The 55,632-nt window shown below is 71.6% G+C and carries 57 protein-coding genes (1 of these 57 only partly in view); 21 read left to right on the plus strand and 36 right to left on the minus strand.

The window, feature by feature from the left end:
- Positions 1-1,226: sugar ABC transporter substrate-binding protein (locus tag P4R38_RS14845; protein ID WP_277192848.1), on the minus strand; the 1,226-nt coding region annotated here is incomplete at its 3' end.
- A 257-nt stretch (positions 1,227-1,483) separates the two neighbouring features.
- On the opposite strand from P4R38_RS14845, the gene P4R38_RS14850 reads away from it, so the two are divergent.
- Positions 1,484-2,563: an ABC transporter ATP-binding protein gene (locus P4R38_RS14850; protein ID WP_277192849.1), complete on the plus strand. Its 1,080-nt coding sequence runs from the start codon at positions 1,484-1,486 to the stop codon at positions 2,561-2,563.
- Positions 2,564-2,715: 152 nt separating this feature from the next.
- Here the strand turns inward: P4R38_RS14850 and P4R38_RS14855 are convergent, their stop codons facing one another.
- Positions 2,716-3,636 (minus strand): type IV toxin-antitoxin system AbiEi family antitoxin domain-containing protein, encoded by a 921-nt coding sequence (locus P4R38_RS14855; RefSeq protein WP_277192850.1) that lies wholly within the window; start codon positions 3,634-3,636, stop codon positions 2,716-2,718.
- Between the two features lie 197 nt (positions 3,637-3,833).
- Here P4R38_RS14855 and P4R38_RS14860 point away from each other — a divergent pair, with 197 nt between their 5' ends.
- A complete protein-coding gene (locus tag P4R38_RS14860) occupies positions 3,834-5,078 on the plus strand; it encodes a DUF4032 domain-containing protein (protein ID WP_277192851.1) in 1,245 nt (414 codons plus the stop codon).
- 106 nt (positions 5,079-5,184) lie between these two features.
- Here the strand turns inward: P4R38_RS14860 and P4R38_RS14865 are convergent, their stop codons facing one another.
- Genes P4R38_RS14865 through cysS form a run of 3 tightly spaced genes read right to left on the minus strand, consistent with a single transcriptional unit; the run spans position 5,185 to position 8,214 of the window.
- Positions 5,185-5,757: an arylamine N-acetyltransferase family protein gene (locus P4R38_RS14865; protein WP_277192852.1), complete on the minus strand. Its 573-nt coding sequence runs from the start codon at positions 5,755-5,757 to the stop codon at positions 5,185-5,187.
- Positions 5,758-5,813: 56 nt separating this feature from the next.
- A complete protein-coding gene (gene rlmB / locus P4R38_RS14870) occupies positions 5,814-6,785 on the minus strand; it encodes a 23S rRNA (guanosine(2251)-2'-O)-methyltransferase RlmB (protein WP_277192853.1) in 972 nt (323 codons plus the stop codon).
- A gap of 1 nt (position 6,786) precedes the next feature.
- Entirely contained in the window at positions 6,787-8,214 is a 1,428-nt protein-coding gene (cysS, locus tag P4R38_RS14875; RefSeq protein ID WP_277192854.1) for a cysteine--tRNA ligase, read from the minus strand.
- Positions 8,215-8,384: 170 nt separating this feature from the next.
- Here cysS and P4R38_RS14880 point away from each other — a divergent pair, with 170 nt between their 5' ends.
- Positions 8,385-9,971 carry an alkaline phosphatase family protein gene (locus tag P4R38_RS14880; RefSeq protein ID WP_277192855.1) on the plus strand — a complete coding sequence of 529 codons (1,587 nt, stop codon included), beginning with the start codon at positions 8,385-8,387 and terminating at the stop codon, positions 9,969-9,971.
- Positions 9,972-10,016: 45 nt separating this feature from the next.
- On the opposite strand, the gene P4R38_RS14885 is transcribed toward P4R38_RS14880, so the two are convergent.
- The 4 genes from P4R38_RS14885 to P4R38_RS14900 are packed head-to-tail and all read right to left on the minus strand — an operon-like array spanning position 10,017 to position 12,723.
- Positions 10,017-10,634 (minus strand): YidC/Oxa1 family membrane protein insertase, encoded by a 618-nt coding sequence (locus P4R38_RS14885; protein WP_277192856.1) that lies wholly within the window; start codon positions 10,632-10,634, stop codon positions 10,017-10,019.
- A gap of 56 nt (positions 10,635-10,690) precedes the next feature.
- Positions 10,691-10,969, minus strand: a complete 279-nt coding sequence (locus tag P4R38_RS14890) for a DUF6412 domain-containing protein (protein ID WP_277192857.1) — start codon at positions 10,967-10,969, stop codon at positions 10,691-10,693.
- Positions 10,970-10,978: 9 nt separating this feature from the next.
- A complete protein-coding gene (locus P4R38_RS14895) occupies positions 10,979-11,638 on the minus strand; it encodes an MBL fold metallo-hydrolase (RefSeq protein WP_277192858.1) in 660 nt (219 codons plus the stop codon).
- On the minus strand, positions 11,635-12,723 hold the full coding sequence (locus P4R38_RS14900; RefSeq protein WP_277192859.1) for an S-(hydroxymethyl)mycothiol dehydrogenase: 1,089 nt from the start codon (positions 12,721-12,723) through the stop codon (positions 11,635-11,637). Before P4R38_RS14900 ends, P4R38_RS14895 begins: the two co-directional genes overlap by 4 nt.
- Positions 12,724-12,802: 79 nt before the next feature.
- Here P4R38_RS14900 and P4R38_RS14905 point away from each other — a divergent pair, with 79 nt between their 5' ends.
- Entirely contained in the window at positions 12,803-13,105 is a 303-nt protein-coding gene (locus P4R38_RS14905; protein WP_277192860.1) for a winged helix-turn-helix domain-containing protein, read from the plus strand.
- Positions 13,106-13,166: 61 nt separating this feature from the next.
- On the opposite strand, the gene ispF is transcribed toward P4R38_RS14905, so the two are convergent.
- The 3 genes from ispF to P4R38_RS14920 form a co-directional block, all read right to left on the minus strand.
- Positions 13,167-13,667 carry a 2-C-methyl-D-erythritol 2,4-cyclodiphosphate synthase gene (gene ispF / locus P4R38_RS14910; protein ID WP_277192861.1) on the minus strand — a complete coding sequence of 167 codons (501 nt, stop codon included), beginning with the start codon at positions 13,665-13,667 and terminating at the stop codon, positions 13,167-13,169.
- 157 nt (positions 13,668-13,824) lie between these two features.
- A complete protein-coding gene (gene ispD, locus P4R38_RS14915; protein ID WP_277192862.1) occupies positions 13,825-15,087 on the minus strand; it encodes a 2-C-methyl-D-erythritol 4-phosphate cytidylyltransferase in 1,263 nt (420 codons plus the stop codon).
- Positions 15,088-15,162: 75 nt separating this feature from the next.
- Positions 15,163-15,645, minus strand: coding sequence for a CarD family transcriptional regulator (locus tag P4R38_RS14920; RefSeq protein ID WP_277192863.1), 483 nt, complete (start codon positions 15,643-15,645; stop codon positions 15,163-15,165).
- A gap of 227 nt (positions 15,646-15,872) precedes the next feature.
- On the opposite strand from P4R38_RS14920, the gene P4R38_RS14925 reads away from it, so the two are divergent.
- Positions 15,873-16,445, plus strand: coding sequence for a hypothetical protein (locus tag P4R38_RS14925; protein ID WP_277192864.1), 573 nt, complete (start codon positions 15,873-15,875; stop codon positions 16,443-16,445).
- 64 nt (positions 16,446-16,509) lie between these two features.
- On the opposite strand, the gene P4R38_RS14930 is transcribed toward P4R38_RS14925, so the two are convergent.
- Positions 16,510-17,193 (minus strand): response regulator transcription factor, encoded by a 684-nt coding sequence (locus P4R38_RS14930; RefSeq protein WP_277192865.1) that lies wholly within the window; start codon positions 17,191-17,193, stop codon positions 16,510-16,512.
- Positions 17,190-18,503 carry a sensor histidine kinase gene (locus P4R38_RS14935; RefSeq protein WP_277192866.1) on the minus strand — a complete coding sequence of 438 codons (1,314 nt, stop codon included), beginning with the start codon at positions 18,501-18,503 and terminating at the stop codon, positions 17,190-17,192. The genes P4R38_RS14930 and P4R38_RS14935 overlap by 4 nt, the downstream gene beginning before the upstream one ends.
- Positions 18,504-18,693: 190 nt before the next feature.
- Here P4R38_RS14935 and phoU point away from each other — a divergent pair, with 190 nt between their 5' ends.
- Positions 18,694-19,365, plus strand: a complete 672-nt coding sequence (gene phoU, locus P4R38_RS14940; RefSeq protein ID WP_277192867.1) for a phosphate signaling complex protein PhoU — start codon at positions 18,694-18,696, stop codon at positions 19,363-19,365.
- Positions 19,366-19,451: 86 nt separating this feature from the next.
- On the opposite strand, the gene P4R38_RS14945 is transcribed toward phoU, so the two are convergent.
- From P4R38_RS14945 to mshA, 3 genes are read right to left on the minus strand one after another with little or no spacing between them, the layout of a single operon-like run.
- Entirely contained in the window at positions 19,452-20,195 is a 744-nt protein-coding gene (locus P4R38_RS14945) for a phosphoglyceromutase (protein ID WP_277192868.1), read from the minus strand.
- 54 nt (positions 20,196-20,249) lie between these two features.
- Positions 20,250-20,744, minus strand: a complete 495-nt coding sequence (locus tag P4R38_RS14950) for a type III secretion system chaperone family protein (RefSeq protein WP_277192869.1) — start codon at positions 20,742-20,744, stop codon at positions 20,250-20,252.
- 20 nt (positions 20,745-20,764) lie between these two features.
- Positions 20,765-22,072: a D-inositol-3-phosphate glycosyltransferase gene (gene mshA / locus P4R38_RS14955; protein WP_277192870.1), complete on the minus strand. Its 1,308-nt coding sequence runs from the start codon at positions 22,070-22,072 to the stop codon at positions 20,765-20,767.
- A gap of 56 nt (positions 22,073-22,128) precedes the next feature.
- Here mshA and P4R38_RS14960 point away from each other — a divergent pair, with 56 nt between their 5' ends.
- Positions 22,129-22,941 carry a class I SAM-dependent methyltransferase gene (locus tag P4R38_RS14960; RefSeq protein ID WP_277192871.1) on the plus strand — a complete coding sequence of 271 codons (813 nt, stop codon included), beginning with the start codon at positions 22,129-22,131 and terminating at the stop codon, positions 22,939-22,941.
- Here the strand turns inward: P4R38_RS14960 and manA are convergent.
- The 5 genes from manA to P4R38_RS14985 are packed head-to-tail and all read right to left on the minus strand — an operon-like array spanning position 22,914 to position 26,612.
- Positions 22,914-24,038, minus strand: a complete 1,125-nt coding sequence (gene manA, locus P4R38_RS14965) for a mannose-6-phosphate isomerase, class I (RefSeq protein WP_277192872.1) — start codon at positions 24,036-24,038, stop codon at positions 22,914-22,916. The genes P4R38_RS14960 and manA overlap by 28 nt on opposite strands.
- Positions 24,026-24,850: an alpha/beta fold hydrolase gene (locus P4R38_RS14970; protein ID WP_275238038.1), complete on the minus strand. Its 825-nt coding sequence runs from the start codon at positions 24,848-24,850 to the stop codon at positions 24,026-24,028. The genes manA and P4R38_RS14970 overlap by 13 nt, the downstream gene beginning before the upstream one ends.
- Positions 24,847-25,170 (minus strand): DUF2516 family protein, encoded by a 324-nt coding sequence (locus tag P4R38_RS14975; RefSeq protein WP_275238036.1) that lies wholly within the window; start codon positions 25,168-25,170, stop codon positions 24,847-24,849. The genes P4R38_RS14970 and P4R38_RS14975 overlap by 4 nt, the downstream gene beginning before the upstream one ends.
- A 51-nt stretch (positions 25,171-25,221) precedes the next feature.
- Positions 25,222-25,647 (minus strand): D-aminoacyl-tRNA deacylase, encoded by a 426-nt coding sequence (dtd, locus tag P4R38_RS14980; RefSeq protein ID WP_275238034.1) that lies wholly within the window; start codon positions 25,645-25,647, stop codon positions 25,222-25,224.
- Entirely contained in the window at positions 25,647-26,612 is a 966-nt protein-coding gene (locus P4R38_RS14985; RefSeq protein WP_277192873.1) for an asparaginase, read from the minus strand. The genes dtd and P4R38_RS14985 overlap by 1 nt, the downstream gene beginning before the upstream one ends.
- Before the next feature lie 133 nt (positions 26,613-26,745).
- On the opposite strand from P4R38_RS14985, the gene P4R38_RS14990 reads away from it, so the two are divergent.
- Positions 26,746-27,825, plus strand: coding sequence for a peptidoglycan-binding domain-containing protein (locus tag P4R38_RS14990; RefSeq protein ID WP_277192874.1), 1,080 nt, complete (start codon positions 26,746-26,748; stop codon positions 27,823-27,825).
- 69 nt (positions 27,826-27,894) lie between these two features.
- Here P4R38_RS14990 and P4R38_RS14995 read toward each other — a convergent pair whose 3' ends face one another.
- From P4R38_RS14995 to ygfZ, 4 genes are all read right to left on the minus strand, one after another.
- Positions 27,895-29,175 (minus strand): DUF2382 domain-containing protein, encoded by a 1,281-nt coding sequence (locus P4R38_RS14995; protein WP_277192875.1) that lies wholly within the window; start codon positions 29,173-29,175, stop codon positions 27,895-27,897.
- 318 nt (positions 29,176-29,493) lie between these two features.
- On the minus strand, positions 29,494-30,147 hold the full coding sequence (locus P4R38_RS15000) for a hypothetical protein (protein ID WP_277192876.1): 654 nt from the start codon (positions 30,145-30,147) through the stop codon (positions 29,494-29,496).
- 47 nt (positions 30,148-30,194) lie between these two features.
- Positions 30,195-30,554: a helix-turn-helix domain-containing protein gene (locus tag P4R38_RS15005; RefSeq protein ID WP_275238027.1), complete on the minus strand. Its 360-nt coding sequence runs from the start codon at positions 30,552-30,554 to the stop codon at positions 30,195-30,197.
- Positions 30,555-30,633: 79 nt separating this feature from the next.
- Complete coding sequence (gene ygfZ, locus P4R38_RS15010; RefSeq protein WP_277192877.1) at positions 30,634-31,689, minus strand: CAF17-like 4Fe-4S cluster assembly/insertion protein YgfZ; 1,056 nt, start codon at positions 31,687-31,689, stop codon at positions 30,634-30,636.
- 60 nt (positions 31,690-31,749) lie between these two features.
- On the opposite strand from ygfZ, the gene P4R38_RS15015 reads away from it, so the two are divergent.
- Positions 31,750-32,829, plus strand: coding sequence for an LCP family protein (locus P4R38_RS15015; RefSeq protein ID WP_277192878.1), 1,080 nt, complete (start codon positions 31,750-31,752; stop codon positions 32,827-32,829).
- A gap of 48 nt (positions 32,830-32,877) precedes the next feature.
- Positions 32,878-33,387 carry an FABP family protein gene (locus tag P4R38_RS15020; RefSeq protein WP_275238022.1) on the plus strand — a complete coding sequence of 170 codons (510 nt, stop codon included), beginning with the start codon at positions 32,878-32,880 and terminating at the stop codon, positions 33,385-33,387.
- Between the two features lie 4 nt (positions 33,388-33,391).
- On the opposite strand, the gene P4R38_RS15025 is transcribed toward P4R38_RS15020, so the two are convergent.
- Positions 33,392-34,150, minus strand: coding sequence for a hypothetical protein (locus P4R38_RS15025; protein WP_277192879.1), 759 nt, complete (start codon positions 34,148-34,150; stop codon positions 33,392-33,394).
- Between the two features lie 16 nt (positions 34,151-34,166).
- Positions 34,167-34,421: a MoaD/ThiS family protein gene (locus tag P4R38_RS15030; protein ID WP_275238019.1), complete on the minus strand. Its 255-nt coding sequence runs from the start codon at positions 34,419-34,421 to the stop codon at positions 34,167-34,169.
- 93 nt (positions 34,422-34,514) lie between these two features.
- Here P4R38_RS15030 and P4R38_RS15035 point away from each other — a divergent pair, with 93 nt between their 5' ends.
- Positions 34,515-35,222 carry a response regulator transcription factor gene (locus P4R38_RS15035; protein ID WP_275238018.1) on the plus strand — a complete coding sequence of 236 codons (708 nt, stop codon included), beginning with the start codon at positions 34,515-34,517 and terminating at the stop codon, positions 35,220-35,222.
- A gap of 65 nt (positions 35,223-35,287) precedes the next feature.
- Here the strand turns inward: P4R38_RS15035 and P4R38_RS15040 are convergent, their stop codons facing one another.
- Positions 35,288-37,108: a bifunctional metallophosphatase/5'-nucleotidase gene (locus P4R38_RS15040; protein WP_277192880.1), complete on the minus strand. Its 1,821-nt coding sequence runs from the start codon at positions 37,106-37,108 to the stop codon at positions 35,288-35,290.
- 123 nt (positions 37,109-37,231) lie between these two features.
- Here P4R38_RS15040 and mshD point away from each other — a divergent pair, with 123 nt between their 5' ends.
- The 8 genes from mshD (at position 37,232) to P4R38_RS15080 (ending at position 46,116) form a co-directional block, all read left to right on the plus strand.
- On the plus strand, positions 37,232-38,125 hold the full coding sequence (gene mshD, locus P4R38_RS15045) for a mycothiol synthase (protein WP_277192881.1): 894 nt from the start codon (positions 37,232-37,234) through the stop codon (positions 38,123-38,125).
- Between the two features lie 5 nt (positions 38,126-38,130).
- Positions 38,131-40,416: an RNA degradosome polyphosphate kinase gene (locus P4R38_RS15050; protein ID WP_277192882.1), complete on the plus strand. Its 2,286-nt coding sequence runs from the start codon at positions 38,131-38,133 to the stop codon at positions 40,414-40,416.
- Positions 40,413-41,366 (plus strand): NUDIX hydrolase, encoded by a 954-nt coding sequence (locus P4R38_RS15055; protein WP_277192883.1) that lies wholly within the window; start codon positions 40,413-40,415, stop codon positions 41,364-41,366. The genes P4R38_RS15050 and P4R38_RS15055 overlap by 4 nt, the downstream gene beginning before the upstream one ends.
- Positions 41,367-41,553: 187 nt before the next feature.
- The gene (pstS, locus tag P4R38_RS15060) at positions 41,554-42,693 is read left to right on the plus strand and encodes a phosphate ABC transporter substrate-binding protein PstS (RefSeq protein ID WP_277192884.1); all 1,140 of its coding nucleotides are present in this window, start codon (positions 41,554-41,556) and stop codon (positions 42,691-42,693) included.
- 84 nt (positions 42,694-42,777) lie between these two features.
- A complete protein-coding gene (gene pstC / locus P4R38_RS15065) occupies positions 42,778-43,791 on the plus strand; it encodes a phosphate ABC transporter permease subunit PstC (RefSeq protein WP_277192885.1) in 1,014 nt (337 codons plus the stop codon).
- Positions 43,788-44,711, plus strand: a complete 924-nt coding sequence (gene pstA, locus P4R38_RS15070) for a phosphate ABC transporter permease PstA (protein WP_277192886.1) — start codon at positions 43,788-43,790, stop codon at positions 44,709-44,711. Before pstC ends, pstA begins: the two co-directional genes overlap by 4 nt.
- A gap of 42 nt (positions 44,712-44,753) precedes the next feature.
- Positions 44,754-45,530, plus strand: a complete 777-nt coding sequence (pstB, locus tag P4R38_RS15075; RefSeq protein WP_275238005.1) for a phosphate ABC transporter ATP-binding protein PstB — start codon at positions 44,754-44,756, stop codon at positions 45,528-45,530.
- A 49-nt stretch (positions 45,531-45,579) separates the two neighbouring features.
- The gene (locus P4R38_RS15080; RefSeq protein ID WP_277192887.1) at positions 45,580-46,116 is read left to right on the plus strand and encodes a GNAT family N-acetyltransferase; all 537 of its coding nucleotides are present in this window, start codon (positions 45,580-45,582) and stop codon (positions 46,114-46,116) included.
- A 10-nt stretch (positions 46,117-46,126) separates the two neighbouring features.
- Here the strand turns inward: P4R38_RS15080 and P4R38_RS15085 are convergent, their stop codons facing one another.
- Positions 46,127-46,303: a hypothetical protein gene (locus P4R38_RS15085; protein WP_275238003.1), complete on the minus strand. Its 177-nt coding sequence runs from the start codon at positions 46,301-46,303 to the stop codon at positions 46,127-46,129.
- A gap of 130 nt (positions 46,304-46,433) precedes the next feature.
- On the opposite strand from P4R38_RS15085, the gene P4R38_RS15090 reads away from it, so the two are divergent.
- Entirely contained in the window at positions 46,434-46,703 is a 270-nt protein-coding gene (locus P4R38_RS15090) for a hypothetical protein (RefSeq protein ID WP_275238002.1), read from the plus strand.
- Positions 46,704-46,865: 162 nt separating this feature from the next.
- On the opposite strand, the gene P4R38_RS15095 is transcribed toward P4R38_RS15090, so the two are convergent.
- The 4 genes from P4R38_RS15095 to P4R38_RS15110 are packed head-to-tail and all read right to left on the minus strand — an operon-like array spanning position 46,866 to position 54,483.
- The gene (locus tag P4R38_RS15095; RefSeq protein WP_277192888.1) at positions 46,866-47,501 is read right to left on the minus strand and encodes a hypothetical protein; all 636 of its coding nucleotides are present in this window, start codon (positions 47,499-47,501) and stop codon (positions 46,866-46,868) included.
- On the minus strand, positions 47,498-49,261 hold the full coding sequence (treZ, locus tag P4R38_RS15100) for a malto-oligosyltrehalose trehalohydrolase (RefSeq protein ID WP_277192889.1): 1,764 nt from the start codon (positions 49,259-49,261) through the stop codon (positions 47,498-47,500). Before treZ ends, P4R38_RS15095 begins: the two co-directional genes overlap by 4 nt.
- Complete coding sequence (treY, locus tag P4R38_RS15105; RefSeq protein WP_277192890.1) at positions 49,262-51,922, minus strand: malto-oligosyltrehalose synthase; 2,661 nt, start codon at positions 51,920-51,922, stop codon at positions 49,262-49,264.
- Positions 51,919-54,483: a DEAD/DEAH box helicase gene (locus tag P4R38_RS15110; protein ID WP_277192891.1), complete on the minus strand. Its 2,565-nt coding sequence runs from the start codon at positions 54,481-54,483 to the stop codon at positions 51,919-51,921. Before P4R38_RS15110 ends, treY begins: the two co-directional genes overlap by 4 nt.
- A 247-nt stretch (positions 54,484-54,730) precedes the next feature.
- Here P4R38_RS15110 and P4R38_RS15115 point away from each other — a divergent pair, with 247 nt between their 5' ends.
- The gene (locus P4R38_RS15115; RefSeq protein ID WP_277192892.1) at positions 54,731-55,081 is read left to right on the plus strand and encodes a UBP-type zinc finger domain-containing protein; all 351 of its coding nucleotides are present in this window, start codon (positions 54,731-54,733) and stop codon (positions 55,079-55,081) included.
- Between the two features lie 10 nt (positions 55,082-55,091).
- Here P4R38_RS15115 and P4R38_RS15120 read toward each other — a convergent pair whose 3' ends face one another.
- Positions 55,092-55,322 carry a hypothetical protein gene (locus tag P4R38_RS15120; RefSeq protein ID WP_277192893.1) on the minus strand — a complete coding sequence of 77 codons (231 nt, stop codon included), beginning with the start codon at positions 55,320-55,322 and terminating at the stop codon, positions 55,092-55,094.
- Positions 55,323-55,325: 3 nt separating this feature from the next.
- Positions 55,326-55,632, minus strand: the 3' portion of a protein-coding gene (locus tag P4R38_RS15125; protein WP_277192894.1) for a VOC family protein. The gene runs 89 nt beyond the window's last position; only the last 307 of its 396 coding nucleotides appear in the window; the start codon falls outside the window, past its right edge — the gene reads right to left on this strand; its stop codon occupies positions 55,326-55,328.

Consider the following 55,632-nt stretch of genomic DNA (forward strand, 5'->3'; position numbering starts at 1 on the left):
ACGGAGTTCATGGCGGGGATGTTCGGCATCGGCTTGCCGTCCTTGCCGGCCTCGAACCACGCCTTCACGTCGGGGTTGGTCGCCGCGACCTTGTCGTACGCGGCCGTCAGCGCCGGCGGGCGGTTGCCGGCGGCGAACAGCGCCTCCTGCACGTCCTCACGCGGGACGTACTTGGTGACGAACTCCTGCGCGAACGTGGCGTTCTTGGCCTTGGCCGAGACGTAGAACATCTGCACGCCGAGGAACGGCTTCATCGAGCCGCCACCGGCGACGGTCGGCAGCGGGCTGATGGCGTACTTCACGCCGGACTTCTTGATCTTGTCGATCGCCCACGGGCCGCTGATCATGAACGGCGCCTTCTTGGAGTCGAAGAGCGTGTCGACGTTCTTGTCGTCGATGTTGGTGGACAGCGCCTTGGCCTTGCCCATCTTGGCGAGCAGCTCGCCGCCCTTGACCGAGTTCGGGCTGCCGACGATGACCTTGGCCGGGTCGTAGTCGCCGTTGGCCTTGGTGCCGAAGATGCCACCGTCGAACGCCGACAGGTACGGGTAGCCGTTGTACGCGTCGCCCTTCTTGCCGATCTGCTGGGCAAGGACGTTCGTGACCTTCTTGCTGGCCACCAGCTTCTGACCCTGCGTGAGGAGCTCGTCCATCGTCTTCGGCGCGTTCGGGACCAGCTCGGTGTTGCGGATCAGGCCGATGTTCTCGACGGCGTAGGGAACGCCGTAGACCTGGCCGTTGTACTTGGTCGCGGCCATCGCCTGCGGGGCGAACTTCGCCTGGTCCGCGGCGGAGAGGTTCACCGGGGAGACGGTGGCGTTCTGGACGAGCTCGCCCAGCCAGTCGTGTGCGCCGACGACGACGTCCGGACCCTTGCCGACCTTCGTCGCGTCCTTGAACTGCTGGCGGGCGTCGGTGACGATCTGCACCGCGACGGTGATGCCGTTCTCCTGGCCGAACTGGGCCGCGTACTTGCTGACGGTCGGGGCGCGGTCGGCGTCGGACCAGATGACCAGGTCGGCCTTCGCGTCGCGCGCGGGGTCCTTGGTCGAGACCGTGGTGGGCGCGGCGGCAGCGGCAGCGCTCGAGGTGGAGGCGGACGCGGCGGGCGGGGTCTGCGCGGCCGACCCGCTGGCGCTGCTGCCCGAGTCGGACGAGCCGCCGCATGCGGTCAGCAGCAGGGCTGCCGACCCGCCGACGGCGATGGCGAAGGGGCGTTTGAACACGGGCTCTCCTTGAGGGCTGGACGCTCGCGGCGGCCAATGACGGCGTTGTGACGCCGGTCATAGTGCCCGATCTCTCCATCGTTTTGCAAGATCTTGCAAGGATCCGTCGGTGAACTGATCTGGAGCAGTCCGGTGTCGAACGACACATGACCTAGGTCACATGGGGCAAGATCGAGGGACCGGGTCCCCGACGGCCCCGGTGTTCCATCACAACGGATCGTCCGGCACGTTCCTGCCGGTGACGGAAGGGCAGCACCATGGCAACAGTCACGTACGACCAGGCAACCCGCGTCTATCCCGGGGCCGAGACCCCCGCGGTCGACGCGCTCGACATCGCGATCGAGGACGGCGAGTTCCTCGTCCTCGTCGGTCCCTCCGGCTGCGGGAAGTCCACCTCCCTGCGCATGCTCGCCGGCCTGGAGGAGGTCAACGGCGGACGGATCCTCATCGGGGACCGCGACGTCACCGACCTCTCCCCCAAGGACCGTGACGTCGCCATGGTCTTCCAGAACTACGCGCTCTACCCGCACATGTCGGTCGCCGACAACATGGGCTTCGCCCTGAAGATCGCCGGCACGCCGAAGGCCGAGATCCGCTCGCGCGTCCTGGAGGCCGCCAAGATCCTGGACCTGGAGCCGTTCCTGGAGCGCAAGCCGAAGGCGCTCTCCGGTGGTCAGCGCCAGCGCGTCGCCATGGGCCGCGCGATCGTCCGCTCGCCGCAGGTGTTCCTGATGGACGAGCCGCTCTCCAACCTGGACGCCAAGCTGCGCGTGCAGACCCGCACCCAGATCGCTTCACTGCAAAGGCGGCTCGGCGTCACGACCGTCTACGTCACCCACGACCAGACCGAGGCCATGACGATGGGCGACCGGGTCGCGGTGCTCAAGGACGGCATCCTGCAGCAGTGCGACACCCCGCGCCGCATGTACGACCACCCGGACAACGTGTTCGTGGCCGGCTTCATCGGCTCGCCCGCGATGAACCTGCTCGACGTGCCCGTCGCCGACGGTGGCGTGAAGCTCGGCTCCGTCGTCCACCCGGTCGAGCGCGGCGCGCTCTCCGGCGCCGGTCAGCGGGTCACCCTCGGTGTCCGCCCGGAGGACCTCGCGCTCAACACCGACGGCCAGGGCATCCCGGTCGAGGTGGACGTCGTCGAGGAGCTCGGCGCCGACGCGTACGTCTACGGCCACACCACCGTCGACGACGACCAGCTGCAGATGATCGCCCGTGTCGACGGACGCACCCCGCCGGAGAAGGGCTCGACGGTGTACTTCACGCCCAAGGAAGGCCACGTCCACCTGTTCGACCCCGAGTCGGGCGCCCGCCTGGGCGACTGACCCAGCACACGCCGAGGGGTACGCCCGGGGCCCTCCCCAGGCGTACCCCTCCGCCTGCTCGCCACCTCGCCGCCCGCTGCTCATACTGCGTTTGGTGTTGATGACGCGGTTCGAACTGCGTCATGAACACCAGTCGCAGTTTGATCGCGAGCTCAGGCCGCCAGGTCGCTCAACGCCGACCGCACGCGACTCACGATCATCGCTGGGTGGTCGAGATCGGGCCAGATGAGGCGGACGAAGGACCACCCGAGCCGACGGAGCATGTCCTCTCGGATCTTCTCCTCCTGCAGGGCTTTTGCGCCGTTCTCGCCCTTGTACTTGACCATGCCGTCGAACTCGATCAGCAGGCGCGTTCCCCGGACCCGGAAGTCGGGTCGAGCGATCAGCCTTCCGTTCACCTCGATACGGAACTGAGGCTCGATGTCGAAGCCTGCGCGGCGCAGGATGAGGCGGGTGATGGATTCCCCCGCCGACTCGCTCCGACCGTCCATGAGTGCGAACATCCGGGCTGCACGCCCGATCCGGTGGCTGCGCGGAAGGGCGTCGATGACGTCGGCGAGCGCGGCCCGCGTGAGGAGGTCCTGATGCAGCGCGCTGTCTGCGGAGACGACGCCGGGGAGCACTCCGGCGTCACGTGCGACGTCGACGACCGCCCAGCTCGGCGCCACGGACGGCCAGCGGCCGACCTGCACGACCTCCGGGCGTACCAGCGGCCGCCTGATGATGACGCACTCCGTCGAACGTGTCGCACAGCCGTTCAGCCACACACCTTGAGCCCGGTCGTAGTTCACGCCGTGGGTGTCGATGCCGTGCAGGATGAGCGCTGACCTTCCGGCGGCCGCCACACCGGGGTTGCTCAGCAGCATCGCGTGCGTCTTCTCCAGAAGCCGCTCGTCGCGATCTCGGGGCGGGGCCGGGCGGGTGCTGTAGATGCCGCGGATCACCGGTCGGCAGCGGCGTTCCTTCACCCAGGAGCGCAGCTGGGTCGGGTGGATGCCCGCGGCGAGTACGTCCGTGCGCCCGAACAGCTCTCCCTGGGACGCCGCGAGCACGAGTAGTGCGTCATCGATCACGCCGGCAGGGTGGCACTTTCGGGAGGAGCACGCCGGTGACCCTGTGGACGGCCGCCCCGATCGCGTGTTCAAACTGCGTCTGGTTCTCCTGACGCGGTTCGAACTGCGTCAAGAACACCAAACGCAGTTTGGGCGGCGGCGGTGCGTCGGCCTGTTGGTGGGTGCGTCGAGGGGCGTGCGGTGGGACGATCGAGGACGTGGCTCTGGAACTCACGGCCGCGCGGCCGTACCCCGCTCTGCTGGACCTGCCCTGGAGCACGCCGCTGGAGGAGTGGCCGGAGGAGATCCTGGCGGCTCTGCCGCGCGGCATCTCTCGGCACGTCGTCCGGTTCGTGCGCGTCGAGGGCCGGGTGATGGCAGTCAAGGAGATCAAGGCCGACATCGCCCGCCGCGAGTACGGCATGCTCCGGATGCTGCGCCGCCTCGGACAGCCGGCCGTCGAACCCGTCGGGGTGGTCGCGGGCCGGACCACCATGGCCGGCGAGCCGCTGGACGCCTGCCTGCTCACCCGGCACCTGCAGTTCTCCCTCCCCTACCGCGCGATGCTCAGCCAGACGCTGAAGCCCGACACCGCCCAGCGGCTGATCGACGCGCTCGCCGTGCTGCTCGTACGTCTGCACCTGAGCGGTTTCTGGTGGGGCGACGTGTCCCTGTCCAACACGCTGTTCAAGCGCAACGCCGGCGAGTTCGCCGCGTACCTCGTGGACGCCGAGACCGGCGAGCTGCACGACCGGCTGAGCACCGGCCAGCGGGAGCACGACCTCGACATCGCGCGCGTCAACATCGCCGGCGAGCTGATGGACCTGCAGGCCGGTGGCCTCATCGGCGAGGAGGTCGAACCCATCGAGGTCAGCGAGCAGATCATGACCCGGTACCGCACCCTGTGGGAGGAGCTGACGAAGACCGAACGGTTCGAGACCGGCGACCGGTGGCGGGTGGACGAGCGCATCCGCCGCCTCAACGACCTGGGCTTCGACGTCGGCGAGCTCGACATCACCACCGACATCGGCGGCACCGAGATCCAGATCCAGCCCAAGGTCGTCGACGCGGGCCACCACCGGCGCCGGCTGCTGCGACTCACCGGCCTCGACGTCGAGGACAACCAGGCCCGGCGCCTGCTCAACGACCTGGACGCCTACCGCGCGGCGACCGACCGGCAGAACGACGACGAGGAGCTGGTCGCCTACGACTGGCTGACCAAGATCTACGAGCCGGTGACGCGGACCGTGCCCGCCTCGATGCGCGCCAAGCTCGAGCCGGCCGAGATCTTCCACGAGGTGCTCGAGCACCGCTGGTACCTCTCGGAGAAGCAGGGCCACGACGTCGCGATCGAGGACGCGATCGTCGACTACGTCGACACCGTTCTGCCGACCAAGCCGGACGAGAAGGCGGTCGTCGGCGTCGACACGGAGTCCATCCCGGTACGCGCGCGTACGGACTGAGCGGCGGGACGCTCAGCCAGCAACCGGCGTGCAACCCCGGATCACGTTGTCCCACAGGGAGTTTCGGTCGCCCACCGGCACCCGGTCGACCGGCAGCTCGAGCTCGTCACCGACCAGCTGCCACCACTCGGCGCTCGACGCGCATACCTGCTCGTGCAAACCCGTTCGCGTCGAAGCGGCGGTACGTCGCCCCTTTGAGCAACCGGACGACGTCGGCCGAGCGGCGCTGAGCGGACACCGCGCCGACGCAGCTGCCGAGCCCCACGTCGACCAGCCAGTCGGCGCTGTCGAGCCTCACCGTGATCACCGCGTGCTCACCGGTCGCGCCGGGCGGTGCGTCCTGGCGGCCACCCTGGACGCCGCCGCGGTGCAACCGCGCGTCGTACCCCAGCTCGCCGAGCAGCCAGTGGAACGCGCCGTTGAGGTGGAAGCAGTAGCCGCCCCAGCCGGACAGGATCCGGGAGACCGACGAGCCGACGTCGATGCCGACCTGCCTGCCGAGGGCCAGCCAGATCGTCTCGTACGGCACGCGCTCGACGTGAGCCCGCTGCAGCTCGGTCAGGGCCTCGAGCGACGGCGGCCGACGGATGACGCCGAGCCGGTCGAGGTACGCGTCGCGGGCACCGTGGTCTCGATACGGCTCGCCCTGCGGGGCTCGCCTACTCGACCGGCGAGACATGGGTTCCCCTACTCGACCGGCGAGACATCGGTTCTACTCGACCGGCGAGGCATGGGTCAGGCGCGGGCGCGCTGGCGGGAGATCTCGTAGAGGGTGACCGAGGCGGCGATGCCGGCGTTCAGTGACTCCACGGCCGAGCTCATCGGCACCGAGACGATCTGGTCGCAGGTCTCGCCGACGAGCCGGGACAGGCCCTTGCCCTCGGAGCCGACCACGATCACCAGCGGCTCGGACGCCAGCGTGATCTCGGGCAGCGACACGTCGCCGTCCATGTCGAGGCCGAGCACGAAGAAGCCGGCCTTGCGGAAGTCCTCCAGCGCACGCGTCAGGTTGCCGGCCAGGGCGACCGGGACGCGTGCGGCGGCGCCGGCGGACGTCTTCCACGCGGAAGCGGTCATGCCGACGGAGCGGCGCTCGGGCACGACCACGCCGTGGCCGCCGAACGCGGCGACCGAACGGACGATCGCGCCGAGGTTGCGCGGGTCGGTGATGCCGTCCAGCGCCACCACGAGCGGGATGCCCGGCGTCTCGGGGTCGATCAGGTCACTCGGGTGCGCGTACTCGTACGGCGGCACCTGCAGCGCGAGGCCCTGGTGGACGGCGCCGTCGGTGAGGCGGTCGAGCTCGCCGCGCGGTGTCTCCAGGATCGGGATCGCTCGGTCGGCGGCGATCTTCAGCGCCTCGCGGACCCGGTCGTCGGAGTCGATGCGGCCGGCGACGTACATCGTCGTGGCCGGGATGTCGGACCGCAGTGCCTCGACCACCGAATTGCGCCCGGCGATGACCTCCGACGACTGCTTGTTGCGCCGCTGCGGTGGCCTCGACGAACGCTGCCCGCCAGCACCGTCACCCGCCTTGTCCGCACGCCGAGCAGCCTTGTACGCCTTGTGGTTCGGCCGCTCGGCGGCCTTCGGGGTCGGGCCCTTGCCCTCCAGGCCGCGTCGGCGCTGGCCGCCGCTGCCGACGACCGCACCCTTCTTCGAGCCTGCCTTACGGATCGCGCCTCGACGGCGCGAGTTGCCGGCCATGTCAGTCCTTCTCGTCGTGTGCGGGACGGGCGAGCGACCAGCGCGCACCGTCCGGAGTGTCCTCGACCACGACGCCCGCCGCGGTCAGCTGGTCCCTGATGGTGTCCGCGGCGGCGAAGTCCTTGTCCGCTCGGGCCGTCTTCCGCTGCGCGATGAGCGCCTCGACGAGAACGCCCAACGCCTGCTCACCACGGCCGTCACCACCCGAGCTCCACTGCGGGTCAAGGGGATTCACGCCGAGGACCGCAGTCATCGCCACGACCTCGGCCGCCCGGTCGCGGGCCGTGTCGGTGTCGCCGTCGTCCAGAGCGGTGTTGCCCTCGCGGACGGCGTCGAACACGACCGCGAGCGCCCCGGACACGTTCAGGTCGTCGTCCATAGCGGCCGCGAAGGTTGCTGGTACGGGGACAAACCGGTCGGCGTACTTCGCCGGCTCGGCCCGCTGCAGGAAGCCCTCGATCCGCTCGACGGCGGCGCCGGCCTCGGCGAGCGCGCCCTCGTGGTACTCGATCGTCGAGCGGTAGTGCACCGAGCCGAGGTAGTAGCGCAGCACGATCGGCCGCACGGTCTTCGTGAGCTCCTCGACGGTGAGGGTGTTGCCGAGCGACTTGCTCATCTTCTCGCCCGACAGCGTCACCCAGCCGTTGTGCATCCAGTACTGCGCGAAGCCGAGGCCGGCGGCACGCGACTGGGCCTGCTCGTTCTCGTGGTGCGGGAAGCGCAGGTCGATGCCGCCGCCGTGGATGTCGAAGGAGTCGCCGAGCCAGCGCCGCGCCATGGCGGAGCACTCCAGGTGCCAGCCCGGGCGCCCCTCGCCGTACGGTGTCGGCCAGGACGCCGTCGCGGGCTCCTCGGACTTGCGGCCCTTCCAGAGCGCGAAGTCGCGCGGGTCCCGCTTGCCGCGCGGGTCGGCGTCCTCGGCCGCCTCCATGTCGTCCAGCGACTGCCGGGTCAGCTCGCCGTAGGCGGGCCAGGACCGCACGTCGAAGTAGACGTCGCCGCTCTCGTCGGGCGCCGGGTAGGCGTGGCCCTTGTCGATCAGGGTCCGCATCAGGTCGACCATGTCGGTGATGTGACCGGTGGCGCGCGGCTCGTACGTCGGTCGCAGCACCCCGAGGGTGTCCAGCGCGTCGCTGGTCTCCCGCTCGTGCGCGTACGACCAGGCGAACCACTCCTCGTCGTGCTCGGCCGACTTGCGCAGGATCTTGTCGTCGATGTCGGTGACGTTGCGGACGAGCGTCACGTCGTACCCGTGGCCGGTCGTCAGCCAGCGCCGCAGGATGTCGAAGGCGACGGTGAACCGGACGTGCCCGATGTGCGGTGAGCCCTGGGTGGTGAGGCCACAGATGTAGATGCCGACCTTGCCCTCGTGCTGCGGGACGAAGTCGCGCAGCGACCGGGTCGCGGTGTCATAGATCTGCAGAGTCACGCGCAGAGTCTAACGAGCGCAGCGGTGGCGCCGGACGACGCGAGAGTCACGCCCGCACGGGCCGCGACCGACCGGGACGTTCACGAGCGCCGTCGAGGGCTGCCAGACGGGGGCCGCGGTGCTAGACAGAGCAGGGTCAGCGCTCATCGTCTCGTCCAGCTGGAGTGACCATGCGTCGTCTCACCTCTGCCGTCTGCATCCTCGGAGCGACCGGGCTCGCCGCCGCCGCGACCGCCTTCCCCAGCGCCGCCTCGGCCAAGCCGCACCATCAGGCCGGACCACTGCCCGGCGGCTACAAGAACCTCGTCGTCATCTACGAGGAGAACCACTCCTTCGACAACCTGTACGGCGGGTGGGGCCGGGTCAACGGCCAGCGCGTCGAGGGCCGCCGGGCCGTCACCCAGGTCGCCCAGGACGGCACCCCGTACGGCTGCCTGCCGCAGAACGACGTCAACCTGACCTCGCCGCCGCTGTCCAGCACCTGCACGGACCCCGCCCACGGCATCGCGGCGAGCCACTTCACCAACGCGCCCTTCACGTTCGACGACTACATCAAGCCCGACGACACGACCTGCCCGCCCGAGGGTACGTTCGCCCCGCACGGCGTCCTGAAGGGCACGGGCCTGCCCGGCGGCTGCACCCAGGACCAGGTGCACCGCTTCTACCAGGAGCAGTACCAGCTCAACGGGGGCCGGCAGAACCGGTACGTCACGGGTTCGGACGCCGTCGGCTCCACGGTCGGCGTGTACGACACGAAGGCGCTGCCGATCTACCGCTACCTGCACGGCAAGGGCGCCCCGAACTACGTGCTCGCCGACCATTTCTTCCAGGCCGCGTTCGGCGGGTCGTTCCTCAACCACCAGTGGCTCATCGCCGCCCGCTCTCCGCTGGACACCTCCGGTGGGGGACTCGGCGCCAAGACGTCGGTGCTGGACTCGAACGGCATGCCGACCTCGTACGACCAGTACAAGGCGACCGGTCCGGTGGTCGACGGCCAGCTCACCCAGGCGTGCGCGGCCGGCGGCAACGACCCCGTACGGGCGTGCGGCGCGTACGCCGTCAACACCGTCCAGCCGAGCTCGCCGCCCGCGTCCGCGAGCGGCGCGAAGATCCCGCTGATCAACGACGCGGTGTACCCGAACATCGGCGACCGGATGACCGCCGGCGGGGTCTCGTGGAACTGGTACTCCGGCGGCTGGGACGACGCGGTCGCGGGCCACCCGGGCGGCACCTTCCAGTACCACCACCAGCCGTTCAACTACTTCGCGAACTACGCGCCGGGCACCCCCGGACGCAGCCACCTGCAGGACGAGAAGAAGTTCTTCGCCGCGGCCAAGGGCGGCACCCTCCCGCAGGTCAGCTTCGTGAAGCCGTACGGGTCGGAGAACGAGCACCCGGGGTACGCCAGCGAGCACGACGGCTCCGACCACCTGGTCGACCTGCTGGAGGCCGTGACCAAGGGCCCGCAGGCCAAGGACACGCTCGTCGTGGTGACGTACGACGAGTTCGGCGGGTCCGCCGACCACGTCGCCCCGCCGACGGTCGACGCCTGGGGTCCGGGCACCCGGATCCCCGCGCTGGTGCTCTCGGCCGGCATGAAGAAGTCCGGTGTCAGCCGGACCTCCTACGACACGACCTCGATCCTCGCGACGATCGAGCGTGCGTACGGGCTGCCGGCGCTGAGCCCCCGCGACGCCGCGGTCAACGACCTGGCACCCGCGGTGAAGGTCGGCAACCCGGGTCCCTCGCACCACTGACGCCTGGGCCGGCCGGCGGAGCACCGCCGGCCGGCCACGGCGTCCTCAGACCGCGGGGACCGGACTCGCGTACGTCCGGTGCAGCCACATCCGCTCCGCCAGCGCCCACGCGGTGGAGGTCAGCAGGTACAGGCCGGCGGCGAGCGGCAGCACGGCGACCGCGAGCACGGTCCCGAACGAGAGGACGGGCAGCAGCCGCGCGGTCCGCTGCATCGCGACGGCCACCTCGGGTGCGGTCCCGTCCGGGAACGTCGGCGCCGTCGCCGTACGCCGCGTGAACCGGTACGAGCCCCACGCCACCAGCGCCACGGCCACCAGCAGCGCGCCGAAGACCAGGGACCCCGACCCGGCGGCCGCCACCAGGTGGGACCCGAGCGGGACCCCGAGCAGGCTCTGGTTCAGCAGCAGGTTGGCGTGCCCGGCGAGGCTCGACGCGGTGAACAGCCGGTACACGGACGAGACGACGGGGATCTGGACGAGGAGCGGCAGACAGCCCGCCCGTCCGTCGCGGGTGGCGCGGTACGCCGACCGCACCAGCGGGTGCAGGGCGAGCCGGACGAGCGCGGTGAGCACGACCACGGCGAGCGAGGCGGGCAGGACGTCGGTCAGGTGGACGAGGGCGGTGTGGAGCAGCAGGACGAACGGGTCGAGCAGGGACAGCACGGCGAACCTCCGGTGAGGTCGAAGAAGAGGAGGACCGGAGGCGGGGGCCCGATGGGTCAGGCGCCCGCCGGGCCGACACCGGGCGCTCGAGGGCGCGGGCGGCCGGGCAGGTCGGGGCGCCGGAGCGCGACCAGCAGGGAGCGCCAGGCGCGACGGCGGCGGTCGACGTGCACCGACCGGGTGGTCGTGGGTGCGACGACCGTGAGCGCGACGGCCGCGAGCAGCAGCACGATCGCGGTGGCCGCCACGGCGATCGACGTGCCCAGCACGATGTGGGCCACGGGCAGCAGGAGCGCCACGGCCAGGGCCGTGTCGAGGTCGCTCAGCAGCTGCACCCGGCCAGGTTAGTGCCCGCGGTCGATCCACTCCTGCAGGTGCGGTGCCTCGTCGCCGATCGTGGTCGAGTCGCCGTGGCCGGTCAGGACCACCGTCTCCGGCGGCAGCGTGAGCAGCCGGTCGCGGATGGACCCGATGATCGTCGGGAAGTCGCTGAACGACCGGCCGGTCGCGCCCGGCCCGCCCTGGAAGAGCGTGTCACCGGTCAGCACGACGCCGAGGTCGCGGGCCAGGAAGCAGCAGGCGCCCGGCGCGTGACCCGGCGTGTGCAGGACCTCCAGCGTCGTGCCGGCGACCTCGATGCGGTCGCCGTCGGCGAGCTCGTGGTCCGGGCCGACCTCGTCGTACACGCGGTCCCACAGCTCGCGGTCGGCCGGGTGCAGATACGACGGCGCGTGCGTCGCGTCGTACACCTCGCCGACGGCGCTGATGTGGTCGTCGTGCGCGTGCGTGCACAGGACGGCGAGCAGGCGACGGTCGCTGACCGCCGCGAGGATGGGTGGCGCGTCGTGGGCGGCGTCCACGACCACGCACTCGTCGTCGTTGCCGATCACCCAGACATTGTTGTCGACGTCCCAGGTCCCGCCGTCGAGGCTGAACGTGCCTGAGGTGACGACCTTCTCGATGCGTACGCCGTCGCGGTCGAGCACCGTCTCCGCGCCGCTCACAGGACCACCACCGAGCGCAGCACGTCGCCGCCGTGCATCTTCTCGAACGCCGCCTCGACGTCGCCGATCCCGACCTTCTCGGTGACGAACGCTTCCAGGTCGAAGCGGCCCTGGCGGTAGAGGTCGACCAGCATCGGGAAGTCCCGGGAGGGCAGGCAGTCGCCGTACCAGCTGGACTTCAGCGCACCACCGCGCCCGAAGACCTCGATCAGCGGCAGCTCGATCTTCAGGTCCGGCGTGGGGACGCCGACGAGGACGACCGTGCCGGCGAGGTCGCGCGCGTAGAACGCCTGCTCGTACGTCTCCGGTCGCCCGACCGCCTCGATGACGACGTCCGCGCCGAAGCCGCCGGTGAGGTTGCGGATCTCTTCGACGACGTCGGCCTCCTTGCTGTTGATCGTGTGCGTGGCACCGAAACCCTTGGCGTGGCTGAGTTTTCGGTCATCCACGTCGACCGCGATGACCGTCGTCGCACCGGCGATGGACGCGCCCGCGATCGCCGCGTCGCCGACACCGCCGCACCCGATCACGGCGACGGAGTCACCGCGGCCGACGTTGCCGGTGTTGACCGCCGCGCCGAACCCGGCCATGACGCCGCAGCCGAGCAGCCCGACGGCCGCCGCCTCGGCGTCCTTGTCGACCTTGGTGCACTGACCGGCGGCGACGAGCGTCTTCTCCGCGAACGCGCCGATCCCGAGGGCGGGCGTCAGCTCGGTGCCGTCGTCGGCGAGCGTCATCCTCTGCTCGGCGTTGGCGGTGTCGAAGCAGTACCAGGGCCGGCCCTTGGCGCAGGCGCGGCACGTGCCGCACACCGCGCGCCAGTTCAGCACGACGAAGTCACCCGGCTCGACGTCGGTCACGCCCTCGCCGACGGCCTCGACCGTCCCCGCGGCTTCGTGACCGAGCAGGAACGGGAAGTCGTCGTTGATGCCGCCCTCGCGGTAGTGCAGGTCGGTGTGGCAGACCCCGCACGCCTCGACCTTCACGACCGCCTCGCCCGGTCCGGGGTCCGGTACGACGATGTCGACGACCTCGACCGGCGACCCCTTCGCTCGGGCGATGACTCCCTTGACGGTCTGCGGCATGGTGGCTCCCTCGGCGTCGAGTGCGGCGTACGTGACCGACCATAGGCGCCCGGCCCCGCGCCCGACGTACGGTGTCCGGATGAGCGATGCCGAGCTCGACCCCGTGCTGCAGGACCCGGTACGCCGGCGGATCTGCGCGGCGCTGATCCTGCCCGGCCCGGTGGAGCGCCCGGCCCTGCAACGACTGCTCGCGCTGCCCGACGCCACGCTGGCGGACCACCTCGACGCGCTCGGCGAGGCCGGCTACCTCGAGGAGCAGGACGGCCGGGTCGGCCTGACCGAGTCCGGGCGTGCGGCGCTGGTGACGTACGAGGCCGAGCGCGACCGGCTCGAGCGACAGCTGCGCGAGAACGACCGGCCGTATCCGCCGGTCACTTCCTAGAGCCTTGGCGCAGAAGGAACGTGCGGCATCACGCCCGTTCCTTCGGCACCGAGCCGGCCGCTCAGCCGACGAACGGCTCCTCGCCCGGCACGACGAGCGCGGTCGCGATCGCCGCCACGCCCTCGCCACGACCGGTGAGCCCGAGGCCGTCCGCCGTCGTGGCGGACACCGACACGGGTACGCCACCGAGCGCCTCCGCGAGCGCCTGCGCGGCCTCGTCCCGCCGGGGGCCGAGCTTCGGGCGGTTGCCGATCACCTGGACGGCGACGTTGCCGATGCGGAACCCGTGACTGCCGAGGATCCGCCGGGCTTCCGCGAGCATGTCGACCCCGCGGGCGCCGGCCATCTCGGGCCGGTCGGTCCCGAAGTGCTGACCCAGGTCGCCCAGCCCGGCCGCCGAGAACAACGCGTCGCACATCGCGTGCGCGACCACGTCACCGTCGGAGTGCCCCTCGATGCCCCGCTCGCCGGGCCACTCCAGGCCGGCCAGGTGGAGCGGGCGGTCGTCCTCGGCGTACGCGTGGACGTCGACGCCGATGCCGGTGCGCGGGAGGTGGGTCACAGTCCCGATCGTCCCACGGTGGCTGCTGCCAGCCAGGACGAGCGCCCCGAACGGTCACTCGTCGCGCGCACCCCACCGCGCCAGCGCTCACGAGCGGCCCGAACGGTCACTCGTCGGGCTGAGCCGAGGGTTTGGCGTCGACGGACGACCCGAGCGGTCACTGCCTGGACGCAGCGAGGGCGGTGAGCACCGCCTGGGCGAGGTCGTCGGAAGTGGCGTGCGCCGTGTCGAGGCGCAGGTCGGGGTCCCAGGCCGCGTACTCACGGTCCCGCACCTCCTGCCAGGTCGGGTCGACGTGCCCCTCGATGTCAGGGACCCGGCCGGTCACCCGGGCCTCGTGCACCGCGGGGTCGGAGCACACGAGCTCGATCTCCAGCACCCGGGCGTCGTGCCGTGCCGCCACGGCCCGCCAGGCCTCACGGGTGACGAGCAGCGGATTGACCGTGTCCGCCACCACGGACGTACCCAGCGCGAGCTGGTCGCCGGCCACCTCGAACGCGATCGCGTAGCCGGTCTCCGGCGGCACCTCGCCCGCGCCGACCCGGCGCAGGCCCGTCTCGATGGTGTCGACCCGCAGATGAGCCACCGGCGTACGTCGCGCGATGGCCCGGGCCAGCGAGGTCTTCCCGACCCCGGGCAGCCCGCCGAGTACGACGAGCGCCGGCCCCTCGGGCCCCGCGCCGGGCGTGGCCGCTGCGGCGAGGCGCTCGACAGCCTCCAGGTCCGCGGGGTGGGTCACCTTGATCGCCTGCGTGTCGCCGTCGATCACCACGACCGTGCCGCCCTGCCGCTCGACCAGTGCCGCGTCGTCGGTGGCCTGGTCGCCCCCGGTGTGCGCGCGTTCCAGCGCCGCCCGCGCGAAGCCCTGCGGGGTCTGTACCGCGCGCAGCGTGGAGCGGTCGGGCGTGGCCACCACGTGACCGGCGGCGTCGACCTGCTTGACGGTGTCGGTGACCGGCAGCCCGGGGACGACGGCATCGGCGCCCGCGCGGACGGCGGCCACCACGGCGTCGAACAGGGTCGTCGGCGCGAGCGCGCGCGCGGCGTCGTGGACGAGCACGACGTCGACCTGCTCGTCCAGGGCCTGCAGTCCCGCGGCGACCGAGTCGGTGCGCTCGGCCCCGCCCTCGACCACCGTCATCCCGGGGAAGCCGTCCGGGTCGAGAGCGCGTGTCGTGCTGCCTCCGCCCTCCGGGAACCCGCACGACACGCGCTCTCGGCGTAGGAGGAGGTCGAACTCCGCCCGGTGCGACGCCGGGACGACCACGACGACCTGCTGTACGCCCGCTGCGGCGCGAGCCCGGCGGACGGCGTGCACCACCATCGCCTCGCCGGCCACCTCGACCAGGGCCTTCGGACGGTCGGCCCCGAGCCGGGTGCCGAGGCCACCGGCCACGATCACGACACCGACCGCGCTCACGGCCACCTCCTTGCAGTGCTGCGGACATGGACGACGCCCGCGACGAGGAGCGTCGCGGGCGTCATCGGGACTGAGTCAGGAGGCGAGGACCTCGTCGAGAGTGGCCTCGGCCTTGTCCTCATTGGTGTGCTCGGCCAGGGCCAGCTCGGAGACGAGGATCTGGCGCGCCTTGGCCAGCATCCGCTTCTCACCGGCGGACAGACCGCGGTCCTGGTCGCGGCGCCACAGGTCGCGGACGACCTCGGCCACCTTGATCACGTCTCCGGAGGCGAGCTTCTCGAGGTTCGCCTTGTAGCGGCGCGACCAGTTGGTCGGCTCCTCGGTGTGGTCGGCGCGCAGGACCTCGAAGACCTTGTTCAGGCCTTCCTTGCCGACGACGTCACGCACGCCCACGAGATCACAGTTCTCGGCGGGAACCTCGATGGTGAGGTCTCCCTGGGCAACCTTGAGCTTGAGGTACTGCTTGTCCTCTCCCTTGATCTTGCGGACGTTGATCTCTTCAATGAGGGCCGCCCCGTGGTGCGGGTACACGACCGTCTCGCCGACCTTGAAAGCCATATGGTGTTTGCCCCTTTCGCGGGTCTCAGGATAGCACGATCGGGCACCATCCCCGAAACGTTTGCGCAGGTCAGAGGCCTGCGAGGCGGCTCGAAGGGCTATGCATCGCCCCTTGACACCGCCCCCTCCAGCGTGCTTCGCGCGCGACAGGAAGGTGGTACGGAAGTGACGGGGGTCACCGGCGCACCGGCGCGGGAGGGCCCGTCCGGGACCGGTACGCTGGCGCCGTGATGCGTCCTGCCCTCAGTCCCCTTCGTGCGCGAACCCTCGCCGGCGTCGGTGCGCTCGGCGCGGCCGTGCTGCTCAGCAGCTGCCAGTCGCTCTCCGAGCAGACCACCGACCTGAAGTACGACGCCGGCGACGGTGTCAGCGCCACGGTCGGCGCGCTCCAGCTGTCGAACGTCCTGCTCGTGACCACCGGGAAGGGCAAGCCGGGCGAGATGCACGGCATGGTCACCAACAACGGTTCCACCGCCGCCCAGCTGCAGGTGACGCCCGCGGGCTCCACGCCGGCGACCATCTCCGTACCCCCGCTCACCGCCGTCCGGCTCGACGGCCAGGCCTCCGGTGACGCCGCCGCGGGCGGCTCGGGCGTGAAGGTGCCCTCGGTGAGCGCCGACCCCGGCCGCATGGTCCAGGTCACCTTCAGCACCGGACGGTCCGGCTCCTCCGCTGTCCAGGTCCCGGTCCTGCTGGACCAGTACCCGTACGGCACCGCGACGCTGACCCACGAGCCCGACGGCACCGCCAGCCAGCCGGGCGACGTCGGCGAGGAGGCCGGGTCCGGCTCCGAGCACTGACCCGCCCACCACGGACGACGACGGTCACCCCGCTGCAGCGAGGTGGCCGTCGGCATCGGTGGTCTCAGACGGTCTCGAACTTGTAGCCCAGGCCGCGCACCGTGACGATGAACTGCGGGTTCCCGGGGTCCGGCTCGACCTTGGCGCGCAGGCGCTTGACGTGCACGTCGAGCGTCTTGGTGTCCCCCACGTAGTCGCTGCCCCACACCCGGTCGATGAGCTGCATGCGGGTCAGCACCCGCCCCGCGTTGCGCAGCAGCATCTCCAGCAGCTCGAACTCCTTCAGCGGCAGCTGCACCGACCGCCCGTTGACCGCCACGGTGTGCCGCTCGACGTCCATCCGGACCGGTCCGCTCTCCAGGGTGGCCGGCAGCAGCTCGTCGGCCTCCTGACCGCGCCGCAGCACGGCCTTGATCCGAGCCAGCAGCTCACGGCTGGAGTAGGGCTTGGTGACGTAGTCGTCCGCGCCGAGCTCCAGCCCGACGACCTTGTCGACCTCGCTGTCCTTGGCGGTCAGCATGATCACGGGCACGTTCGAGCGCTGGCGCAGGTTGCGACACACGTCCACTCCGGACATGCCCGGCAGCATCAGGTCCAGCAGCACCAGGTCGGCCCCGCCCCGGTCGAACTCCACGAGCGCGTCCGGGCCGGTCTCGGCGACGGTCACGTCGTAGCCCTCCTTGCGCAGGAGGTACGACAACGGGTCGGAGAAGGACTCCTCGTCCTCGACGACCAGGATCCGGGTCATGCGTGTGTCCTTCCTCGGGGAGCCGCGGGCGGGTGCTCGCGCGGCCGAACGTGGTGGTCGACCGTTCCGGCGCCGTCGTCGACGACGTCCGGTCCGGGGGCGGCCTCGGTGACCGGGTCTGCCCGGGGGCCCGCCCCGGCGTCCTGCGCGGGCTCGACCGACGCCGCGTCCGCGGCGGGGAGCCGCATCGTGAACGTCGAGCCCTGGCCTTCCTCGCTCCACACGGTGACCTCACCGCCGTGGTTGACACAGATGTGCTTGACGATCGCCAGGCCGAGCCCGGTACCACCGGTCTCACGGGAGCGCGCGGGGTCGACGCGGTAGAAGCGCTCGAAGATGCGCTCCTGCTCGGCGGCCGGGATGCCCGGGCCCTGGTCGGTGACCGCGATCTCGACGAGCTCGTCCACGCGGCTGACGACCGTCACCACGCGGGTCCCGGCCTCGGAGTAGTTGACGGCGTTCGCGACCAGGTTGCGCACGGCCGTGGTGAGCAGCTCACCGTCGCCGTACACCACCAGCGGCCCCTCACCGGACGTGGCGGTCACCAGCTCGATGTCGCGGTCCTCGGCGACCACCCGCAGGTGGTCCAGCGCCTCCGCGACCGACTGGGTGACGTCGACCAGGACCGGCTCGTGCAGCGTGTCGGCGACCTGGAGGCGCGACAGCTGGACGATCTCGCGCACCAGCGTCGAGAGCCGCTGGGTCTCGATCTGCATCCGCATGGCGAACCGCTCGACCGCCTCCGGGTCGTCCTTGGCGCCCTCGACCGCCTCGGCGAGCAGCGAGAGCCCGCCGACGGGGGTCTTCAGCTCGTGACTCACGTTGACGACGAAGTCGCGCCGGGTCTCCTCCACCCGCCGGGAGTGGGTGCGGTCCTCGACCAGCACCAGCACCAGGTCGCCGTGCAGCGCCGCGACGCGTACGCCGAGGGTGAGCCGGCCCCGGCCGAGCGGGCCGCGCGGCAGCTCCATCTCGACCTCGCGCACCACGTGGTCGCGGCGGACCTGGCGGACGAGGTAGCGCAGCTCGTGGTGCATCAGCTCGGCACCGCGGACCAGGCCGAGGGCCTGGGCGGCCGGTGAGCACCGGACGACGCGGTCGGAGGCGTTGACGACGACGGTGATCGAGCGCAGCGCGCCCAGCACGTCCTGAGCACCCGGGCGCAGCGTCTCCGCGTCGCCGGCAGCCGCGTCGTCGCGGTCCTGGGCGTGGTCACGGCCGGCGAGCGCACGACGTGCCAGCCACACCGCGACAGCGCCCAGGACGACGCCGACGAGCAGCCACAGCACGGCCCAGGTCAGGTCAGACACGCCGTCCAATGTACGGCCGGCCTGGACGTGCTCCCGACCATCGTCGCCGCCACGCGCGCTGAGTCGCCGAGTGTTCATCTGAGCGCTGGAGGACGTTCATGCCATCCTGAGATGGTCGCCCGTGCGTACCGCCCGGGCGCCGATGTCGGCTGCGCCGATGGCAACCACGGACAGAAGGATGTAGGACACCATGCGCGATGCGTTCCACGAGAACCTCGATCGCATCTCCGATGAGCTCGTCGAGATGACCACGATGGTCGGCCAGGCCATCGAGCGAGCCACCACGGCGCTGCTGGACGCAGACCTCAGCGTCGCGGAGAGCGTGATCGCCGCCGACGACGACATCGACGAGGTGCGCCGCCAGGTGGACGACCGGTGCGTCGACCTGCTCGCCCGGCAGCAGCCGGTCGCGACCGACCTGCGCATGGTGGTCACCGCCATGCACATGGCCTCCGACATCGAGCGGATGGGTGACCTGGCGCGCCACGTCGCCAAGGTCGCACGCCGCCGCTACCCCAGCGGCGCCGTGCCGGACGACGTCGCCGAGATCATCTCCGCCATGGAGAACGTCGCCAAGCGCCTGGTCGCCAAGACCGGTGCCGCGATCGCCGACAAGGACGTCCACGCCGCCATCGAGATCGCCAAGGACGACGACGAGATGGACGAGCTGCACCGCACGATCTTCAACACGCTGCTCAGCGGCGAGTGGTCGCACGGCACCGAGTCGGCCGTCAACCTGACCCTGATCAGCCGGTACTACGAGCGGTTCGGCGACCACGCCGTCGCCGTCGCCGACCGGATCGTCTACCTGGTGACCGGCAGCTACGGCACCGTGGACGAGGGCCTGGTCACGAACGCCTGAGCGCCCGGCCGTCGATCGACGGCCACGCCGAGGCGCCCCGGCCCCCCGCCCGGACCGATCATCGGTCCGGGCGCCTCGTCGGTGGGTCAGCGACCCTGGTTCGCGACGGCTGCGGCAGCCGCAGCCGCCGTCTCCGGGTCCAGGTACGTGCCGCCCGGCACGGTCGGACGGAGCTGCTCGTCCAGCTCGTACACCAGCGGCATGCCGGTCGGGATGTTCAGCCCGACGATGTCGTCGTCGGAGACGCCGTCCAGGTGCTTGACCAGCGCCCGCAGCGAGTTGCCGTGCGCCGCGACCAGGACCGTGCGACCGGAGCGCAGGTCGGGCACGATGCCGGACTCCCAGTACGGCAGGAACCGCTCGATGACGTCCTTGAGGCACTCGGCGAGCGGTGCCTCGTCGCCCAGGTCGGCGTACCGCACGTCCGCGTCCTGGCTCCACCGCGACCCCTTCTCGATGGGCGGCGGCGGCGTGTCGTACGAGCGGCGCCAGGTCATGAACTGCTCCTCGCCGAACTCCTCGAGGGTCTCCTTCTTGTTCTTGCCCTGCAGCGCGCCGTAGTGCCGCTCGTTCAGGCGCCAGCTGCGCTTGACGGGGATCCAGTGCCGGTCCGCGACGTCGAGCGTGATGTTGGCCGTGGTGATCGCGCGACGCAGCAGCGAGGTGTGGACGACGTCCGGGGTCAGACCCGCCTCGCCGATCAGCTCGCCGCCGCGCCTCGCCTCCGCCCGTCCCTTCTCGGTGAGGTCGACGTCGACCCACCCGGTGAACAGGTTCGCGGCATTCCACTCCGACTCGCCGTGGCGCAGCAGGACAAGGGTGTACGTCATGCCCGCGAGTCTAGGGACCCGCGCGGACCGACCTGACACGACGTGCACCAGGGCTCACGAGCTGCCCGGTGGGGCCTCCAGGAGGTGGCGGAAGGCCTCGAGGTTGCGGGTGGACTCACCTCGCGAGACCCGCCAGTCCCACTCCTTCTGCATCGAGCTGCGGAAGCCGAGCACGAGCAGCTCGTTGAACGCGTTGTCGCTCGCCTCCAGCAGCACCCCCATCAGCTGGTCGAGGTACTCGTCGGTGACCGCGCCCAGCGGCACCCGCCCGACGACGTACACGTCACCGCTCCGGTCGATCGCGTACGCGAGGCCGGGCAGGCGCAGGTTGCGCTGCAGCAGGTAGCGGTAGAACGCCTCGTGGTTCTCGTCGGCGTTGCGGATGACGAACGCCGACACCGACAGCGACTGCTCGCCGACCTTCAGCGAGGCCACCGTCCGCAGCTTGCGCTCGCCCGGCAGCGTCACGACGTACTCGCCGTCGGACGCGCCCGCCTCCCACTCGATCTCGGCGTCCGCCAGGAAGCCCTCGATCACGTCCGTCACCACGGCAACACCCTCCTCGCCGCTCACGGGATCACCGCGGTCGGGATGCCGGCCAGACCTGAGGCCGGGTCCGGCGCGGGCGCGGCCTCGCCGTCGCACGCCGCGCGGTAGAGCGTCAGCAGCCGCTCGGTCGTGCGCTCCCAGCCGAACCCCGCTGCGTGCGCCACCGCGCGCTCGGCGAGCGCGCTACGTCGCTCGGTGTCGTCCAGCAGCTCACCGAGGGTGCGGCCCCACTCGGCCGGGTCGTGGGAGTCCAGCAGGACGCCGCCGTCACCGACGGCCGTCGGGAGGCCGCCGACCGCGGCGGCGACGACAGGGGTCCCGCAGGCCTGGGCCTCGACGGCGACCAGCCCGAACGACTCGTTGTACGACGGCACCGCGAGCACGTCGGCCGCGCGGTACCACTGCGCCAGCTCGTCGCGCTCGACCGGCGGGACGAGCCGGACGACGTCGCCGAGCCCGAGCTCCTCGACCAGGTCGGCGAGCGACTCCGGGTGGTCCAGCCCCGAGCCACTGGGGCCGCCGAGGACGGCGACGACGAGCCGGTCGCGGCGGCCGGGGTCGCGCTCCAGCAGGTCCGCCGCCGCGCGCACGAGGACGTCCGGTGCCTTGAGCGGCTGGATCCGGCCGACGAACAGCAGCACCTCGGCGTCGGGCGGCAGACCGACGTGGGCGCGAGCCGTGTCGCGGTCACCGGGCGTGAAGGTCTCCAGGTCCACGCCGGGTGGGATCACCCGCACCACGGCGGGGTCGGCGTCGTACAGATCGATCAGCTCCGACGCCTCGCGCTCGGTGTTGGCGACCAGCCAGGCAGCCGCGCGTACGACCTGCTGCTCGCCGATCTCGCGACCGGGCGGCTCGGGCCGGTCGCCGTCGGCGAGCTGGGAGTTCTTGACCCGCGCCATGGTGTGCATGGAGTGCACGAGCGGCACCTGCCAGCGGTCGGCGGCCAGCCAGGCGACCTGGCCGGAGAGCCAGTAGTGGGAGTGGACGAGGTCGAAGTACCCCTCGGGGTGCGCGGCGCCGAGCCGCTGCACGCCGACCGTGAACGCGCACAGCTGACCGGGCAGGTCGTCCTTCCCGAGGCCCTCGAACGGGCCAGCGTCGATGTGCCGGACCAGGACGCCGGGCACCAGCTCGACGGTCTCCGGCTGGGCGGCGGTGGTCCGGCGGGTGAAGATCTCGACCTCGACGCCCTGCCGCGCGAGCTGCTTGGCCGTCTCGACGACGTACACGTTCATGCCGCCCGCGTCGCCGGTGCCCGGTCGCTCCAGCGGCGAGGTGTGCACGCTGATCATCGCGACGCGACGGGGGCGGGGAAGGGTGCTCATCGGTTTCGAGTCTTGCACGGTCGGCCGGCCCGCACGCCGCTGGATAGCGTGGCGCCGTGAGCACGCAGCGGCCCGTCGGAGCGATCACCCGCGGGACCACCAACCCCAACCGGCTGCGGCGCTGCGACCGCTGGCTCGCTGGACCGCAGGCGTGGCGGCTGCGGCGGTCGCCGGAGCCGCCGGTGGTGGTCGACCTCGGGTACGGCGCCTCCCCCATCACCGCCGTCGAGCTGTACGACCGGCTGAGCGCCGTCCGTACCGACCTGGACGTCGTGGGCGTCGAGATCGACCCTGCGCGCGTCGACGCGGGGAAGCCCCTCGAGCACGAGCACCTGTCGTTCCGGCTGGGCGGGTTCGAGGTGCCGCTGGGCGGGCGGGACGCGACCGTGGTCCGGGCGTTCAACGTGCTGCGCCAGTACGACGAGGATCAGGTGACGTCGGCATGGGGGCGGCTGCAGGACCGGCTGGCCCCGGACGGCCTGCTCGTCGACGGGACGTGCGACGAGGTCGGGCGGCTGGCCACCTGGGTGGCGCTGGACCGGGCCGGCCCCCTCTCCCTCACCCTCTCGATGCGGCTGGCCGCGCTCGACGACCCCGCCACCGTCGCCGAACGGCTGCCCAAGGCGCTCATCCACCGCAACGTCCCCGGCGAGCCGGTGCACGCGTACCTGCAGGCGCTCAGCCGAGCGTGGGCGCGCTCCAGCCCGCACGCGTCGTACGGCGCCCGGCAGCGGTTCCTGGCGACGGCGGGCGCGCTGCGCGAGGCGGGCTGGCCCCTGGAGGACGGGCCGAGCCGGTGGCGGCTCGGCGAGATCACGGTCGCCTGGAGCGCGGTCGCGCCTCAGTCGAGTCCGGGCGCCGCGACGTAGAGCGTGCCGTCGCCGGTCGCGGTCACCTCTTCGCCCGGCAGGAGGTACGCCGACTCCCCCGACTCCAGCCACAGGTCGCCGTCGGTGGTGAGCTGCGCGGACCCGTCCAGGCAGAGCACGATGCGCGGCCGCTGGTCGCCCGGCACCCGGGCGCTCGCGCCGGACAGCCGCGTGAGGTCGAGCCGGAAGTACGGCGTGTGCGGCGCGAAGCTCGTCCAGCCGTCCTCGTCCGCGCCCGGTTCGACGCGCACCTGCGAGTCGACGTCGACGATGTGCAGCAGCTCCGGAACGTCGATCTTCTTGGGCGTCAGTCCTGCGCGTACGACGTTGTCGGAGTTGGCCAGGACCTCGACGACCAGTCCGCTGGTCAGCGAGTGCAGCACCCCCGCGTCGAGGAAGACGTGGTCACCCGGCTCCAGAGACCGGTGCCGCATGGTGAGCAGGACCACCAGCCCGATGTCGTGGGGGAAGTGCTCGGCGACCCGCAGGACCGCCGCGACGGTCGGGTCGTTCGCGCGACTCGCGCAGGCGTCCAGCACCTCGCCGACGAGTGCCTCGGGGTCCGTCGCGCCGAGGACGAGGCGTAGCAGCTCGTGCGCCGGGGAGTCGGTCGAGGCGGCCCGCTCGACCAGCGCGGAGAGACCCGCGACCCCGAGATGCGAGGCCAGCGAACGAACCTCGTCGAACGGACGCGAGCCGACGAACGCCTCCGTCGGCTCGACCGCCACCCAGGCCTCGGGCTTGGGCCAGGTGTCGGCGTACGTCTCCTGCGGAGCCGACGCGGCGCGGTCGGGGTCGGGGTGGACCTGGATGGAGAGCGCCTTGGCCGGCGCCAGCACCTTCAGCAGGAACGGCAACCGCCCGCCGAACCGGTCCGCGACCGCCGGCCCGAGCCAGGCGACCGGGTCACTCGCGATGGCCTGGTCCAGCGTGGTCCGGTCGTCGTCGACACCGAGCTCGGACGGCGCGGCCTCGTGCGCACCCATCCACAGCTCCGCCTCCGGCACCGCGGTCGGGAACGGACGCCCGCTGATGCGCGCCAGCCCCTCGTACGAGCCCCACTCGTAGTTCTGGACCACCGGCGTCAGTCGGTGCATGTGTCACCTCTGAGGGACAGGAACTCACCGATCATCCGGCGGACCTGGGCGCGGTGCCGCCACAGGATGCCGCCGGGTGGCAGCACGGCGAGCTCGGCGCGCGGGAGCAAGCCGGCGGCCTGCTCGGCGACCCACACCGGGTGCGCCGGGTCCTCCTCCTGGGCGATGAGCAGGACGGGTACGTCCACCCGCCTCAGCGCCTCACGGGACGACATCGCCACCTCGTGCGGGATCGTCCGGAGCGCCCGGCTGACGTCGGTCCGCACGATCGTCTCCGCCTGCGCCCGGCACCAGCCGATCACGGCGGCCCGCTCGCGCTCGGCGGCGGGCTGCTCCTGCAGGAGCAGGTCGGTGACGCCGTCGACGTCCCGCTCGTCGGCGAGCTCGCCCATCCGCAGCAGCCGGTCGAGCGCGGCGTCGCGGCGAGGGGTGTCCAGGACGGCGGGGATGACCAGCACGACCCGCTCGAACCGGTCCGGCTGCTGGGCGAGCCAGTGGCACAGCGCCCCGGCCCCCATGCTGACGCCGAGCGCCCGCGTGGCCCCCACGTGGTCGGCGACCGCGCGCAGCTCACCGGCGAGCGCCGCGTACGTCCAGGGCGACTCCGGTGACGACGACGCGCCGTGCCCGCGGAAGTGGAAGAACGCCCGGGTGCCGGCGACGGCGCCGCCGAACGGGCGGGTGGTGTCGATCGAGCCGGCGAGACCGTGCGCGAAAACCGTGGTGGGAGAACCGGATCCGGTCAGCAGGTACTCCAGCGCACCCTCACGGGTGGGCAGGAGCGAGGTGAGGGTGTGTGCGGTGGCGGTCACCACGGACCGTACGGACCCTCGTTGCGGCCGCGGCCCATGACCCGGTGCAGCGCGGGACGGACGTCGGCCAGGTAGACGGCGGCCCCGACGACAGCGATGATCTCGAAGATCGACAGGGGGTTACCGAGGCTGAGCAGGCCGAGCGCCGCGCACACGCCCGTGATCGCGCACCACCAGACCTTGGTCAGCTTGCCCGCGGCGCGGTAGGCGTCTTCGCGGTGGCGCAGCGCGTCGACGAACGCGGACAGCTGCATGACGAACAGCGCGATGCTCAGCACCAGCGCCACGACGTTCTGCACCTGAAACAAGCCGTTGTTCATGGCGTAAGGGTACGGCGTCGCACCGTGCTCCTCGTGGTCAACACCGCCGGTTCAGACGTCGACGAGCACCGTGAACGGGCCGTCGTTGACCGACTCGACCTGCATCATCGCCCCGAACCGGCCGGTCGCGACGTCCAGCCCGAGCCCGCGCAGCGCCTCGACCACGGCCTCCACCAGCGGCTCGGCCACCGGTCCGGGTGCCGCCCTGGACCAGGACGGACGCCGGCCCTTGCGGGTCTCTCCGTACAGGGTGAACTGGGAGACGACCAGGACCGGCGCACCCTCGTCGGCCACCGACCGTTCGTCTCGCAGGATGCGCAGCTCGGCGATCTTGCGCGCCATCGCCGCGACCTGCTCGGGGCCGTCGTCGTGCGTGGCGGCGACCAGGGCGAGCAGCCCCGGGCGGTCGATCGCCCCGACGACCTCGCCGTCGACCGACACCGACGCGCGGGTGACCCGCTGGAGGACGGCCCGCATCAGAGCCCGTGAACCTCGACCGAGCCCACCGGCTCCCCGTGCCCGAGCACCGCCACGTGGCCGACCTCGTCCAGCACCGGTGCGTCGACGCCCGCGGTACGCAGGAGCGCCGCCATCACGGGCGTCCGCGCCCGCTGCGACCCGTCGGTGACCTTGACCGCGAAGCCGCGCCCGTCGGCCAGCCCCGCCGCGTACACCGCCTCGGCGCCGTCCTTGGCGATCAGCCCGTCGACGCCGCGGATCAGCGCCGTGACGTCGCGCCGGGTGCCGCCGAGGTACTCCGGGTACGCGCGGATCGCGTCGCGTACCCGCGCCTCCGGGCCTCCTGCCGGGGCCGCCGCGATCCGGCCGAACGACCGCGCCAGCCCGGCCAGGCCGATCGCCATGACCGGCGCGCCGCAGCCGTCGACGCCGGTCGCCGCGACCGGCTCGCCGGCGAGCTCGCCGATCGTCTCGGCCATCAGCCGCTGGAGCGGGTGCTGCGGGTCGCGGTAGGTCTCCAGGTCCCACCCGGCGGCCGCGCAGGCGGCGAGCATGGCTGCGTGCTTGCCGGAGCAGTTCTGCGCGATCGGCCGCTTCGGCCGGCCCTCCTGCAGCCAGACCTGGCGCGCCCGCTCGTCCAGCGGGAGGTCCGGGGTGTTCTGCAGGTCCTGCTCGGCCAGACCCGCGTCGGCGAGGATCCGGCGGACGCCCTCGATATGGAAGGCCTCGCCGGAGTGGCTCGCGGACGCCAGCGCCAGCAGCTCACCGTCGAGGTCGGCGCCGGCCCGCAGCATGGCGACCGCCTGCATCGGCTTGTTCGAGGACCGCGGCATCATCGGCGCGGTGACGTCGCCGTACGCCCGCGTGACCGAGCCGTCCGCAGCGACCTCCACGGCCACGACGTGATGGACGGACTCCACGAAGCCGGAGCGGACGACGTGCGCGAGGACGGGGGCGGCAGCGAGCGGGTTCGGGTCGGTCACTCCAGCAGCGTAGGACCGCCCCTTCGGCAGATCGGGGGTGGTCCACGAGCCTCATCGCCCGTTCGCGTGGCATGGTGGACGAGGGGGTCGGGGCTCCCGCACCATCCTTCGTCCACGACGGGAGACCGTTCCGATGACCGCACAACTCACCCGCCGAGCCGTCCTGGGGGGCGCGGTGGCGACCGCCGCCGGCGCCGGACTCCTGCTCGGTGCGCCCGCTGCCTCCGCAGCCCCCAACTACTCCACGGGAACGTTCCCGACCCTCTCGCCCGGCATGACCGGGCTGTCGGTCCGCGCGCTGCGCTACCTGCTGACGCACCGGGGCCACCACTGCGGCATCGCCAACACCTACGACACGGCCACCACCAGTGCCGTGCGCGCGTTCCAGTCCCGCCGCGGCCTGCCCGCGACCGGCACCTGCAACGACGCCACCTTCCGCGTCCTGATCGGCGACCTCCCGGCCACCCACTACGGCGAGACCAACTACTTCGTGGGCGGCCTGCAGACGCTGCTGATCAAGCACGGCTACCACATGGACGGCACGACGTACTTCGGCTCCAAGACCCGGCGCAACGTGTGGGCGTTCCAGGTCGGCCACAACGTCGGCCGCTCCGACTACGTCTCGATGCTCGCGTGGTCCTCGCTGTTCGGGCCGGTCTCCTCGGGGCCGATGTATCCGATGCTGCAGCGCGACACCGGCACCGCGCAGTGGTCCAACTGCGGCCCGGTCGCGGCCATCGTGCTGCTCATCCACCAGGGAAAGACGCCGTCGGGCTGGACCTGGGACGTCACGACCCGGCGGACGGCCGTGGAGAACTTCCGTTACGTCGCGATGGGCCTGGCCCACACGGCGGCGCGCGACGCCATCGGCACCGAGTACCCCGACTTCGTCAACGGCTTCGGCAAGTACGGCATGAGCCTGTGGCACGGCGGCATCGAGGACACCCTGACCCAGGCCCGCGCCGGCCGGCCGTCCATCGCCGGCGGTGACGTCTACAAGATGCCGTACGCCAAATCGGTCAGCGGGCCGGTGTCGCACTGGGTCACGGTCCTGGGGTTCGACGGGACGTACTACCTGGTGGCCGACTCCATCTCCGCCACGACCGCGGACTACGTGCACCGGCTCACGGCCACGCAGCTGCGCACGTACGCCGCGACCAACCCCGGCCACCCGCCGGAGACCGCGAAGCAGAACTCCATCCTGCTGCGCTGACCGTCACGGGCAGGCGAGAGCCCGGTCGGCGAGGCCGACCGGGCTCCTGCGTGTGCGGGACTGCCGACGTCAGCGGTCGGTGTCCTTGTCGGTGGAACGGCGGTCGGTCCCGCTGGTGTCGGACGAGCGGGTGTCGTCGCCGCGGAAGCTGGACCGGAGGTTGTCCGGGACACCGTCACCGTCGAGGTCGAACCGCTCCTTGCGGATCTTGTCGGTGACCTGGCGCTCCTCCTGGACCATGTTCTTGCGCAGCCCGATCCGCTCGACCGCGACGGCCTGCTTCGTCACCACGGGGACCTCCTCGTAGATGACGAACTCGCGCACGTCGTCCTCGGCGCCGAACGGGTCGTGGTCGACGGCCTCCGGCGTGTCGATGGCGAAGCGCTCGAGGCTGACCTCCTCGCGGGTCAGCGGCACGGTGACCGTGTGGTCCTCGGTGACGACCGACTTGCGCAGCCGGAACCGGCCGGTCTCGCGGCGCTCCTTGGCGACGCTCAGCCGCTCCTCGTACCGCGTGACGACGCCGTCGCCGTCGAGGTCACGGGCGTCACCCTGGGTGGCCCGCTCGCCGGTGAGACCGGAGCGCTGGGTGGCGGTGCCGGTGTCGGTGTCCGTCCGGCCGGCGGTGGCGTCGGTCCGGGACACGGCGTCGCGGTCGCCCGTACGGCTCCGGTCGGTCGTGTCGGTGTCGGCCCGGCCGGTCGTGGCGGTGTCGTAGGAGGACTGCTCACCGCGTCCCGCGTCGAAGCTCGCGCGGTTGGTCGCGAGGTCGGAGTCGGCCGTGTCGGCGCGGCCGGTGGTGGCGTCCGTACGACCACGGTCGGCATCGGTACGGCCACGGTCGGCGTCCGTACGGCCACGGTCGGCGTCGGTGCGGTCGCGACCGGCGAATCCGGCTCCGGCTGCTGCGGTCCCGGCAGCTGCCGTGCCCGCGGCGGCGGTGTCCCGCCCGGTGCCGCCACTGGTGTCGATGGCCTGCGTCTGGGCCTCGTCGCTGCTGGTGCCTCGGCCGGTCTGGCCGGTGGTCGACTGGGCGTCGTAGGAGACGCCGTAGTAGCGGTAGAGCTCCTTCTCCTGCTCGACGTCGAGGTGCTGCTCGGCGTCGACGCGCGGGGCGTCCTTGACCTTGTCCTTGGTGTACGGGACCTTGACGTCCTTGCCCTCGACCGTGGCGTCCTGCAGCGGGATGAACGACTCCGAGGTGCCGAACAGGCCCGTGTTGACGGTGACCCAGGCCGGGTTGCCCGTACGGTCGTCGAGGTAGACCTCGCCGATCGAGCCGATCTTCTCGCCGTTGCTGTCGAGTGCGTGACCGCCGCGCACCGTCTGTACCTGATCCGTGGTGATCATTGTCAGACCCCTCTTCGTGATCGGATGACTGCTGTGAGGCGCGCCCCGAGGAACGTGCTGCACGCCCTTCTCACAGCGGAGCACCTTGGGTGCGCGTTGTCTAGACCTGGGGTGGCCCGAACGTTGCGAAACCGCGATTTTCGAGGCCAACCCATGACCTGAGGGAGGGAGCACGTCACCCCTAGGGGTCGGCCACTGCCGCCAACGGTACCCGGTCCCGTCGCTTCCAGGACGCGATCCGCCACCTCTCGCCCACGCACGAGGCCCCCGCGAGCAGCTGCTCGCGGGGGCCTCGGCGCCGTGACGGCTCCGTCGTGCTCAGTTGGCCGGCTTGGCGGCGGACTTCTTGGCCGGAGCCTTCTTGGCCGGGGCCTTCTTCGCGGGGGCCTTGCGGGTACGGGCCGCGGTGGAGCGGACCTCGTGGGTGGCCTCGGCGTCGACCGCGGCCGCCGCCTGCTCGACCGACTTCGCGGCGTCCGAGACGACCTCGGCGGCCTCCTTGCGCCCGACCAGGACGGTACGGCGGGCGCGGGCCTGGGTGTCGTCGGCGGTCTTGCGGGCGGTGGCGACGGCGTCCTTGCCCTGCGAGACCAGCTGCTGGGTGGTGCGGTCCTGCTGCTGACGCAGGTCGGCGACGACCTTCTCGCCCCGCTTGCTGAAGTCGACGTAGGACTTCTCGGCCTGGCCGGCGAAGGACTTGCGACGGGCCTCGAGGGTCGCCGGGACGGACCGCACCTGGGCGACGGCGTCCTTGGCGATGGTCTGCACCTTGGTGGACAGGACGGTGGGCTCGAGCTCGGCGCGCAGGCCGGCGACCCGGTCGCTCACGTCGGAGACACGCTCGTTCACGCGGTCGGTGGCCTCGTCCGAGGCGGTGCGCGCGGCGGAGATGGCCAGGTCGGCCACGCCGACAGCGGCGTACAGGGGGGTCGGGTCGGTGACGGTCTTGCGCAGGTTGGTCAGCACTGGCATGAGACTTCCTCTCGGTGAACGGTCTGGATGGGCGAGGGCGCCGGTGGTCAGTCGCCCACGAACGAGGCGTAGACGTCGAGCAGCACGGCGCGCTGCCGGTCGGTCAGCCTCGGGTCTGCCTTGATCGCCACCCGGACGTCGAAGCCGGTGGCGACCTCCTCGTCACGGGCCTCGAGGATCCCGGCGCGGACGTACAGCTGCTCGGCCGAGATCCGCAGGCCCTTCGCCAGGGCCTGCAGGATGTCGGCGCTGGGCCGCTTCAGCCCGCGCTCGATCTGTGACAGGTAGGGGTTGCTGATCCCGGTGCGATCCGCCAGCTGCCGGATCGACAGCTCGGCGGCCTGACGCTGCTCCCGCAGGTACGCACCCAGGTCGGGTACGGCGGGAACGGGGATCTTGGACGTCACGCCCTCATCATGCTTGCTGTAGTTAGCACGATGCAAGCCCTGGTTAGCGTGATCTGACTCACGCAGGCGCCTGGAGAGGTCAGGGGTCGACGACGACGGTCTGCGCGGCGGCGACGCCACCGATCACCAGGTCGGCCTCGACGGGCACGTTGCGCTTGAGCAGCACCAGCCCGATCGGCCCGTCCTCGCGGTGCCGCGCGACGCTGGTCAGGTGGCCGACCGGGCGTCCGCCACCGGCCACTTCGACGGGGGTCCCTGCGTCGGGGAGGACGTGACCGGAGCCGTCGAGGTGCACGAACGCGAGCCGGCGCGGCGGCCGCCCGAGGTTGTGGACCCGGGCGACGGTCTCCTGCCCGCGGTAGCAGCCCTTGTGCAGGTGGACGGCCGTCCGCAGCCAGTCCAGCTCGTGCGGGATGGTCCGGTGGTCGGTCTCCTGGCCGAGCCTCGGGCGCCACGCCGCGACCCGCTCGGCCTCCGCCGCCCACAGGCCCGCGGGGGGCCGGTCCCCGACCCGTTCCCCCAGCCGCTCCACCGGGACGACGAGCTCGCGCCACGCGCGCCCGGCCGCCGGGTGCGGGTCGGCCGAGCTGTACGCCGCGGTGTCCGCACCGGGCTCGGGCCACGGGTCGCGCCAGGCGATCTCGCCCCGCTCCTGCAGCTCCTGGGGCGTCGACTCGGCCCCGATCGGCTCGCCCAGGACCGCGTACCGGTCGCTGACGTCCTCGACCTCGACCCGCAGCATGAACCGCATCCGGTCCAGCCACTCGGTCAGCTCGCCGGAGGTGCCCGGCTCGACGGACAGCCACGTCGCGGTGCCGTCGTCGACGACGTGCAGCGCGTGCTCGACATGGCCCTTCGGGCTGAGCACGAGCGACTCGGCCGACCGGTGCGGCGGGAGGTCCTTGAGCTGCTGGGTCGTCATGGAGTCCAGCCAGGTCAGCCGGTCCTGCCCGGTGACGCGGACGACGCCGCGGTGCGAGAGGTCGACGACGGCCAGGCCCTCCTGCAGCATCCGCTGCTCACGCGACGGGTCGCCGTAGTGGGCGGCCACTCCGGCGTCCCGACCCTCCGCGGCGACCGCTCCGGGCCGGCTCAGCAGCGGGCTGACGGCGGTGGGCTCGGCGATGTCGGTCATGCATCGAGGGTACGTCGGGAACGCCTGCCGATCCGCAGGCCCGCACCTAGACTGCGGCGCATGAGCGGGGAGGCGCCTGTCGGCGGGGAGGGCACGGCGCAACGGGCCGGCACCGGTGCGAGCACGGAGACGGCGCCCGGGGAGGAGCCCACGACCGGGCCTGAGCGCGGGCGTCGGCCACGCAGCCGGGCGCGCGTGATCGCGTACACGCTGCTGACGATGCTCCTCGTGGTCGTGCTGGCCGCGGTCGGCTTCGGCCTCTACCTCGACCACCTCGTCAGCGCCAACGTGCGCCACGACCCGCTGCTCCCGCCCGCGGAGTCCCGCGCCGCGCGGGCTCAGGGGGCCGGCGACGCCCAGAACATCCTGCTGCTCGGGTCGGACAGCCGGACCGAGCAGCTGCAGGACGCCAGCCGCGCCGACGTGATCCAGCTGGTCCACATCTCCGACGACCGATCGTCGGTCCAGGTGATCCACTTCCCCCGCGACCTGTACGTCCCCATCCCCGGCCACGGCAGGAACAAGATCAACGCCGCGTACGCGTTCGGCGGCGCGCCGCTGCTGGTGCAGACGATGGAGGGCATGCTCCATGTCCGGATCGACCACGTGGCGCAGATCGGCTTCGACGGCTTCCGCGACCTGACGAACACGGTCGGCGGCGTCGACGTCAACGTCGACCAGCCCACCACCTCCGACGGCCACACGTTCACCCGGGGGATCAACCACCTGGACGGGGACGCGGCGCTGGCGTTCGTCCGCGAGCGCAAGCAGCTCAGCGAGGGCGACATCGACCGCGGTCGCCGGCAGCAGGCCTGGCTCAAGGGGCTCTTGGACAAGACGCTGCGCGCCGGGACGCTGGCCAACCCGGTCCGGCTGGCGCACGTGGTGGACGACACGACGTCCAACCTCGTCGTCGACGACGGGTTCAGCACGGGCGAGATGCGCTCGCTCGCGCTCAGCCTGCGCAACCTGCGCGGCGGCGGCGTCACCTTCGCCACGGCACCGTTCTCGGGTTTCCGTTCGGTGCCGGGCGTCGGGTCGGTCGACGTGGTCGACGACGCCGGGATGGCCCGGCTCGGCACGGCACTGCGCGAGGACCGCGTCGCCGACCTGCCGAAGACCACGTCGAGCCCCGGCTGACCGCCCGAGGAGACCGCCGGTCCACCCACCGCCGTTACGATCGCGGACGTGCCCTTCGAACTGGATCCCGACCTCCCCCGCGAGCTCGCACCGCTGGCCTGGCTGGCCGGTCGGTGGGAGGGCGCGGGCACGATCGGCTACCCGACGATCGACGACGCCCGCTTCGCGCAGGAGGTGCACTGCTTCCACGACGGGCGGCCGCTGCTGGAGTGGCACAGCCACACCTGGCTGCTGGACGAGCAGGGTGAGCGGGTCCGTCCGCTCGCCAGCGAGCTCGGCTTCTGGCGACCGTTGCCGAACGACGAGGTCGAGCTCGTCCTGTCCCACTCCTCGGGCGTCGTCGAGCTCTACTACGGCCGGACGGAGACCGCCCGCGTCGAGCTCGTCACCGACGGCGTGATCCGCAGCCCGCACGCCAACGAGTACTCCGCCGGCAAGCGCCTGTACGGACTCGTGAGCTCCCGGCTGATGTGGGCCATGGACATGGCGGCGATGGGTCTGCCGCTGCAGAGCCACGCCTCCGCGGAGCTGGTGCGCGTCGAAGCCTTCGACGCCTGACCGGTCAGCGGAACAACCACGCCACGGCGTAGGCCGTGATGCCGGCGGCCAGGACGGATGCGGCACCGAGCGCGACCTGGGCTCCACGGTCCCTCGCGGTCGAGGAGTGGCCGAGCAGCCGGCGCACGGGCTGGGCGACCAGCGGTGCCGCCACCGCGGCCAGCACCATCGCGCTCCAGCGCACGCCCCACGACTGGGCCAGCACGAACGCCACGATCCCGGACGCCGCCATCGCCACCGGCAGGCCCCACTCGGCCAGCGAGGTGCGGGCCAGAGCCACGTCGACGACCATGCCGATCGTGCAGGCCACCACCGCGGCGACGACCAGCTGGCGCCCGGTCCGTTCGTCGAGCGCGGCGAGGTAGAACCCGCCGCTGCCGAGGATGCCGATGGCCAGGCAGGTGCTCGCCAGCGTGACCACGAGCCGGCGGCGTCCGTCCTTGCGCAGCAGCTGATGGCCGAAGGCCGCGAGCAGCGCGACGGCGAGCACCGTCGGTAGCCACCGCATGCCGCGCTCGTCCTCACCCAGCGCGCTCACGCCCGCGACGAGGACGGCCGTCAGCACGACGACGACCCGTACGCCGCCCGCGCTCGGGACCGCGAGCAGACGCGGCCAGCCCACCGCCAGCACGAGCGCGCCCACCACGAACGCGCCGGCCGTGGCGACGTCGGACACGGCGGCGCCGGCCACGAGGACACCGCTGACCAGCGCAGCCGACAGTGCGGCGACAGGGGTCAGGACAGGATCAGCGGCGCGGGACACGCGGGGAATCCTGCCATCACCCGCCGGCGAAGGGGGGCAGGACCTCGACGGTCTCACCCGCGGCGAGGGTCCGCTCCGGGCCGCTCGCCACGCCCGCAACGAGGATCGAGGCCACCCCGAGCACCGGCTGGAGGCCGGGGTGCGCGGCCCGGGCGGCGGCGAGGACGTCGGCCACGGTCGCCCCCTCGAGCGTCTCCTCGTCGACCCCGGTGGCGGCCCGGGCGGCGGCCCAGTACCGGACGAGGACGGGCGTCGCAGCGGCTGCGGTCACGGGTCGTACTCCCGGATCGACGGAGTGTGGCGCATCCCACGGTACGGCGAAGGTCGAGGTCGAGGGCCGACGGGCCAGTATTCTTGGCCGGCAATGGCTCGTCTGCTGCTGCTCACCGACTCGCGTGGCGCGAGTGTCGATGTGCTGCCAGCGCTCGGTCTCCTCGGTCATCGCGTGCGCATCCTGCCCCCCGAGCCCCAGGCCCTGGTGGACCCGCCCGACTGTGACGTCGTCCTGCTCGACGCCTGCCGGGACCTCGCGGGCGCGCGCGGCCTGTCCCGCGTGCTGCGCTCCAGCGGCCTGTCGACGCCGCTCATCGCGATCTTCACCGAGGGCGGGCTCACCGCCCTCACCGCCGAGTGGCAGGTCGACGACGTCGTGCTGCAGTCCGCCGGCCCCGCCGAGGTCGAGGCACGGCTCCGGCTGGCGATGTCACGCGTCGAGCAGGACGAGGAGGAGGAACCCGTCCACATCACCGCCGGCGAGCTGGTGATCGACGAGGAGGCGTACGCCGCCCGCGTCCGGGGACGCTCACTCGACCTGACGTACAAGGAGTTCGAGCTGCTGAAGTACCTCGCGCAGCACCCGGGACGCGTGTTCACCCGGGCGCAGCTGCTGCAGGAGGTGTGGGGGTACGACTACTTCGGCGGCACGCGCACGGTCGACGTCCACGTCCGCCGGCTGCGGGCCAAGCTCGGCTCGGAGCACGAGGCCCTGATCGGCACCGTCCGCAACGTCGGGTACCGCTTCGTCGGCGCGCACGAGCTGCGGCAGCAGCGCATGGCGGACGCCGACGTCTGAGGACAACGAACGCCCCGGCCCCCGCGAGGGAGACCGGGGCGTCCGGCGTACGGGCTGGGCTCAGGTCACTGAACGGTGATGCGGTTCAGGGCGCCCGGGGTGTAGGGCGAGACCTTCTGCAGGTAGCTCGCGAAGGAGTCGATGTCGAGACCGCCGTAGTAGACGCCGGTGCCCTTGGTGAAGGCGGCGAACCCGTCGCCCCCGCCCTGCAGGAAGTTGTTCGTCACGACGCGGTACGTGGTGGCGCTGTCGACGGCCACGCCGTTGAGGCGAACGCTGCCCGGCACGACCTGCTTGGTCGCTGCGGACCAGCTGTAGGTGAAGCCCTTGGACACCTGCAGCACCTTCGGCGACGCGGCGTTGGCACCGCTCCACTGCTGGTTGAGCAGGGCGTACAGGTCGGCACCGGTCAGGTCGAGCGAGACCATGTAGTTGTTGAACGGCTGCACCGTGAACGCGTCACCGAACGTCACCTGCCCGTTGTCCGGGCCGTACGGCAGGTCGGCGCGGATGCCGCCGGGGTTCATGAACGCGATCTGCGGCGTCTTGCCACCGGTCACGGTCGAGGGGTCCGCCAGCTGCGCGTCCGCGATCAGGTCGCCCAGCGGCGACTCGCCCGCGGCGTTCTGGGTCTTGGAGACGTCGGTCGTGATCGTGCCGAGCACCTTGTTCGCGATGGGCGCGATCTGCGCCTGCGAGCGGGTGATGAGGTCGGTGATCCGCGCGTCCTTGGCCACGTCGCGGGTGACGATGACGTCGCGCGTGGTGACGTCCGGACGGACGATGTCCTTGGTCTTGCGGCTGTACGGCAGGATCGTCTCGGTCAGCTGCCGGCCGAACGAGGACGCCGAGGTGACCGTGCGCGGCTGACCGGCCGGGTCGGGGATCGTGCAGCTGTACGACTGGTGGGTGTGACCGGTGACGATCGCGTCGTACGCGGGGTCCAGGCCCTTGGCGATCGGGATGATCGGCGAGTCGGGGGCGAGCGCGCCGCCCTTGCCGCAGACGTAGTCGTACGTGGGGTTCACCTGGTAGGTCTTGCCGTCCGGGCCCGTCCAGTCCTCCTTGGGCAGGTTGCCGCCCTGGTGGATCAGGATGACCATCGCGTTGACGCCCTTGCGCTTCAGCTCCGGCACGAGGGCGTTGGCGGCCTTCACCTCGTCGGTGAACTGCAGGCCCTTGACGCCGGCCGCCGTGACGATGCTCGGCGTCTCCTTCAGCGTGAGGCCGACGAACGCCACGGGGACGCCGTTCTGCTTCTTGATGGTGTACGAGGGCAGCAGCGTCTCGCCGGTGTCCTCGCGGACCACGTTGGCGTCGAGGTAGGAGAAGCCGGCGCCGTCGAACGTACCGGCGCCGTCGGGGCAGGAGTTCTGGTTGTTGGCGCCGGCACCGTCGTCGAGGCAGCCACCGCGCTGCATGCGCAGCAGCTCGGTCGAGCCCTCGTCGAACTCGTGGTTGCCGACCGCCGAGACGTCGGTGCCCATCATGCTGAGCGCGTCGATCGTCTTCTCGTCGTGGAACGCGGCGGACAGCAGCGGCGACGCGCCGATCAGGTCGCCCGCCGTCACGGTGTAGGAGACCTTGTGGCCCTGACGCAGGCTGGACAGGTGGGTCGACATGTACTCGGCGCCACCGGCGTCGACGGTGACGTCGACCGCCTTGCCCGTCGCGGGATCGATCTTGTGGTCGACGACGACGCGGCCGCTGGAGCCGGTCGGCGGCTCGAGGTTGCCGTGGAAGTCGTTGTACGACAGCAGCTGGATCGGGACGGTGCCGCCACCGCCGTGGTCGGCCCCGCCGGCGTCGGCCGGCAGGGCGAGCGCCACGGCACAGGCGCCGGCCGCGGTCGCGGCGGCGAGGCCCATGGACAGGCGTCGGGTCATGAGGGTCACTCCTTGCGATGGGCGCGGCACTGACCTCCGCGCGACCCCGGCAGATTAGCCGCGCGGACGCGGCGACATGCCTCGCTCCGAGGAACCCTCGATGAACCGTGATGGAATGCAGCGATGCAGCAGTCGACGGCGCTCAGTCCTGCCCAGGTCGACGCCGTGCACGCGGTGGCGCAGGCCGCCGCTGCGGCCGACGGTGTCGCACCCCTGTCCGAGGAGACGCTGCTCGCGCTCGACCGGACGCCCGGGGGCGACGGCACGACCGCCACGTACCTCACCGTCGTCACCGACGGGACGCTGGTCGGGTACGGCCACGTGGCCCCGGACGGCTCGTCCGAGATCGTCGTGCACCCCGACAGCCGGCGCCACGGCCACGGTCGTGCACTGCTCGAGGGCGCCCTCGGCGTCCGGTCCGACGTACGCGTCTGGGCGCACGGCAACCTCGCGCCGGCCCGGGCGCTCGCTGCGTCGCTCGCGCTGGAGCCGGTCCGCGAGCTGTGGCGGATGAGCCTGGACGTCGAGTCCCACCCCGCCCCGGAACCCGTGGTGCCACGCGGTTTTCGAGCGCGCTCGTTCGAGCCCGGTCGGGACGAGCAGGCCTGGCTGGACGTGAACTCCCGCGCGTTCGCCCACCACCCGGAGCAGGGCCGGATGACCCTGGCGGACCTGCGCGACCGGATGGACCAGCCGTGGTTCGACCCGGCCGGGCTCATCCTCGTCGAGGACCAGAAGTCGGGCGCGCTGGCCGCCTCCCACTGGACCAAGATCGCCGACGAGGGCGGCGAGGTGTACGTCGTGGCCGTCGACCCCGCGTACCAGGGGCGCGGCCTCGGCGGCGTCGTCACGGCGCTCGGGCTGCGCCACCTGGCCTCGCGCGGCGTGGCGCGGATCGACCTGTACGTCGAGGGCGACAACGCGCCCGCGCTCGCGACCTACCGCCGGCTGGGCTTCGAGCAGTCCGCGCTGGACGTCATGTATTCGCGCACGGTTCACGAACGCCTGCCACGATAGGAGGCATGAGCACCAAGCCGGACGCCGTCGCAGACCAGCCGGAGGAGGCCGAGGACTCCGTCGCCGCCGCCACGCAGACGCTGGCCGAGGGCGGGTCGGTCGTGCGGCTCAAGCAGCGCCTGCCCCGCCCGCGCGGGGAGAACGGCCGCTTCATCCAGATCGCCCCGGAGCCGCTCCCCGAGGAGGCCATCCTCCCCGAGGACCGCTTCCTGGACCGCGAGATGTCCTGGCTGCAGTTCAACGAGCGGGTGCTCCAGCTCGCCAGCGACCCGACCGTGCCGCTGCTGGAACGGGCCCGCTTCCTGGCGATCTTCGCGAGCAACCTCGACGAGTTCTTCATGGTGCGCGTGGCCGGCCTCAAGCGGCGGATCACCGCGGGTATCGCGACGCCGTCGGCCTCCGGGCTCGAGCCGCGCGAGGTGCTGGACGAGATCTCCGAGGGCGCCCACGAGCTGATGGGCGTACACGCCCGCGTCTACCAGCGCCACATCCGGCCGGCTCTGGAGGACGAGGGCATCACGCTGCTGCGTCCGAACGAGCTGACCGACGCCGACCGGGAGCACCTGGACGGCCTGTTCCGGGAGGTCATCTACCCGGTCCTGACCCCGCTCGCCGTCGACCCGGCGCACCCGTTCCCGTACATCTCCGGCCTGTCGCTCAACCTCGCGGTGCTGCTGATCAACCCCAAGACCGAGCGGGAGCACTTCGCCCGCGTCAAGGTGCCGCCGCTGCTGCCCCGGCTGATCCGGCTGCCCGACACCCCCGGCGCCGACACGTTGTACGACGCGCGGTTCGTCACGCTCGAGGACGTCATCTCCGAGCACCTGCACCACCTCTTCCCCGGCATGGAGGTGCACGAGCACTTCACCTTCCGGGTCACCCGCAACGAGGACCTCGAGGTGGAGGAGGACGACGCCGAGAACATCCTCACCGCGCTGGAGAAGGAGCTCACCCGCCGCCGGTTCGGGCCGCCGGTGCGACTCGAGGTCGCCGACGAGATGGACGAGCACGTGCTGGACCTGCTGGTCCGCGAGCTGGGCGTGCACGCCAAGGAGGTCTACCGGCTGCCCGAGCCGCTGGACCTGCGCGGGCTCAACATCGTCGCCGACCTGGACCGCTCCGAGCTGCGCTGGCCGGCGTTCGGCTCGATGACCCACCCCGACCTCGCACCGGTCGAGCGGGCCGCCGCGCCGGACGTCTTCGCCGCGATGCGCTCCGGGGACGTCCTGCTGCACCACCCGTACGACTCGTTCTCGACGTCGGTGCAGGCGTTCATCGAGCAGGCGGCCGACGACCCGCAGGTGCTCGCCATCAAGCAGACGCTGTACCGCACCAGCGGCGACTCACCGATCATCGACGCGCTCATCGAGGCGGCCGAGGCCGGCAAGCAGGTGCTGGCGGTCGTGGAGATCAAGGCCCGCTTCGACGAGCAGAACAACATCGTCTGGGCGCGCAAGCTGGAGCGCGCCGGCGTGCACGTCGTCTACGGCATGGTCGGCCTGAAGACCCACGCCAAGCTCTGCCTCGTCGTCCGCTCGGAGGGTGAGTCGATCCGCCGCTACTGCCACGTCGGCACGGGCAACTACAACCCCAAGACGGCCCGGTTGTACGAGGACCTCGGGCTGCTGACCTGCGACCGCGAGGTCGGCGAGGACCTCTCCCGCCTGTTCAACCAGCTGTCGGGGATGGCGCCCCGGTCGAAGTTCAAGCGGCTGCTCGTCGCGCCGCGGTCGGTGCGGACCGGCCTGGTGGAGCGGATCGACGCGGTCGCCGAGGCCGCCCGGCAGGGGCAGCAGGCGCGCATTGCGATCAAGGTGAACTCGCTGGTCGACGAGAAGATCATCGACGCCTGCTACCGCGCCTCCCAGGCCGGCGCCCAGGTCGACATCTGGGTCCGCGGCATCTGCTCGCTGCGCCCGGACATCGAGGGGCTGTCGGAGGGCGTGCGCGTCCGGTCCATCCTCGGCCGGTTCTTGGAGCACTCGCGGATCTTCCTCTTCGAGATCGAGGGCGAGGAGCCGGTCTGCTACATCGGCAGCGCCGACATGATGCACCGCAACCTGGACCGGCGGGTCGAGGCGCTGGTCCGGGTCACCGACCCCCGGCACATCCACACGCTCACCCAGCTGATGGACGAGGGCGTCTCGGACGACACGTCGTCCTGGCACCTGCAGGGCGACGGCGAGTGGGAGCGCCACCACCTCGCCCCCGACGGCGAGCCGCTCTCGGACCTGCAGAGCCACCTGATCGCCCAGTACTCCAAGCGCCGACGCAAGGCTCGCCGACGGTGAGCCCGTCGCTGCCACGAGCGGCGGGCAGCCGTCCGGTCGAGGCCTCCGGAGCCGTCGTCTGGCGGCGGCGGCACGGCCGTCTCGAGGTGGCGATGGTCCACCGGCCGCGGTACGACGACTGGTCCTGGCCCAAGGGCAAGCTCGAGCCGGACGAGACCTGGGCCGGCGCCGCCGTCCGCGAGGTCGCCGAGGAGACCGGGCTGGTCGTCCGGCTCGGCATGCCGTTGCCCCGGGCCGTCTACCCCCTGCCGCGCGGCGAGCTGAAGGAGGTCCGCTACTGGGCCGCCGAGGCGACAGGTGGCGACGGGACCCTGCTGCACGAGGTGGACGACGTGCGGTGGCTGCCGGCGGCCACCGCGTTCGAGCGGTTGACCCACGTACGCGACGGGCTGCAGCTGCAGGCGGTCGTGGACGCCGAACGACGCGGTCTGCTGCAGACGTGGCCCCTGCTGGTGATCCGGCACGCGGAGTCCCTCCCCCGCTCGACCTGGGAGCCACCGGACCGCGAACGCCCGCTGGACCCCGCCGGCAGCGCCCGCGCCGAGGTCCTGGCCGCGGTCATCGCCGCGTACGGCGTGACCCGGGTCCTGTCCTCACCCGCCGAGCGGTGCCTGGCGACCGTCGGTCCGTTCGCGAAGGCGGCCGAGGTCCCGGTCCGGAACAAGAACGGCCTCTCCGAGGAGGGGTACGAGCAGGACCCGACCAAGGTGACCACGCACGTCGAACGCGTCCTCGCCCGGGCCGAGGCCACCGCGATGTGCACGCACCGTCCGCTTCTGCCGGCCCTGCTGACCCGGCTGGCCGACCAGGCGCTGCCCGGCTCGGCGGCCGCCAGCATCCTCGCCGACCTCGCCGACGACGGCCTCGACAAGGGCGAGGCCGTCGTGTGCCAGGTCATCCGGCACGGCTCGAGCGCGCGCATCGTGACGGTGGAACGCCAGCGGCCGTGAGGCCCGCCACGCCGGTGTTCACACCACGCTCATGTCGCCGTTACCCGACCGTGTCAGGAGCCTCCGCCGACGTTCATCTCGCGTTCACCCGCGCGCGGACATCGCTTCATACGCCCTGCCTACTGTCCCTGCCGTCGGGTGAACCGCCCGGCCTTGAACATCCTGTCCTCATCGAGAGGTTTCGAACGTGAAGATCACGCGCATCGGCCGAGTGTCCGCCGTCGCCCTGGTCGGGGCGCTTGCCCTGTCCGCCTGTGGTTCCGACGACAACAGCACCGGCAGCGGCGACTCCACCGGGAGCACGTCGGCCGGCGGGACCGGGGCGGGCGCGGCCGGCGGCGACGCCGGCTGCGGCACCAAGGCGATCACCGCCGAGGGCTCGACCGCTCAGGACAACGCCATCCAGGAGGCGATCTCCGGCTTCGAGAGCGTCTGCGCCGACCAGAAGGTCACCTACAACGCGACCGGATCGGGCGACGGCATCAAGAAGTTCATCGCCGGTCAGGTCAGCTTCGCGGGCTCGGACTCGGCGCTGAAGAGCACCGACGGCAAGACCGAGGCCCAGGACGCGGCGAAGGCCTGCGGCTCGCCGGCCTGGAACATCCCGATGGTCACCGGCCCGATCTCGATCGCCTACAACCTCAAGGGCGTCGACAAGCTCACCCTGACGCCGGCGCTGCTGGCCGACATCTTCCAGGGCAAGATCACGACCTGGAACGACCCGCAGATCGTTGCGGTCAACAAGGGCGTCACGCTCCCGGCCACCCCGATCAAGCCGTTCTTCCGCTCGGACGAGTCGGGCACCACCGAGAACTTCACCAAGTACCTCAAGGGCTCGGCCGCGGCCAAGTGGGCGGCGGAGCCGGCCAAGAAGTGGGCGGGCAAGGGCGAGGGCAAGGCCAAGACGGCCGGCGTCGCGTCCGCCGTGAAGGGCACCGAGGGCGGCATCACGTACGCCGAGTGGGGCGCTGCGAAGGACAACAAGCTCGGCATCGCGCAGATCGACAACGGTGCGGGCGCCGTCGAGCTGACCGGCGAGTCCGCCGGCAAGGCCATCGCCGCGGCGAAGGTCGACGGCCAGGGCAACGACCTGAAGCTGAAGCTGAACTACGCGACCAAGGAGGCGGGTACCTACCCGATCGTCCTGGTGACCTACGAGATCGTCTGCTCCAAGTACAAGGACGCGCAGACGGCCAAGGGCGTCAAGGCGTTCCTGAACCACTTCGCCTCCGCGGACGCGCAGAAGAAGATCGAGGAGATCGGCTACGCGCCGCTGCCGGACGAGATCCGCAGCAAGGTCAGCACCGCCATCAACGCGATTCAGTGATTCACTCGTGTGGTGGGGCGCCCGTCCGGGCGTCCCACCACACGAGCGTTTTCCGTCCCAGACGTCAGATAGGTATTCCCCCTCATGAGCTCCGTGACCGGAGTCTCCGTCACTGACGAGACACCTGATTCCGACGGCCGCGATCCACTCCCGGGCGACAACGCCTCCACCGGTCGCCTCGGTGACCGCCTCTTCGGTGGGGCCGCGCGCGGCGCCGGCATCGTGGTCGTCGCCCTGGTGACGCTGATCGGCGTGTTCCTGCTCGTGCAGGCCGTCCCGTCCCTCGCCGACAACCACGAGAACTTCCTGACCTCGCAGAAGTGGGACGTCTCCGACGCCGACAACCTGGGGTTCGGCATCGCCCGGCTGCTCTGGGTCACGGTCATCTCGTCGGTGCTCGCGATGCTCATCGCCGTGCCACTGGGGGTGTGCATCGCCCTGTTCATCACGCACTACGCGCCGCGCGTGCTGGCCAAGCCCGCCGCCATCCTGGTCGACCTGCTCGCCGCCGTGCCCTCGATCGTGTACGGCCTGTGGGGCGCCATCGTCGTCGGCCAGTACTTCGAGCCGGTGCAGAGCTTCTTCATCGCGGCCCTCGGCTGGATCCCGCTCTTCGAGGACACCGGAGCCAGCGCGGCCAGCACCATCGCGTTCGTCTCGGTCGTGCTCGCCATCATGATCCTGCCGATCGTCACCGCGCTCTCGCGCGAGGTGTTCGCGCAGACGCCGACCGCCCATAAGGAGGCGGCGCTGGCCCTCGGCGCGACGAAGTGGGAGATGATCCGTACCGCGGTCCTGCCCTTCGGCAGGCCCGGCGTGATCTCCGCCGCGATGCTGGGCCTCGGCCGGGCGCTCGGCGAGACCATCGCCGTCATGTTCATCGTGTCGTCGCTGCCCGATGGTGCGCCGTGGAGCTGGTCCATCTTCAACGGCGGTGAGACCTTCGCGTCCAAGATCGCCAACAACGCCGGTGAGTTCGACTCGCCGTCCAAGACCGGCGCCTACATCAGCGCGGGCCTGGTCCTTTTCGTCCTGACGTTCGTCGTCAACGCGATCGCGCGGATCGTCATCGAGCGCCGGAAGGCCTTCACCGAATGAGCACCCTCGACACCACCTCCGGGTCGGTCCCGCAGACCGCACGTCTCACCAGCGGGCTCGGGCCGAAGTCCTCCAGCCGCGCCATCAAGGACCGCGCCGCGACCGTCGTGATGTGGCTGGCGTTCCTCATCGCCATGGTGCCGCTGGTCTGGATCCTCGCCACGGTCGTCATGAAGGGCGGCAGCCTGCTGCTGCACGCCGACTGGTGGACCCACTCCCAGCAGGGCATCACCAACCGCGAGGAGGGCGGCGGCGCCGCCCACGCCATCCAGGGCACGCTCATCCAGGCGGCCATGACGGCGCTGATCGCCGTGCCGATCGGTGTCCTGACCGCCGTCTACCTCGTCGAGTACGGCGGCGGGAGGTTCAAGCGGGTCGTCAGCTTCATGGTCGACATCCTCACCGGTGTCCCGTCGATCGTCGCGGCGCTGTTCGTCTACGCGGTGTGGATCACGACGCTCGGCTTCGACCGCATGGCGTTCGCGGTCTGCCTGGCCCTGGTGCTGCTCATGGTGCCGGTCGTCGTCCGCTCCACCGAGGAGATGCTCAAGCTCGTCCCCAACGAGCTGCGCGAGGCGTCGTACGCCCTCGGTGTGCCCAAGTGGAAGACCATCACCAAGGTGGTCCTGCCCACCGCGTTCTCCGGCATCGTCACCGGCGTCCTCCTCGGCCTGGCCCGCGTCATGGGCGAGACCGCGCCGCTGCTGATCCTCGCGCCGTACTTCCGGTCGATCTCGACCAACCTGTTCGACGGCCTGATGGGCACGCTGCCCACGATGATCAACGCCGGCCGCGACAACATGGCGATCGAGGCCAACTCCGAGCGCGTGTGGGCGTCCGCGTGCACGCTGATCGTGCTGATCCTCGTCCTCAACCTGCTGGGCCGGCTCATCAGCCGGTTCAACAAGCTCGACCGCTGACCGCCCCTCCCCCGCAGACCACGCAACAAGGAAGTAACCCACATGGCCAAGCGCATCGACGTCAGTGACCTGAACGTCTACTACGGCGACTTCAAGGCAGTCGAGGGCGTCAGCATGACCGTGGAGCCCCGCTCCGTCACCGCCTTCATCGGCCCGTCCGGCTGCGGGAAGTCGACCTTCCTGCGCACCCTCAACCGCATGCACGAGGTCATCCCCGGCGGCCGGGTCGAGGGGAAGGTCATGCTGGACGACCAGGACCTGTACGCCGCCGACGTCGACCCGGTGGGCGTCCGGCGGACGGTCGGCATGGTGTTCCAGCGGCCGAACCCGTTCCCGACGATGTCGATCCGCGACAACGTCGTGGCCGGCCTGCGGCTGAACGGCGTCAAGAGCAAGAAGGCCCTGGACGAGGTCGCCGAGAAGTCGCTGCGCGGCGCGAACCTGTGGAACGAGGTCAAGGACCGCCTCGACAAGCCGGGCGCCGGTCTGTCCGGTGGTCAGCAGCAGCGGCTGTGCATCGCCCGCGCGATCGCGGTCGAGCCGCAGGTGCTGCTGATGGACGAGCCGTGCTCGGCGCTCGACCCGATCTCGACGCTGGCGATCGAGGACCTGATCAACCAGCTCAAGGAGACGTACACGATCGTGATCGTGACGCACAACATGCAGCAGGCGGCGCGCGTCTCCGACCGGACCGCTTTCTTCAACCTGGCGGAGACCGGGAAGCCGGGCAGGCTCATCGAGATGGACGACACCGCCACGATCTTCAACAACCCGAACGAGAAGGCGACGGAGGACTACATCTCCGGCCGTTTCGGCTGATCGATCGTTCGTGCAGGCGGGTGGTCGGCGCCGTCTACGCTCCGTGGTGATGACCGAGGACCGAGTGGTGCGGGACGCCGACCGACCCGGCGATGCGGGGGCCTGCGCGGCGATCTACGCGCCGTACGTCACTGACACCGCCATCAGCTTCGAGACGGTGGCGCCGAGCGCCGAGGAGATGGCGCAGCGCATCGAGCGGGCCCGCCGTACGCACGCGTGGCTGGTCCTGGAGGAGGCAGGCGCCGTGGTCGGGTACGCGTACGCCGGTCCGTTCCGGGAGCGCGCGGCGTACCGGTGGTCGTGCGAGGTGAGCGTCTACCTGAAGCAGGACCACGGTCGGCGGGGCGGCGGCCGGCTGCTGTACGACGCCCTGCTGGAGCGGCTGGTCGAGCGGGGCTACCGGACCGCGGCCGCCGGGATGACGCTGCCGAACGCTGCGAGCGAGCGGTTCCACGAGGCGATGGGCTTCGAGCCGGTCGGGACCTACCGCGGGGTCGGCTGGAAGCACGGCCGCTGGCGGGACGTGGCCTGGGCCCAGAAGGCGCTCGTCCCCTCGGACGAGGGCGACCCGGCCCCGCCGTCCTGACCAGGACGCGTCAGCTCGAGGACGCGACACCGAGCAGGCGGTCGATCTCGGCAAGGGTGAGACGGCGGGCCCGCAGCCGGGCGGCAGCCGCCAGCACGGCGACCAGCTCGATCTCCTCGCGCAGGTCGCGGTCGTTCACATCATCCCCTCCGTCGTCGTTGACCGAGGAGACGAGACTCCGCTCCATGCTCACAGGTTAAGCGCCCAGTCACGGTTCCGGTAGGAACGAGAGGGCCGCGTTCTGCTGAGCCTGTGAGTCTCGTCACGGGTCCGCGTTCACTGCGGAACGTGCCTGACCCCGGTCTCACAATGAAGACGTGGGCGAACGGACGAAGAAGCGCAAGGAGCTGCGCGCGCAGCTCAAGCTGCTCAGCCATCGGGAGATCAAGGCCGAGGTGCCGTTGCAGGAGCCGGACGGCCACACCAAGGAGCGCGGCAGCTTCACCTACGGCTACTGCACCAGCTGCGACTGGCAGGGCCACGGGCGGCGCGCGCGCGACAAGGCGAGGCGGGATGCGCTGGAGCACCGGATGACATGCAAGGGCGTCCACGAGATCCGCGTGGCGACCACGGACGAGAAGAAGTAGGCGCGTCGGGCCGGGAAGCGCCTCACGGCGCGTGGCCGCTCGTAGCGGCGAATATTGGGACCCGGGGCTACCGCGGCCCGACGCACGAACAAGGCTAACCCGAGGCGACGCCGTTCTGTTCCCGGTTCGGCCGGACCGGGCGACCCGTCCGCCGATCGGTCGTCAGTCCAGCGTCCCGGTACGCCAGAGCGAGGCGGATCGTTGCAGGTCAGCGGCCGTCCCGAGGAGCGCGGACGCCGTCCGGGTCGCGGCCTGCGCGCCCGGCTCGTCGTGCCCGTCCTGGTCGTCCGCGCGGTGGGCGCGACCGATCGAGATCACCCGGCAGAACGCCGCAGCGCGCTCGAGCGCCACCGCGAGGTCACCCTCGAACACCCCGCGCAGGATCTCGTCGCCGAGAGCCTTGATCTGCTCCGGCCCGAACGGGTCGGCCGCCCCGGCCACGGCGTGGGCCACGTCCGCGTGCCGCATCCCGGCGTCGTAGTCGGCCGCGGCCCCGACCGGGTCCCGGTGGACCCATTCCCGCAGCGTGTAGAGGCGCCACAGTGCTCCGGGCAGGCTGGTCGCCGGACGGGCCGCCCACAGCTCGGCCACGGTCGAGAGCCCGAGCTCGTCGACGAGGTGGATCAGCCGCGTACGCACCTGCGGATCCTGGGTCGCCCGTCCGGCACCGACCAGGACGGCAGCCGTCTCGTGGGCGACCTCGCTGACCTGGGCAGGGTCCGGCGACTCGCCCTCGATGTCCATCTCCGCAGGAGGCCGGAAGGCCGGGCGGCGAGGGCGTCCGGGCTGGTCGGTCATGGCGTCGCGTGCTCCTTGAGGTGGGTGTGGCCACCGCCGTTCGGGCCTCGGATCACGACGCCGTCCGGGTGGACGACGGCCTTCTTGGCCCGCTCGGAGGCGCCCCGCGACCCGAGGACCGCCTCGCCCTGCGGGAGGTCGAGCGGCACGTCGTGGCCGGACAGGTTGACCACCACCGTATGCGCTCCGCGGTGGACGGTGATCACGCCGTCGACCCGGGTCACCCGCGTCGAGGCCAGCGTCGAGTTCTGCAGGTCGGGGATGGCGCGCCGCAGCCGGATCAGCCAGCGGTACCAGTTGAGCAGGTCCGCATGCTCCGGCCGGTCCAGCTCCTCCCAGCGCAGTGTCGACGCCTGTGCCGTACGCGCGTCCTGCGGGTCGGGGACCTCGTTCGCCCAACCGTGCTCGGCGAACTCCGCTCGTCGCCCGAGGGACACCGCCGTGGCGAGCTCGGGCTCCTGGTGGTCGGTGAAGTACTGCCAGGGCGTCGAGGCACCCCACTCCTCCCCCATGAACAGCATCGGCGTGTACGGACCCGTCAGCAGCAGCGCCGCCGCGCACGCCAGCCGTCCCGGCGACACCAGGTGCGACAGACGCTCGCCGCCGGCGCGGTTGCCGACCTGGTCGTGCGTCTGCAGCGAGGCGACGAACCGCCAGCCCGGCAGCTCCGGCGGCACCGGGCGACCGTGCGTACGGCCGCGGAAGGAGGACCAGGTGCCGTCGTGGAAGAACGGCGTCGCGAGGACCTTCCCGATGGCGTTCGGGTCGGCGAAGTCGGCGTAGTAACCCTGGGTCTCACCCGTCAGCAGGACGTGCAGGGCGTGGTGGACGTCGTCCGCCCACTGCGCGTGGAGGCCGACCCCGCCGATGCCGCCGGGGCCGCGCCTGGCGACGGTGGCGGGGTCGTTGCGGTCCGACTCGGCGATGAGCGTCACCGGCCGGTCCAGCTCGTCGGAGAGCCGGTCGGCGTACTCGGCGAGCTCCTCGAGGAAGGTCGTGGCACGGTCGTCGACCATCGCGTGGACGGCGTCCAGCCGCAGCGCGTCGAGGTGGAAGTCGCGCAGCCACATCTCCGCGTTGTCCCGCAGGTAGCGGCGGACCTCGTCGCTCTCCCCGCCGTCCAGGTTGACCGCCCAGCCCCACGGCGTGTGGTGGCGGTCGGTGAAGTACGGGGCGAACTCCTGCAGGTAGTTGCCGCTCGGCCCCAGGTGGTTGTAGACGACGTCGAGGCACACCCCGAGGTGGTGCTGGTGGCAGGCGTCGACGAACCGCTGCAGCGCGGCCGCCCCGCCGTACGCCTCGTGCACGGCGTACGGGGCCACACCGTCGTACCCCCAGCCGCGCCGGCCAGGGAAGGCGGCGACGGGCATCAGCTCGACCAGGGTCACGCCGAGCGAGGCGAGGTGGTCCAGATGCTCGGCGGCCGCGTCGAGGGTGCCCTCTGGAGTGAACGTGCCGATGTGCAGCTCGTAGATGATCGCGCCGTGCAGGCGGCAGCCGTCCCAGCCCTCGTCGTGCCACTCGTGGGCGTCGAGGTCGACCACCTCGGAGGCGGCGTGCGGGCCCTGGGGCTGGCTGAGGGAGCGCGGGTCCGGACGCGGGTCGCCGCCGTCGAGCCGGAAGGCGTACCGCATCCCGGGCTCGGGCTCGACGTCGCTGCTCCACCACCCGTCCGGGTCGCGGAACATCGGGGTGTCGGTGCCGTCCAGCACCAGACGCACGTCATCGCGAGTGGGCGCCCACACGCGAATCGGCTTCATCTAGGACTGCCTCTCCAGCAGGGCCACCGGGAGCGTCGCCATCAGGTCGGCGCACCGGGCGGGCCCGTCGACGTCGTACGTGCGCCCGGTCAGCAGGTCGCGCCACGTCCCGGGCTCGAGTTCGACGGTAGCGTCCGACCAGCCGCCTGTGCGGTCTAGACGTCGACCTGCTCGCGTGGTGAGCACGGCCACGGCGCTCCGCCTGCTCCGGCCGAGCACGCCGGCGACCAGCCCCGGCTCGTGCCGGCGCACGAACCCGACCACGTGCTCGCTGCTGGAGACCACCGGTGCGTACGTCGCCTGGGCGCCGAACAGCTCCGGCACCCGCTGCCTCAGCTGCAGCGCCGTCCGGGTGACCAGCATCTTCGCCTCGTCCAGCCCCCCGCTGGTTGAGCCGTCGCCACCCCCGCTGGTTGAGCCGCCGCCCCCACCCCCGCTGGTTGAGCCGTCCACACTCCCGCTGGTTGAGCCGTCCCCACCCCCGCTGGTTGAGCCGTCCGCACCCCCGCTGGTTGAGCCGTCCGGAGCGCTAGCGAAGGACGAGTCGAAACCCGGTGACGTCCGGGGAGAGTCTCCGTCCGCGGCTACGGGGGTCTCGATACGGCTCGCCCTGGGGGGCTCGCCTACTCGACCGGCGGGTGCGACATCGTCCCGGCCGGTGAGGGCGCGGCGGGCGGCGTAGTCGACGGGGCGGCGGTTGTCCGGGTCCACCAGCGACAGGTCGACCACCTCGCAGCCCTGGTAGGTGTCCGGCACGCCGGGCAGCATCAGCTGAAGCAGCTTCGCGCCGAGCGTGGTCGCGGCGATGGCGCCGGCGTTCGCCTCGAGCGCCGCGTCGATGGCGTCCTTGAGCGGGCCGCCCTTGGTCACGCCGATCGCGAGGTCGATGACGCGCTGCTCGTACGCCTCGTCCCCGTCGACCCAGGCGGTGTGCACCTTCGCCTCGCGCAGGGCCTTGCGCAGGTACTCCGACAGCCGCTCCCCGCCGATGTCACCGACGCCGGCGAGGGTCTGCCACACCAGGTGGCCGGTCGGCCGGTCGACGCCCGCCTCGTCGGCCGCGACCCGAGCCGCCGCCGAGCAGGCCGCCCACGCGTCCGGGTCGCCGGCGAGCGCGAGCAGCCGAGCACGCACGTCCTCGCTTCGCTTGTTGTCGTGGGTCGACAACGTGGTCATGCCGAGCGGCCAGTGCTCCTGCTGCCAGGCCGCCCAGTCGTGCAGCGCCTGCGGGCTCGCGTCGGCGACGACGGTCGGGTCGCCGCCGACCTCGTTCAGGGCGACGAGGCGGTGCCAGCGGTAGAACGAGGTGTCCTCGATGCCCTTGGCCATCACCGGACCCCAGGTCTGCTGCAGCCGGATGCCGAAGTCGGTCGCGGCCTCGTCGTCGTCGGCCAGCACGGTCAACGGGATGAGCGCGGTCAGCTCCGGCTCGAGGTCCGGACGCTGCCCGATCGCCCCCGCGAACGCGTCGGTGAGGCGAGCACGCGTCGTCCGGGTCATCCGGTGGTCGGGCCGGACGTACGCGCGGTACACCTCGCCGGCGACCAGCAGCTCCACGACGGCCTCGCGCAGCCGCTCGGGGTCCAGGTCGGGCAGCGTCTCGCGCGCCCGGCGGGTGAGGCGCTCGACCTCGGGGGCCAGCGACTGGTCGACGACCTGCCGCTTGGACTCCTGGACCGTCGTCTCGAACGAGCGGTTACCGTCGGCGTCCGCCCAGGTCTGGTCGAGGACGGGCGCGCTCGCGGGGTCGGTCAGGGCGATCTGCACGGCCCGGATGGCGTCGTACCCGGTGGTGCCCTCGCAGCGCCAGTCCCGCGGCAGCCGCTCCCCCGGCTCGAGGATCTTCTCGACCCAGACGGGCGTGCCCTTCTCGCAGGCGGCGCTGAGGCGTTCGAGGTACCCCGTCGGATCGGCGAGGCCGTCCGGGTGGTCGATGCGGAAGCCGTCGATGAGCCCGCGGTGGTGCAGGTCGAGCAGCAGGGCGTGGGTGACGTCGAAGACCTCGGGCAGCTCGACGCGGATGGCGATCAGGCCGTCGACCTCGAAGAAGCGCCGGTAGTTGAGCACCTCGTCCTTGTCGCGCCAGCTGGTCAACCGGTAGTGCTGGCGCTGCAGGATCTCACCCACGTCGTCGCCGGTGTCGGTGCCGAGCGCGACCGGGTAGACGTGGTCGAAGTAGCGCAGGACGGGTTCGCCATCCAGCTCGTCCAGACGAATCTCATTGTCGCTCAGGGCTTCCAGGGTCGGCTTGCCGAGTACGGGCAGCCCGATCCGGCCACCGCCGGCCTTCCAGTCGATGTCGAACCAGTCGGCCGTCGGGGCGTCGCGGCCCTCCTTGAGCAGCTGCCAGACCTGGTGGTTGTCCGGCGTCTCGAACGCCATGTGGTTGGGGACGACGTCGACCACGATCCCGAGGTCGTACGCGTGGGCGCGCGCGGCCAGCGCCTCGAACCCCTCGATGCCGCCGAGCTCCTCGCTGATGTGCGAGTGGTCGGTGACGTCGTACCCGTGCATCGAGCCGCGGACGGCCTGCAGGATCGGCGACAGGTAGAGGTGGGAGACGCCCAGACCGGCGAGGTAGTCGACCTGCTCGGCGGCATCGGCGAACGTGAACCCGGCGTGCAGCTGCAACCGGTACGTCCCGGTGACCGGGCGGCTCATCCGTCCAGCCTGTTCAGGCCGAGGACCACGATCACGGCCGTACCGGCCTCGTCGGAGGCCCGCAGCGGGACCTGCGCGTCGATGCCCCAGTCACTGTCGCCGTCCGGGTCCTCGATCACCTGACGTACCTCCCACATGTCCGGCTTCTCCTCGATCTGCAGCAGCTTCGGGCCGCGCGCGGTCTGGCTCGTACCCATCTCGTCGTGCTCGTCGAAGTAGGCCGAGATGTCCTCGTGCCAGGCGGCCTCGTCCATGACGATCTCGGTCGGCGGCTCCGTCGCCTCGGCGGCGTCGCGGTCGAGGGCGGCGAGCGCGGGGTACCGGCGGCGGGCGGCGAGCTCGATTCTCCGGAACATCGCGTTGCGGACCTGGACGCGGAACGCGCGCTTGTTGGCCGTGACCGGGCGCTCCACGCCGGTCGAGCCGGCGAGCCCCCCAGGTCGAGCCGTGTCGAGACCGGCGGCGAGCTCGTCGGGGTTGGTCAGCGCCTCCCACTCGTCGAGCAGGCTGGAGTCGGTCTGCCGGATCAGCTCGCCGAGCCACTCGATGACGTCCTCGACCTCGGTCGTCTTCCGGCTGTCGGGCACCGTCTGGCGCAGCGTGCGGTACGCGTCGGTGAGGTAGCGCAGCACGATCCCCTCGGAGCGCGACAGCTCGTACTGCTTCACGAGATCGCCGAAGCTCCAGGCGTTCTCGTACATCTCACGTACGACGGCCTTGGGCGACAGGGCGTTCTCGGCGACCCACGGCTGCCCGCTGCGGTATGTCTCGAACGTCGCCTCCAGCAGCTCGGCCAGCGGCTTGGGCCAGGTGACCTCCTCCAGCAGCTCCATCCGCTCGTCGTACTCGATGCCGTCGGCCTTCATCTCGGCGACGGCCTCGCCGCGGGCCTTGAACTGCTGCGACATCAGGATCGGGCGCGGGTCGTCCAGGATCGACTCGATCACGGACACGACGTCGACGGCGTACGAATCCCCTTCAGGATCCAGCACATCCAGCACCGCGAGCGCGAACGGCGCGAGTGGCTGGTTGAGCGCGAAGTTGTCCTGCAGGTCGACGGTGAGCCGCACCTGGCGGCCGTCGGCCTCGGGGACGGACAGCTTCTCGACGACACCCGCGGCGAGCAGCTCGCGGTAGAGGGTGACGGCCTTACGGGAGAGACGAGCCTGACGTCGCGGGTCCTCGTGATTGTCGCGCATCAGCCGGCGGACACCGGTGAACGGATCTCCTTCTCGCGCAATGATGTTCAGCAGCATCGAGTGGGTCACGCGCATGCGGGACTGCAGCGCCTCCGGCTGCGCCTCGACGAGCCGGTCGAAGGTGTCCTCCGACCAGCTGATGAACCCCTCCGGCGCCTTCTTGCGCTGCACCTTGCGCTGCTTCTTGGGGTCGTCGCCGGCCTTGGCGAGCGCGCGGGCGTTCTCGATCGTGTGCTCGGGCGCCTGGACGACCACCGAGCCGCTCGTGTCGTACCCGGCGCGTCCGGCCCGGCCGGCGATCTGGTGGAACTCGCGCGCCTTGAGAACGCGCTGCCGGGAGCCGTCGAACTTGGTCAGGCCGGTGAACACCACCGTGCGGATGGGGACGTTGATGCCGACGCCGAGCGTGTCCGTGCCGCAGATGACCTTGAGCAGCCCCGCCTGTGCGAGCGTCTCCACCAGGCGGCGGTACTTGGGCAGCATGCCCGCGTGGTGGACGCCGATCCCGTGACGCACCAACCGGTTCAGCGTCTTGCCGAAGCCCGCGGCGAACCGGAACCCGCCGATGATCTCGGCGATCTTGTCGCGGTCCTCCTTGGACGCGATCTTCAGGCTCATCAGCGACTGGGCCCGTTCCAGCGCGGCCGCCTGGGTGAAGTGCACGACGTACACCGGCGCCTGACGGGTGGTGAGCAGCTCCTCGAGCGTCTCGTGCAGCGGCGTCATCGCCCAGGAGAACGACAAGGGCACCGGCCGCTCGGCCGTCGCGACGGTCGCCGTGGCACGCCCCGTACGGCGGGTGAGGTCCTGCTCGAACATCGCGACGTCGCCGAGGGTCGCCGACATGAGGACGAACTGCGCCTGCGGGAGCTCCAGCAGTGGCACCTGCCAGGCCCAGCCGCGGTCGGGCTCGGAGTAGAAGTGGAACTCGTCCATGATCACCATGCCGACGTCGGCGGTGGGGCCCTCGCGCAGTGCGATGTTGGCGAGGACCTCGGCGGTGCAGCAGATGATCGGGGCATCGGCGTTGACGGAAGCGTCGCCGGTGAGCATGCCGACGTTGTCCGCGCCGAAGATCTCGCACAGGGCGAAGAACTTCTCGCTCACCAGCGCCTTGATCGGTGCGGTGTAGAAGGAGACGCGGTCCTCGGCGAGCGCCGCGAAGTGGGCGGCCGTGGCGACCATCGACTTCCCGGAGCCGGTCGGCGTCGCGAGGATGACGTTCGCGCCGCCGACGATCTCGATGACCGCCTCCTCCTGGTGCGGGTAGAGCGTCAGCCCGCGCTCGGTCGCCCACCGCGCGAACGCGTCGTACAGCGCGTCGGGGCCGGGTTCGGCAGGGATTCGGTCGGTGAGGTTCATCGCGGACCCATCCTCGCGTACGCGTCCCTCACCCGACCGCTTCCCCCACCCCCAGACTCCGCGAATCTCGACTACCCGGCGCTCCATGCCGGGCCGGACAGACGAGATCCGCCGCCTCCCCACCGCGAGTTTCGACTACCCGGCGCTCCATGCCGGGCCGGACAGACGAGAATCGCGATGAGGGATGGCGCGGCGGCGGGCGCCGCAGGGGCTTGTGGGGCGGGCGGGGTGGGGCTTGAGTGGGGCCATGACCACGATCGAGGGAATCGACGCCGGCGTCGCGCCGTCCGGGACCGGGTGCGTGGAGTGCGAGGCCGCGAGCGGCTGGTGGGTGCACCTGAGGCGGTGCGCTCAGTGCGGTCACGTGGGCTGCTGCGACTCCAGCCCGGGCCAGCACGCCACCGCCCACTTCCAGCAGACCGGTCACCCCGTGATGCAGAGCTACGAGCCGGGTGAGGACTGGTTCTGGAGCTTCGAGGCCCAGGCGCCCGTCGACGGCCCCCGGCTCGCGGACCCGCAGAGCCACCCGTCCGGCCAGTCCGCGCCCGGGCCGGCGGACCGCCTGCCCGACGACTGGCAGGACCACATCCACCGCTGATCGGGCGGGCTCAGCCGCGCCCGCGGTTGCGCGGATGCTGGCGCGCCGTGCGCTCGTTGCCGTGCTTGTACGCGCCGGTGACCCGGGCCATCAGCTGCTGGGCGTCGCCCGCCTCGACGTCCTCCAGGAAGTCGGCCGCCCGCCGTCCACGCAGCGTCGCCGCGCGCCGGCCGTGGTGGCGGATCACGACGGACTCCCCCTCCACGACGTACGCGAACCCGTCCGGGCGACCGCTCCCCACGGCTCAGCCCTCCGCCGGGCGAGGGCCGGCGTCGCGCTCGGCCCTGCTGCGCTCGACGCAGAACTCGTTGCCCTCGGGGTCGGTCATGACGACCCACCCGGTGCCGTCCGGTCGCCGCTGGTCGTCGCGCTGCGTGGCGCCGAGGCTGCGCAGCCGCTCGACCTCCTCGTCCCGCGGGATGCCCGGCCGAAGGTCAAGGTGGACGCGGTTCTTGACCGCCTTGTCGTCCGGCACCTGGACGAACAGCAGGGTCGGCCCGCCCTCGACCCGGACGATGGCCTCCGGGTCACCGGGGTGGTCCTCCGCGTCG

The organism is Luteipulveratus flavus (genome assembly GCF_029439465.1).
Classification (GTDB): Bacteria; Actinomycetota; Actinomycetes; order Actinomycetales; family Dermatophilaceae; genus Luteipulveratus; species Luteipulveratus flavus.

Bases quoted from the DNA above. Each gene is read 5' to 3' on its own strand.
- P4R38_RS14850 (WP_277192849.1), top strand. From the start codon at position 1,484: ATGGCAACAGTCACGTACGACCAGGCAACCCGCGTCTATCCCGGGGCC.
- P4R38_RS14865 (WP_277192852.1), bottom strand. From the start codon at position 5,757: ATGTCTCGCCGGTCGAGTAGGCGAGCCCCGCAGGGCGAGCCGTATCGA.
- rlmB (WP_277192853.1), bottom strand. From the start codon at position 6,785: ATGGCCGGCAACTCGCGCCGTCGAGGCGCGATCCGTAAGGCAGGCTCG.
- P4R38_RS14880 (WP_277192855.1), top strand. From the start codon at position 8,385: ATGCGTCGTCTCACCTCTGCCGTCTGCATCCTCGGAGCGACCGGGCTC.
- P4R38_RS14900 (WP_277192859.1), bottom strand. From the start codon at position 12,723: ATGCCGCAGACCGTCAAGGGAGTCATCGCCCGAGCGAAGGGGTCGCCG.
- P4R38_RS14905 (WP_277192860.1), top strand. From the start codon at position 12,803: ATGAGCGATGCCGAGCTCGACCCCGTGCTGCAGGACCCGGTACGCCGG.
- P4R38_RS14920 (WP_277192863.1), bottom strand. From the start codon at position 15,645: ATGGCTTTCAAGGTCGGCGAGACGGTCGTGTACCCGCACCACGGGGCG.
- P4R38_RS14930 (WP_277192865.1), bottom strand. From the start codon at position 17,193: ATGACCCGGATCCTGGTCGTCGAGGACGAGGAGTCCTTCTCCGACCCG.
- phoU (WP_277192867.1), top strand. From the start codon at position 18,694: ATGCGCGATGCGTTCCACGAGAACCTCGATCGCATCTCCGATGAGCTC.
- P4R38_RS14945 (WP_277192868.1), bottom strand. From the start codon at position 20,195: ATGACGTACACCCTTGTCCTGCTGCGCCACGGCGAGTCGGAGTGGAAT.
- mshA (WP_277192870.1), bottom strand. From the start codon at position 22,072: ATGAGCACCCTTCCCCGCCCCCGTCGCGTCGCGATGATCAGCGTGCAC.
- manA (WP_277192872.1), bottom strand. From the start codon at position 24,038: ATGCACCGACTGACGCCGGTGGTCCAGAACTACGAGTGGGGCTCGTAC.
- P4R38_RS14975 (WP_275238036.1), bottom strand. From the start codon at position 25,170: ATGAACAACGGCTTGTTTCAGGTGCAGAACGTCGTGGCGCTGGTGCTG.
- dtd (WP_275238034.1), bottom strand. From the start codon at position 25,647: ATGCGGGCCGTCCTCCAGCGGGTCACCCGCGCGTCGGTGTCGGTCGAC.
- P4R38_RS14990 (WP_277192874.1), top strand. From the start codon at position 26,746: ATGACCGCACAACTCACCCGCCGAGCCGTCCTGGGGGGCGCGGTGGCG.
- P4R38_RS14995 (WP_277192875.1), bottom strand. From the start codon at position 29,175: ATGATCACCACGGATCAGGTACAGACGGTGCGCGGCGGTCACGCACTC.
- P4R38_RS15000 (WP_277192876.1), bottom strand. From the start codon at position 30,147: ATGCCAGTGCTGACCAACCTGCGCAAGACCGTCACCGACCCGACCCCC.
- ygfZ (WP_277192877.1), bottom strand. From the start codon at position 31,689: ATGACCGACATCGCCGAGCCCACCGCCGTCAGCCCGCTGCTGAGCCGG.
- P4R38_RS15015 (WP_277192878.1), top strand. From the start codon at position 31,750: ATGAGCGGGGAGGCGCCTGTCGGCGGGGAGGGCACGGCGCAACGGGCC.
- P4R38_RS15035 (WP_275238018.1), top strand. From the start codon at position 34,515: ATGGCTCGTCTGCTGCTGCTCACCGACTCGCGTGGCGCGAGTGTCGAT.
- P4R38_RS15040 (WP_277192880.1), bottom strand. From the start codon at position 37,108: ATGACCCGACGCCTGTCCATGGGCCTCGCCGCCGCGACCGCGGCCGGC.
- mshD (WP_277192881.1), top strand. From the start codon at position 37,232: ATGCAGCAGTCGACGGCGCTCAGTCCTGCCCAGGTCGACGCCGTGCAC.
- P4R38_RS15050 (WP_277192882.1), top strand. From the start codon at position 38,131: ATGAGCACCAAGCCGGACGCCGTCGCAGACCAGCCGGAGGAGGCCGAG.
- pstC (WP_277192885.1), top strand. From the start codon at position 42,778: ATGAGCTCCGTGACCGGAGTCTCCGTCACTGACGAGACACCTGATTCC.
- pstA (WP_277192886.1), top strand. From the start codon at position 43,788: ATGAGCACCCTCGACACCACCTCCGGGTCGGTCCCGCAGACCGCACGT.
- pstB (WP_275238005.1), top strand. From the start codon at position 44,754: ATGGCCAAGCGCATCGACGTCAGTGACCTGAACGTCTACTACGGCGAC.
- P4R38_RS15080 (WP_277192887.1), top strand. From the start codon at position 45,580: ATGACCGAGGACCGAGTGGTGCGGGACGCCGACCGACCCGGCGATGCG.
- P4R38_RS15085 (WP_275238003.1), bottom strand. From the start codon at position 46,303: ATGGAGCGGAGTCTCGTCTCCTCGGTCAACGACGACGGAGGGGATGAT.
- P4R38_RS15095 (WP_277192888.1), bottom strand. From the start codon at position 47,501: ATGACCGACCAGCCCGGACGCCCTCGCCGCCCGGCCTTCCGGCCTCCT.
- treZ (WP_277192889.1), bottom strand. From the start codon at position 49,261: ATGAAGCCGATTCGCGTGTGGGCGCCCACTCGCGATGACGTGCGTCTG.
- treY (WP_277192890.1), bottom strand. From the start codon at position 51,922: ATGAGCCGCCCGGTCACCGGGACGTACCGGTTGCAGCTGCACGCCGGG.
- P4R38_RS15110 (WP_277192891.1), bottom strand. From the start codon at position 54,483: ATGAACCTCACCGACCGAATCCCTGCCGAACCCGGCCCCGACGCGCTG.
- P4R38_RS15115 (WP_277192892.1), top strand. From the start codon at position 54,731: ATGACCACGATCGAGGGAATCGACGCCGGCGTCGCGCCGTCCGGGACC.